The following is a 51,843-nucleotide window of genomic DNA, read 5'->3' on the forward strand; positions in this document are numbered from 1 at the left end:
TTGCTGTCGCCGGACTGACGCAGGGTGGCGGCCGGGTAGGAGGCGACGGCGTTCTGCGCGTCGGGGATGTCGACGGCGTCGACCTTGTCGGGGACCGTGGCCGCGTCGGTCCGGTAGACGATGCCCGCGTCCGCCTCGCCGAGCTCGACCTTGCTGAGGACGGCGCGGACGTTGGGCTCCTGGGAGACCGGCTTCACGGTGAGCTTCTGGGCGTCGAGGACCTGCTCGCTGTAGCGGCCGACCGGCACCTCGGGGGCGGCCAGGACGACCTTCAGGCCGGGGTCCGTCAGGTCCTTCAGGCCGCCGATCTTCTTCGGGTTCCCCTCTCCGGTGGCGATGACCAGGCGGTTCTTCGCGATGACGGTGGGTTTTCCGGTGTCGTCGCCCAGCCCGTCCATCGTCCTGGTGTCCGCCGTGACCAGCACGTCGGCGGGGGCGCCCTGCTTCACCTGGGCGGCCAGCTCCTGGGAGCCCGCGAAGGAGAAGGTCACCTTCGTGCCCGGGTGCTCCTTCTCGTACGCGGCGCCCGCCGCCTTGAACACGTCGGTGAGGGAGGCCGCCGCGAGCACCGTCAGCCGGGCGCCGGAGGACGGCGCGGACTTCCCGGCGGACTCCTTCTCGTCATTGCCGCCGCAGGCGGCGAGCGGGAGCAGCAGGGCGGCGGTCGTGATCGCGGCGGCGACGCGGCGCCTGCCGGGGGTGGTCGTCATGGTGACGGTGGCTCCTTGGAGAGGGGACGCGTCGTCGGCGGCGCGTGGTCAGACGCGGTCGATGTGCACGTTGGTGGACTTCACCCGGGCGGTGGCCTGCATGCCGACCTCCAGTCCGAGTTCCTCGACGGCCTCCCGGGTGAGCAGGGAGACCAGCCGGTGCGGGCCCGCCTGGATCTCGACCTGCGCCGCGACGTCGCCGAGCTTCACGGCGGTGACGATGCCCGGGAAGGCGTTGCGGGCCGAGGTGTACGAGGGGTCGTCCTCGCCCCCGCCGCCCTGGCCGACCTCGATGGAGAACGCGGCCAGGTCGCGGCCGTCGATGAGCCTGCGGCCGCTCTCGTCGCGGTGGGTGGCGACCCTTCCGGCGTCCGCCCAGCGACGGGCCGTGTCGGGGCTCACGCCCAGCAGACGCGCCGCCTGCCCGATGGTGTAGGACTGCATGTGCGACAAGATATTCGAATAAATCTCGCAGCTGCAATGTGCTGTGGCGTTCTGTGGAGCAAATGCCAGGAGCACTGGAGGAACCGACAGGGGTCGGCGGCGACCGGACTACGCCACGGTGCGTGAAGGATCAAGTGCGGTCGGCAGAGTGCAAGGTCACAAGCGGAACCCATGCTGCCCTATAGCGACCTGACCTAGCATCTGGGCATGACGGTCCTGCCTGCCGACGGGCTTTCGTTGGCCGCCGAATTCCCCGCCCCCGCCCATGAGCAGTGGCAACGCCTCGTCGAGGGCGTGCTGCGCAAGTCGGGCAAGGAGGTCGCGGGGACGGCCGCCGAGGAAGCGCTGTCCACCACGGTGGAGGACGGGCTCATCACCCGCCCTCTCTACACTTCGCGCGACGGCGCGCCCGATGCCGGATATCCGGGTTTCGCCCCCTTCACCCGCGGCAGCACGGCCGCGGGCAATGCGGCGGGCGGCTGGGACGTACGGCAGCGGCACACCCTCGCGGATCCCGCGCGGCTCAACGAGGCGGTGCTCGCCGACCTGGAGAACGGCGTCACCTCGTTGTGGCTGACCGTGGGCGGTGCCGGGGGCGTACCGGTGTCCGGTCTGGCGAGGGCGCTGGAGGGCGTCCTCCTCGACCTGGCCCCCGTGGTCCTCGATGCCGGGGACGAACTCGACGCCGCCGCCACGGAGTTGCTGCGCATCGCCGCGGAGCGCGGGGTCGACGCCCCGGCCCTCCGCGGGAATCTCGGCGCCGACCCGTTCGCCCTGGCGGCCCGCGGCGGCACCGGGCCCGACTCCGCGGACGCGGTCCGCTGGGCGCTGCGGTGCGCGCGGGAGTTCCCCGGGCTGCGGGCACTGACCGTGGACGCGCTGCCGTACCACGAGGCCGGCGGTTCGGCCGCCGAGGAGCTGGGCGCCTCGCTGGCGGCCGGCGTCGCCGTCCTGCGGGACCTGACGGAGGCCGGTCTCACGGTCGAGCAGGCCTGCGGGCAGCTGGAGTTCCGGTACGCGGCGACCGCCGACCAGTTCCTGACCATCGCCAAGCTGCGGGCCGCCCGACGGCTGTGGTCCCGGGTGGCCGAGGTCTGCGGGGCCGCCGGGGCCGGCGCGCAGCGCCAGCACGCGGTGACGTCCCCGGTGATGATGACGCGGCGCGATCCGTGGGTGAACATGCTGCGGACGACGCTGGCCTGTCTGGGCGCGGGGGTCGGCGGGGCCGGCTCCGTCACCGTGCTGCCGTTCGACCACGCCCTGGGACTGCCGGACGCGTTCGCCCGGCGCATCGCCCGCAACACGTCGACGATCCTGCTGGAGGAGTCGCACCTGGCCCAGGTGATCGACCCGGCCGGCGGTTCCTGGTACGTGGAGCGGCTCACCGCCGAACTCGCCGATGCCGCGTGGTCGTTCTTCCAGGAGATCGAGCGCTCCGGCGGTCAGGCCGCCGCCCTGCGCTCCGGGATGATCCGCGAGCGCCTCGCGGAGACCTGGGCGGCGCGCAGCAAGGACCTGGCGCGCCGCAAGGAGCCGATCACCGGGGTGAGCGAGTTCCCGCTGCTGGCGGAGCGTCCGGTGGAGCGCGAGGCCGCCCCCGCCGGTCCGGTGGCCCCGGGCGGTCTGCCGCGGGTCCGCCGCGACGAGGCGTTCGAGGCGCTGCGCGCCCGGTCGGACGCGCACCTCGCGGCGACCGGACAGCGGCCGAAGGTGTTCCTCGCCGCGCTCGGGCCCGCCGCGGCCCACACCGCGCGGGCGTCGTTCGCCGCGAACCTGTTCCGGGCGGGCGGCATCGAGCCGGTCCACGACCCGGTGTCCGTCGACGCGGCGACGGTCGCCGGGGCGTTCTCCGCCTCCGGGGCCACCGTGGCGTGCCTGTGTTCCAGCGACGCGCTCTACGCCGAGCAGGCCGCGGCGGTCGCCGGGGCGCTGCGGTCGGCGGGCGCGCAGCGGGTGTTCCTCGCGGGCCGGCCCGGCGAGCACGCCGGTGTCGACGAGTACGTCTTCGCCGGCTCCGACGTGGTGGCCGTGCTCTCCTCCCTCCTCGACCGTATGGATGTGGCGTAATGCGTATCCCCGACTTCTCCGGGATCGACCTCGGTCCGGGCGATGCCGCCGAAGTGTCCGAGGACCAGTGGCGTGCCTCGGTGAAGGAGTCCTCCGGCGGGTCCGACGACGACCTGCTGTGGCAGACCCCGGAAGGCATCGCGGTCAAGCCGCTGTACACCGGGCGCGACCTGGAAGGGCTCGACTTCCTCGAAACGTACCCGGGCATCGCCCCGTACCTGCGGGGCCCGTACCCGACGATGTACGTCAACCAGCCCTGGACGATCCGGCAGTACGCCGGTTTCTCCACCGCCGAGGAGTCCAACGCCTTCTACCGCCGCAATCTCGCGGCCGGTCAGAAGGGCCTGTCCGTCGCCTTCGACCTGCCGACCCACCGCGGCTACGACAGCGACCACCCGCGGGTGACCGGTGACGTCGGCATGGCGGGCGTGGCGATCGACTCCATCTACGACATGCGTCAGCTCTTCGACGGCATCCCGCTGGACCGGATGTCGGTGTCGATGACGATGAACGGCGCGGTGCTGCCCGTGCTCGCGCTGTACATCGTGGCCGCCGAGGAGCAGGGCGTCGGGCCGGAGAAGCTGGCCGGGACCATTCAGAACGACATTCTGAAGGAGTTCATGGTCCGCAACACCTACATCTATCCGCCCAAGCCCTCGATGCGGATCATCTCCGACATCTTCGCGTACACCTCGCAGAAGATGCCGCGCTACAACTCGATCTCCATCTCCGGCTACCACATCCAGGAAGCGGGTGCGACGGCCGACCTGGAGCTGGCGTACACCCTGGCGGACGGGGTGGAGTACCTGCGGGCCGGGCGGGAGGCGGGGCTGGACGTGGACGCGTTCGCGCCGCGGCTGTCGTTCTTCTGGGCGATCGGCATGAACTTCTTCATGGAGATCGCGAAGCTGCGGGCGGCCCGGCTGCTCTGGGCCAAGCTGGTCGGGCAGTTCGAGCCGAAGAACGCCAAGTCCCTTTCGCTGCGCACCCATTCGCAGACGTCCGGGTGGTCGCTGACCGCACAGGACGTGTTCAACAACGTGACCAGGACCTGCGTGGAGGCGATGGCCGCCACCCAGGGGCACACCCAGTCGCTGCACACCAACGCGCTCGACGAGGCGCTGGCCCTGCCGACGGACTTCTCGGCGCGGATCGCCCGCAACACCCAGCTGCTGCTCCAGCAGGAGTCGGGCACCGGCCGGGTGATCGACCCGTGGGGCGGCAGCGCGTACGTGGAGAAGCTGACGTACGACCTGGCGCGCCGGGCGTGGAAGCACATCCAGGAGGTCGAGGCGGCGGGCGGCATGGCGCAGGCCATCGACGCGGGCATCCCGAAGCTCCGGGTGGAGGAGGCCGCGGCACGCACCCAGGCGCGGATCGACTCCGGCCGCCAGCCGGTGATCGGGGTCAACAAGTACCGGGTGGAGAGCGACGAGCAGATCGAGGTGCTCAAGGTCGACAACTCCTCGGTGCGCGCCCAGCAGATCGAGAAGCTGCGCCGGCTGCGCGAGGAGCGCGACGAGGCCGCGTGCCAGGCGGCGCTGCGGGCGCTGACGGCCGCCGCCGGACGTGACCCCGGCCCCGGTCTCGACGGCAATCTGCTGGCGCTGGCCGTCGACGCGGCCCGCGCGATGGCGACCGTGGGCGAGATCTCGGACGCCCTGGAGAAGGTGTACGGACGGCACGCCGGCCAGATCCGTACGATTTCCGGTGTGTATCGCAACGAGGCAGGTGAGTCCCCCTCCGTGGACCGGACCCGGGCGCTGGTGGAGAGGTTCGAGGAGGCCGAGGGGCGCCGTCCGCGCATCCTGGTCGCCAAGATGGGGCAGGACGGTCACGACCGCGGCCAGAAGGTGATCTCGACGGCCTTCGCGGACCTGGGCTTCGACGTGGACGTCGGCCCGCTGTTCCAGACGCCGGCCGAGGTGGCGCGGCAGGCGGTGGAGGCGGACGTGCACGTCGTGGGCGTCTCCTCGCTGGCCGCCGGGCACCTCACGCTCGTCCCGGCGCTCCGCGAGGAGCTGGCGGCCGAGGGGCGCGAGGACATCATGATCGTGGTGGGCGGGGTGATTCCGCCGCAGGACGTCGACGCGCTGCACGAGGCGGGCGCCACGGCCGTGTTCCCGCCCGGCACGGTGATCCCGGACGCCGCGTACGACCTGGTGACGCGGCTCGGCACCGAGCTCGGCCACGAGCTGTGAGCCGCTGACCAGATGGCCGTGAAGATCGACATCGACAGTTACGCGAAGGGGGTGCTCGACGGGAGGCGCGCGCAGATCGCGCGGGCCATCACTCTCGTCGAGTCCACCCGCCCCGATCACCGAGTGCTGGCCCAGCAGTTGCTGCGCGAGTTGCTGCCGCACTCCGGTGCGGCCCGGCGGATCGGCATCAGCGGGGTGCCGGGCGTGGGCAAGTCCACCTTCATCGACGCGCTGGGCACGATGCTCACCGGGCTCGGGCACCGGGTCGCGGTGCTGGCCGTCGACCCCTCCTCCACCCGTACCGGGGGTTCCATCCTGGGTGACAAGACCAGGATGGAGCGGCTCGCGGTGGACCCGGCGGCGTATGTGCGCCCGTCCCCCACGGCCGGCACGCTCGGCGGGGTGGCGAAGGCGACCCGGGAGTCCATCGTGGTGATGGAGGCCGCGGGGTACGACGTGGTGCTGGTGGAGACGGTCGGCGTCGGCCAGTCGGAGACGGCGGTGGCCAACATGGTCGACACGTTTCTGCTGCTGACCCTGGCCCGTACCGGCGATCAGCTCCAGGGCATCAAGAAGGGCGTCCTGGAACTGGCGGACGCCATCGCGGTCAACAAGGCGGACGGCCCGCACGAGCGCGACGCGCGGGCGGCGGCCCGCGAACTGGCCGGTGCGCTGCGGCTGATGCACCCGGCGGACGCGGCGTGGACGCCGCCGGTGCTCACCTGCAGCGCGCGCGAGTCCACCGGTCTCGACACCCTGTGGGAGCGGCTGGAGCAGCACCGCGCGCTGCTCGAATCGACCGGCCGGCTCGCCGCGAAGCGGCGTGAGCAGCAGGTCGACTGGACGTGGACGATGGTGCGGGACGAGCTGCTGGAGAGCCTGCGCAGCCATCCGGCGGTGCGTTCGCTCACCCCTGAGCTCGAACAGCGGGTGCGGGACGGCGAGTTGACGGCCACGCTCGCGGCCGAGCAGATCCTGGGCGCGTTCCGGGGCACGGCCTGATCCGGAGCGGGGTCCGGTGGCCGGGGTCCCGCCCCGGCCGCCGGACGGACGGCCTCTACAGATCGAGCTGGTACTCGATCGACCCGTGTGTCGGCTCGTAGCCGAACTCGTCGTTGATGCGCCGCATGTGCGTGTTGCTGTCGGCGGTGTCCGCCAGCAGCCCGTCCAGGTCCGGGTGGCTCTCCCGGGCCCACAGCACGGACCGGGCCTTCATCCACCGGCCGAGGCCGTGCCCCCGGTGCTCGGGAAGGACTCCGGTGCCGTAGTGCTGGGCGTCGCCCCTCCCGTCGCCCGGGACGACGAGTTCCGTGAAGCCCACGATCGTGCCGTCGGAGTCGTCGACCGCCGCGACCGTGTGGAGCAGGTCGCCGCGTGCGGCCACGGCCGCCGCAGCGGACCTGACCCGTTCCACGTCCCAGACGACCGTGCCGAAGTCGGTGTCGTCCATGGGCATGTCGTCCATGGCCCGGCGGGACGCGGCGAACGTCGGCGCGAGTCCGTCCGGGACGGTGCCGTCCCAGGAGATGAGCCGGTAGCCCGGATGCGGCTGCCCGACGGTCCGGCGCAGGGCCCCGGTGTCGGTGCTCGCCAGCGGGAGCCGGACGTACGTGAGGGTCAGCACCCTGCGCATCCCCTTGGCCCGCAGGAAGAGGTCACCGGGGGAACCGGTCCCGGTCTGCGCGATGACGCTGCGCCTCCCCTCCTCCCGGGCGGCGGCGACCACCGCCTCGAACAGCCGCGAGCCGACTCCTCCGCGGCGCTCCGCCGGGTGGACGTGGAGTTCCAGTTCGGCGAGGTGGTCCTGGCCCTCGCGGGTGAAGACGCGCAGGAACGCCGAGCCGACCGGGCTGCCCTCCGAGTCGGAGGCGAGCCAGGCCAGGCGGTGGCTCCCGCCGGACCGGTCGGGGTCGGTCAGTGCGGTGATGCGTGGCGACAAGGTGAATCCTCCGCGCCCGGGGCGCCGGTCGGAACGGGTGTACGGGCGGGTGGCCCGGAGAACCACATCACTCCGCGAACGCCCCGGCAACCGGATATCAAAGCCCGATTCCCCTTGCCTCCCCTCACACCCGAACCTCGTGCTATCGTGCGATCAGCACACGTGTATGCCTCGTTTCGAGACTCCGGTGCCGATTCACCTCTCCGGAGCCGTCACGCCCGTCCTCTTCCGACCGGCGGTCCGGCTTTCCGCATCACCTCACCCAGTTCGGGCCCGGCTTTCCCCGTCCGAGCTTTCCCGCCCGTCGCGCGCGGCGTGATCCCTTCCGCCCGCGCCGTCCGGCACCTTCGTTCGCCATGTCCGCGAAAGGACCGCCCACCATGACCAGCACTCTCGAACACCCGCTCCTGCAAGGGGAGTCGACCGCCGAGGAAGCCGAAGGCGTCCTCGAAACCACCCACCAGGGCAACGGCACACTGCGCGTCCGGGGCGGCCTCGCCTCCCCCGGCGACGTGGTGGTCCCGGCCGCCCTGATCCGTCGCCACGGCCTGCGCCGGGGCGACGCCGTCGAGGGGCGCTGCGACCGGCCCCGCGTCCTGTCCACCGTGGAGCGGGTCAACGGCCTTCCCCCGCAGGCACTTCGCGGCCGGCCGCACTTCTGCGACCTCACCCCGCTCCACCCCCGGCAGCGGCTGCGGCTGGAGACACCGTCCGGCGGTGCCGCGATGCGTCTCGTCGACCTGGTCGCACCGATCGGCAAGGGGCAGCGCGGGCTCGTCGTCGCGCCGCCCAGGACCGGCAAGACGGTGCTGCTCCAGCAGATCGCCGCCGCCGTCGCCGCCAACCACCCCGAGTGCCACCTGATGGTGGTGCTGGTCGACGAACGCCCCGAGGAGGTCACCGACATGCGCCGCTCCGTGCGGGGCGAGGTGCTCGCCTCGACGTTCGACCGGCCGGCGAAGGAGCACATCGCACTCGCCGGACTCGCGGTCGAGCGCGCCAAGCGGCTGGTCGAGCAGGGCCGGGACGTCGTCGTCCTGCTCGACTCCCTCACCCGCCTGTGCCGCGCCCACAACAACGCCTCCGCCGCGGGCGGACGCACCCTCAGCGGCGGCGTCGACGCGGCCGCCCTGCTCGGCCCCAAACAGCTCTTCGGCGCCGCGCGACTCGCCGAGGAGGGCGGCTCCCTCACCATCCTGGCCACCGCGCTGGTGGAGACCGGCTCCCGCGCCGACGACTACTTCTTCGAGGAGCTGAAGAGCACCGGCAACATGGAGCTCCGGCTCGCCCGCGCCCTGGCGGACCGGCGTGTCCACCCGGCCGTGGACATCCCCGCTTCCGGCACCCGGCGCGAGGAACTCCTCGTACCGGCGGGCGAGTTGCAGGTGGTACGGGGGCTGCGGCGCGCGCTGCTCACCAGGGACCCGCAGACCGCGCTCGAAACACTGCTCGACCGGCTCCGCCGCACACCGGACAACGCCGCGTTCCTCCGCTCCGTCCACCGCACCGTCCCGGGCGCCCGGGTCCCCCCGGAAGGCACCGGCCCGGCGCAATAACATGGTCGGGCCATCGCGCGACGCGCCCCACGAACGCAGGGAGAGCAGTCACATGGAGTTCCGCCGGCTCGGCCGCAGCGGCCTGACCATCAGTGAGATCGCTTACGGGAACTGGCTCACCCACGGCTCCCAGGTGGAGGAGGACACGGCCGTCGCCTGCATCCGCGCCGCCCTGGACGCCGGAATCACCACCTTCGACACCGCGGACGTCTACGCCGAGACCCGGGCCGAGGCCGTCCTGGGCCGGGCGCTCAAGGGCGAACGCCGTGAGGGTCTCGAGGTGTTCACCAAGGTCTACTTCCCGACCGGCCCCGGACACAACGACCGGGGGCTCGGCCGCAAGCACGTCATGGAGTCCATCGACAACTCGCTGCGCCGCCTGCAGACGGACTACGTGGACCTGTACCAGGCCCACCGCTACGACCACTCGACGCCGCTGGAGGAGACCATGGAGGCGTTCGCCGACGTCGTCCGCTCCGGCAAGGCCCTCTACATCGGCGTTTCGGAGTGGACCGGCGACCAGCTGCGCGCCGCGCACGGGCTGGCCCGCGAGCTGCGGGTGCCGCTGATCTCCAACCAGCCGCAGTACTCCGCGTTGTGGCGGGTCATCGAGAGCGACGTGGTGCCCGCCTCCGAGGAGCTGGGCATCGGCCAGATCGTCTGGTCCCCGATCGCCCAGGGCGCGCTCACGGGCAAGTACCGGCCCGGCGCTCCGCTCCCGGCCGGTTCGCGGGCGACGGACGACAAGGGCGGCGCCGACATGGTGTCCGGCTGGCTGCGCGACGAGGTGCTGGAGCGCGTCCAGCGCCTGCGGCCGCTCGCCGACGGCGCCGGTCTCAGCCTGGCCCAGCTCGCGGTGGCGTGGGTGCTGCAGAACCCGAACGTCTCCGCCGCGATCATCGGCGCGTCCAGGCCGGAGCAGGTGACGGAGAACGTCGGGGCGGCCGGGGTGACGCTCGACGCGGAGCTGCTGAAGGGGATCGACGACATCCTGGACCCGGTGGTGGAGCGGAACCCCGCGCTGACGGCGGGACACGCGGGCGACAGCTGACCGGACCGGTATCCGTCCCGGCGCCGGTCGCCGCCTGCGCCGGGACGGATGCCGCGGGTTCAGGTGCCGGTGTGCAGCGCGGCGGTGTGCTCCCGGACCTGGGCCGGGGTCAGATAGGCGTCCGTGTGCTCGAAGTCGCGCAGCTTGGCCGGCTTCCGCGACAGGAAGCCGATGCGGACGAAGTCGTCGCCCGCGACGGCGTTGAGGATCCAGTTGGTCGCGACCCGTGCCTTGGCGACATTGGTCCGCAGCGCCGACCAGTGGTAGCCGCGGGCGACGACCTGTGCGGGAACCCCGTGCAACTCGATGCCGAGCGGCTTGGAGACGGCGTCCTTGCCGCCGAGGTCCACGACGAGACCGAGGTCCTTGTGGACGTACGGCTTCAGCGGCTGGTTGCGCAGTGTCGCGATGAGGTTGTCGGCGGCCCGGCGGCCCTGGCGCATGGCGTGCTGCGCGGTGGGCGGGCAGACCGCCCCGTCGCCCTTGCTGAGGTCCGGCACGGCCGCGCAGTCGCCGAGCGCGAAGATGCCGTCGAAGCCGGGCAGGCTCATCTCGGCGGTCACGGCGAGCCGGCCGCGCACCGTCTCCGCGTCGAAGGTGGAGACGAGCGGGCTCGCGGCGACCCCGGCCGTCCAGATCAGGGTGCGGCAGGGCAGCACCCGGCCGTCGGTGAAGGTGACCGTCTCGGCGGTGGCCTCGGCGACCGAGACACCGAGCGAGACCTCGATGCCCCGGGCGCGCAGCATCTCCAGGGCGCTGCTGCCGAGCTTGTCCCCCAGTTCGGGCATCAGCTTCGGGGCGATGTCGATGAGGTGCCACTTGATCAGCTTCGGGTCGAGCCGGGGGTAGCGCTTGATCGCGCTGCTGGTGATGCGTTGCAGGCAGGCGGCCGTCTCGGTGCCCGCGTATCCGCCGCCGACCACCACGAACTGCAGGCGCGAGGCCCGCTCCTGCTCGTCGTGGCTGGCGTCGGCGAGGTCGAGCTGGGCGATCACGTGGTCGCGCACGTAGACGGCCTCGGCCAGGGTCTTCATGCCCCGCGCGTGGTCCAGCAGGCCGGGGATGTCGAAGGTGCGGGTGATGCTGCCGGGGCTGAGCACGATGTAGTCGTAGGGCTCGTAGACGATCTCGTCGGTGATCTTGCGGATGACGCAGATCTTCGCCCTGGGGTCCACCCCGATGGCCCCGCCGGGGATGATCCGGGTGCGGTGCTTCTGGCTGCGGCGCAGCGAGAGGGCGACCGACTGCGGGGTGAGCACACCGGCCGCCACCTGGGGCAGCAGGGGCAGGTAGAGCTGGTACGAGAACGGGGCGACGAGCGCGATCTCCGCCTCGCCGGGGATGAGGCCGCGCTCCAGACGGCGTACGCATTCCACTCCGGCGAATCCGGCGCCGACAACGAGAATCCTGGGTCGTGCCACGGTCTTCGTCCCTTCTCGGGCCTGCACGGTCGTCCGTTCGCCTGCCACGTCGCACGCGCACGTCGTCACTCATCCTTACGAGTCGGCGCGGACTTCGCCTGCTGGGGACGGCGGACGGACGACACCGTGCGGTCAGCGGGACAGCAGGGCGAGCGCCGCGCAGGTGCCGCCGGCCGCGCCGACGAGCACGACGCCGGTGGCCACGCAGCGCGTCCTGAGCCTGCGGTAGCGCGCCTCGTACTCGCCGCGCAGCGCGGTGGACCTGGTGGCGATCCGGGTGAGCGCGGCCCGTGACGCGGCGAGCCGGTCGGCCGTGTAGGCCCGTTCCACTTCCTCGCGCTGGGCGGTGGTGAGCCAGGGCAGCCCGTCGGTGAAGCGGGCCGCCCGGCTGCGGGCCTCCTCGACCTCGGCGCTCCACAACAGGTAGCCCTGCAGCTGTGCCAGTCCGCGGGCGGTGTCCTCGTCCGGGTCCACTCGTTCCTCCCCGTTCCGGGACGCCGTGCTCACGTCCGGGTGTCCCCCGGGACGCCGGTCGTCCCGCCGCCGGGGCGGTTGAGGGCCTCGTCGAGCGCGCGGAGCGAGGGGTGGTGCAGGTCGAAGGCCGGGGATTCGGAACGGATCCGGGGCAGGGTGAGGAAGTTGTGCCGCGGCGGCGGACAGGAGGTCGCCCACTCCAGCGAGCGGCCGTAGCCCCACGGGTCGTCGGTACCGACGTCCGTGCCGTACTTGGCGGTCTTCCACACGTTGTAGAAGAACGGCAGCATCGACAGGCCGAGCAGGAACGAGGAGATCGTCGAGATCGTGTTCAGCGCGGTGAAGCCGTCCGCCGCGAGGTAGTCCGCGTAGCGGCGCGGCATGCCCTCGGCACCGAGCCAGTGCTGCACCAGGAACGTGCCGTGGAAGCCCGTGAACAGCGTCCAGAAGGTGATCTTGCCGAGTCGTTCGTCGAGCAGTTTCCCGGTGAACTTGGGCCACCAGAAGTGGAATCCGGCGAACATCGCGAAGACCACGGTGCCGAAGACGACGTAGTGGAAGTGCGCGACGACGAAGTACGAGTCCGAGACGTGGAAGTCCATCGGGGGCGACGCCAGGATCACCCCGGTCAGGCCGCCGAACAGGAAGGTGACCAGGAAGCCGATCGACCAGAGCATCGGGGTCTCGAAGGACAGCGACCCGTGCCACATCGTGCCGATCCAGTTGAAGAACTTCACCCCGGTCGGTACGGCGATCAGGAAGGTCATGAACGAGAAGAACGGCAGCAGCACGGCTCCCGTGACGAACATGTGGTGGGCCCACACCGTCACGGAGAGGCCCGCGATGGCGATCGTCGCGCTGATCAGGCCGACGTAGCCGAAGATCGGTTTCCGGCTGAAGACCGGGATGATCTCGCTGACGATGCCGAAGAACGGCAGGGCGATGATGTACACCTCCGGATGGCCGAAGAACCAGAAGAGGTGTTGCCAGAGCAGGGCCCCGCCGTTGGCCGCGTCGAAGACGTGGGCGCCGAACTTGCGGTCGGCCTCCAGCACCAGCAGGGCCGCGGCGAGGACCGGGAAGGCCATCAGGACCAGCACCGCGGTCAGCAGGACGTTCCAGACGAAGATCGGCATGCGGAACATCGTCATGCCGGGGGCGCGCATGCAGATGATCGTGGTGATGAAGTTGACCGAGCCGAGGATCGTGCCGAAGCCGGAGAAGGCCAGACCCATGATCCACATGTCGCCGCCGATGCCCGGCGAGCGGACCGCGTCGGTCAGCGGGGAGTAGGCGAACCAGCCGAAGTCCGCGGCCCCGTTCGGGGTGAGGAAGCCGGCCACGACGATGATCGAGCCGAAGAGGTACAGCCAGTAGGCGAACATGTTCAGCCGCGGGAACGCCACGTCGGGCGCGCCGATCTGCAGCGGCATGATCCAGTTGGTGAATCCGGCGAACAGCGGCGTCGCGAACATCAGCAGCATGATCGTGCCGTGGATGGTGAACGCCTGGTTGAACTGCTCGGGCGACACGATCTGGATCCCCGGGCGGGCCAGTTCGGCACGCATGACCAGGGCCAGCACCCCGCCGAGGACGAAGAAGGCGAACGACGTGACCAGGTAGAGCGTGCCGATCGTCTTGTGGTCGGTGGTGGTCAGCCACTTGACGACGACGTTCCCCGGTTCCTCGGCGTGGATCGGGAGCTCGTTCGCGTACGTCTCCTCCGCCCCGGTTTCCCCTGCTGTGCCCGTCGTCGTCACTGGGACGCTCCTTCGATCGTCGTGCGCGGGTGGGCCGGGCACCCGGCAGGGGCGCCCGGCCCACCCGGCCGGCCCGTGGACCGGCCCACGCGCGCCACCCCGGATTCCAGGTGCAGCAAATCAGCCGTGCGGCGGCTGTGCGCGGCCCTGCGCCCGTCGTCGCGCGACTTTCACCCGTCAGGGCGCCGCCGGACGCAGGGGGTGTCCGGGGTGTCCGCGACCGGTCCCGCGGTCGACGCTCAGGCCAGTCCGCCCGTCGCCCGCAGGTTCTGTCCCGTGACCCAGCGCCCGTCGTGGCCGACGAGGAAGGCGACCGCGTCGGCCACGTCGGCGGGCTCCCCCAGCCGGCGCAGGGGGGTCATGCCGACGACCGTCTCCAGTGCCTGCGGCGGGTTGGCGGCGCGCAGCATGTCGGTGTCGGTGGCGCCGGGCGAGACGGTGTTGACGGTGATCGAGCGGGGGCCGAGTTCGTGGGCCGCCACGGCGGTGAGCTGTTCGAGCGCGCCCTTGCCGGCGGCGTAGGCGGAGATGCCGGGGCCCGGTCGCACGGTGTTGGCCGTGGAGATGTTCACGATGCGTCCGCCGTCGCGCATCCGCAGGGCGGCGTGGCGGATCGTCAGGAAGACCGCCCGGGTGTTGACCGCCATCACCCGGTCGAAGAGTTCCGGGTCGGTGTCCGCGATCAGGGAGGGGGTGGGGCAGAGGGCGGCGTTGTTCACCAGGATGTCCAGCCCGTCGAGCTCCTCCTCGGCGACGGCCATCAGCCGCTCCGCGCCGTCCGGGTCCGCGAGGTCCTGCCGGACGGCCCGCGCCTCGCCGCCGTTCTCCCGTACCGTGCGGACGACCTCCTCGGCCGCCTCGTCGTCGGTGGCGTAGTTGAAGACCACGCGCGCGCCGTCGCGGCACAGCCGCTCGACGATCGCACGTCCGATGCCCCGCGATCCTCCGGTGACCACGGCGTTCTTGCCTGTCAGCCCTGCCAGCACGGTTCCTGCCCTTCCATGGCGGTCCGGTCGGTCCGGGCTGCGAACCTACCGGCCGGGGCGGCTGCCCGTACCCGGTTCGCGCGGATCGCCCGGCATCGGCCCGGGGCACGGAAACGCCCCGGCCGGGCGTGGTGCCGGCCGGGGCGGAGGGAAGGGGTGCCGCGTCGGCCGCACCCCTTCCGCCGTCGTTCCCGCGGTCGTTCCGTCAGCCGATGGAGGCGATGGCCCGGACGAACGTCTCCGAGGGGCGCATCACGGCGGCGGCCTTGGCCGGGTCGGGCTGGTAGTAGCCGCCGATGTCGGCCGGCGAGCCCTGCACCGCGATCAGCTCGTCGACGATGGTCCGCTCCTGCTCGGCCAGCGTCTTGGCGAGCTCGCCGAAGGCCTGCGCGAGCTGCGCGTCCTCGGTCTGCTGCGCCAGCTCCTGGGCCCAGTACAGGGCCAGGTAGAAGTGGCTGCCGCGGTTGTCGATGCCGCCCAGCTTGCGGCTCGGCGACTTGTCCTCGTTGAGGAAGGTGCCGGTCGCGCGGTCGAGCGTGTCGGCGAGGACCTTGGCGCGCGCGTTGCCCGTGGTCGTCGCCAGGTGCTCGAAGCTGGCCGCGAGCGCGAAGAACTCACCCAGGCTGTCCCAGCGCAGGTAGTTCTCCTTGACGAGCTGCTGGACGTGCTTGGGCGCGGAGCCGCCGGCACCGGTCTCGAACAGGCCGCCGCCGTTCATGAGCGGGACGACGGAGAGCATCTTCGCGCTCGTGCCCAGCTCCAGGATCGGGAACAGGTCGGTCAGGTAGTCGCGCAGCACGTTGCCGGTGACCGAGATGGTGTCCTCGCCGCGGCGGATGCGCTCCAGCGAGAAGGCGGTCGCCTTCTCCGGCGACATGATCTCGATCTGCAGGCCGTCGGTGTCGTGGTCGGCGAGGTAGGTCTTGACCTTGGCGATCAGCTGCGCGTCGTGGGCGCGGTCCTCGTCGAGCCAGAACACGGCCGGGGCGCCGGTGGCGCGGGCCCGGGTGACGGCGAGCTTGACCCAGTCCTGGATCGGCAGGTCCTTGGCCTGGCACATGCGGAAGATGTCGCCCGCGCCCACGGCCTGCTCCAGCACGACGTCGCCGTTGCCGTCGAGGACCCGCACCGTACCGGTGGTGGGGATCTCGAAGGTCTTGTCGTGGCTGCCGTACTCCTCGGCCTTCTGCGCCATCAGGCCGACGTTCGGGACCGAGCCCATGGTGGACGGGTCGAAGGCGCCGTTGGCGCGGCAGTCGTCGAGGACGACCTGGTAGACGCCCGCGTAGCTGCTGTCGGGCAGCACGGCGAGGGTGTCGGCCTCCTGGCCGTCGGGGCCCCACATGTGGCCGGAGGTGCGGATCATGGCCGGCATGGAGGCGTCGACGATGACGTCGCTGGGCACGTGCAGGTTGGTGATGCCCTTGTCCGAGTCGACCATGGCCAGCGCGGGGCCCTCGGCGAGCTCGGCCTCGAAGGCCGCCTTGATCTCGGCGCCGACGTGCGGCACGCCGTCCAGGCCCTTGAGGATGGCGCCGAGGCCGTCGTTCGGGGAGAGGCCGGCCGCGGCGAGCACGTCGCCGTACTTGGCGAAGGTGTTCGGGAAGAAGGCGCGGACCACGTGGCCGAAGATGATCGGGTCGGAGACCTTCATCATGGTGGCCTTGAGGTGGACGGAGAACAGCACGCCCTCGGCCTTGGCGCGGGCGACCTGCGCGGTGAGGAACTCGCGCAGGGCGGCGACGCGCATGACCGCGGCGTCGACGACCTCGCCCGCGAGCACCGGTACCGACTCGCGCAGCACGGTGGTGCTGCCGTCGTCACCGGCGAGCTCGATGCGCAGCGAACCGGCCTCGGAGATGACCGCGGACTTCTCGGTGGAACGGAAGTCGTCGACGCCCATGGTGGCGACGTTCGTCTTCGAGTCGGCGGACCACTTGCCCATGCGGTGCGGGTGCGCCTTGGCGTAGTTCTTGACCGAGGCGGGGGCGCGGCGGTCGGAGTTGCCCTCGCGCAGCACGGGGTTCACCGCGCTGCCCTTGACCTTGTCGTAGCGCGCGCGGACGTCCTTGTCCTCGTCGGTCTGCGGGTCGTCCGGGTAGTCCGGGAGCGCGTAGCCCTGCGCCTGCAGCTCGGCGATGGCGGCCTTCAGCTGCGGGATCGACGCCGAGATGTTGGGCAGCTTGATGATGTTGGCCTCGGGCCGCTTGGCCAGCTCACCGAGCTCGGCGAGCGCGTCCTCGATGCGCTGGCCCTCCTCCAGGCGCTCCGGGAAGCCCGCGATGATGCGCCCGGCCAGCGAGATGTCCCGGCTCTCGACATTGACACCGGCCGTCGAGGCGTAGGCCTGGACCACGGGCAAGAACGAATAGGTCGCCAGGGCCGGGGCCTCGTCGGTGTGCGTATAGATGATGGTCGAGTCAGTCACCCTGTGCTCCGCTCCACGTCTACAACATTGCTTGACATCAAGATATCTCGTGATCGCCCCCGACTCGACAGGACCCCGTCCCCCCGGGCCGGCGACCGGCGCCGCCTCTGCCGGGGGCTGGTCCGGACCACCCCGTTCCGGACCGGCGGACCCGTCACCGGCCGCCCCGCCCTGCCCGCGCGCCCCCTTCCGCGCACCGCCCCGCCGCACCCCGCGCGAACCGTCCGCGGCCTTCCCGCGCCACTCCGGACAGCATGTTGACCGCTCAACAGGCAAGTGCCATACGGTGGTTGCTCCACCGCCCGCCCGAAGGAGTGCACACATGCCGGTCCCGATCGGTCTCGGTCTTCCGCAGATGAAGCAGTACGACATCGGCCGCGATGTGGCCGCCGTGGCGCGCGCGGCGGAGGAGACCGGCTACGAGAGCCTGTGGGTCTTCGAGCGGATCGTCTTCCCCGAATCCCCCGCGCAGGGGCTGTACGGCGTACCGGGGCTGCCGTGGCCCGACCAGTACCGCGGTGTCGCCGACCCGCTGATCACGCTCGCGCTCGCCGCCGGGGCGACGGAGCGGGCCCGGCTGGGCACCAGCGTCCTGGTCGCGCCGCTGCACGTACCGTTCCAGCTGGCCCGTTCGCTCGCCTCGCTGGACGCCGCGAGCGGCGGCCGGGTGGTCGCGGGGATCGGCACGGGCTGGTCGCTCGACGAGTACGCGGCAGCCTCCGTGGCCCCCTTCGAGAAGCGGGGCGCGGTCCTGGACGAGCTGCTGGACGTGTGCGCGGCCGTCTGGGGCCCGGACCCGGTCTCCTACCGGGGCGAGCTGACCACGATCGTCCCGTCCGAGGTCGGCCCGAAGCCGGCCCGGCCCATCCCGGTCTACCTTCCGGCGAGCGGCCCGCGGGCCCTGCGCCGGCTGGTCGACCGGGCGGACGGCTGGATGCCCGTCGCGATGGGGGCCGACCGGCTGGCCGAGCAGTGGAAGCAGGTCCAGGACCTGGCGGCCGAGCGCGGCCGGGAGCGACCGCTCCACGTCTGTGCGCGGGTCAACGCCAGGTACAGCGCCGAGCCGGTCGCCGGGGCGGGCCGCGAGCCGTTCCACGGCGACGTCGCCCAGATCGTCGAGGACCTGGCGGCCCACGCCGCGACGGGCGTCCCGGAGTTCCTGATCGACCTCCAGGGCACGACGCGCGACGCCGCGGAGCTGATCGACGTGGCGGCCGAGGTGTACGCGGCGGCCCGCGCGGCGGGTGTCTGACGACAGCTCCGGGCCGTGCCGATCACGCTCCTTCTGGAGTACGGGGGTGCGAGGGGTGCTGTCTGTCATGCCCCCTCCGGAACGAGCCGCCCGGCAGTAACGCTTCACCCTCCGGACGCATGCGTACGGTGACCGCGCGGGCTCGCATCGTCATGGGGAGCCGCGGGCACCTCGCACCGGAAGAGCCGCCGCCGTCGGCCGGTCGGGCTTCCTCGGACCGGGCCCGACCGGCCCGCGTTCCTCTCCCGGCCGGCCGGCCGCACGGAAGCGGTCGCCCGGTGGCCGCCTCCATCCCCGCCGGTGGAGCTTCCGGGACCGGGATCCCATTCATCGCAATGATCCTTCCGCGGCGAGGACGTGGCTGTAACGTCAGCCGCGAGCCCTCGCAGGAAGGGCCGTCGAAGCAGGGGGAGGACCGTGCCAGACATTTCCCGGCGAGCAGTCTTGGGCGCCACCGGCGCAGTTGCCGCATCGACACTTCTCACGACAACCGGAACAGCGCAGGCCGCCGATACCGCGGGCGGCAAGGACGGGCACACACCGCACAGCACCTCGAAGGAGGCCGAAACACCCATGGCCAGTGGCAGTCAGACCCTCAAGTACGTGGCATACATCGGGAGTCCCGACATGGAGGTGCTGAGCGACGCGACGTTCGGCGTCGGTGCGGACCCCGCCGACATGTGGGCGTATCTCGACGATGCCACGGCACGTCTCCGGCAGAGACATCCCTCGTATTCCTTCACCCCCCACCTCGTCCGGTACGACCAGGTCACCACCGAGATATCGCGCCCGTAGCGCACACCGCGCCGGCCTCGTCCCCCAGCCGGGCCGGCGCGTCCGCGGAGTGCCGAACCGCGGATCGGGCAGTGCCACGACCCTGCGCAACAAGGTCGTCCCGTGTCTCTTCCCCGTCACGCCGCGCCCCGTACTCAAACTCGTGGTCGAGGCAGGAGTGCATCACGGACGCCTCGCTCATCGGGCGGAGGCAGAGGTACCGGATGACGCAGCCCTGCCGGCCCCGGAAGAACCGCACCAGGAAGGCCTTGCTCAAGGGCGTCGGCTTCACGGCCCCGGCGCTGCCGATCACACCCGGCACACCGTGGTGGGCGCTGCTCGGGACGCTGCCGGCCCGGGGAATCGCCGGCTCCCCCGTGATGGCCGTGGCGGTCCGGTGACCATGAATCCCGCCCACACCGGATACGGAGCGAACGGGATTCGTGACAGGCGGTATTGATGGGAGGTGGTCCTCGCTCTACTGTCGATGGGGACAGGGACAGCGGGGCGAGGAGACCGAGATGGCTGCTGGTGCACACTCCGTGGACTCGTCCGAGCACGGGATCGCGGTGCTGCCGGAGCCTCGGGGACCGGTCACGGAAGCCCTTTTCGCTGCGCTGGAAGGTGAGCCGGGCCCCTTCCCGTCGCCCCGTGTCGCCGTCGGCGATCCACTCACCGACGACGACCTCCAGCTGGCCCTGTACGTGTGCTACGAGCTGCACTACCGCGGGTTCTCGGGGGTGGACGACCGCTGGGAGTGGCAACCGGCGTCGCTCGATCTACGGGGCCGGCTGGAACGGGAATTCGAGGCCGCGCTGCGCGACCGGTTCGCCGTTCCGGATGGGCTGGGTGACCGGGAGGTCGTGGCCGCCCTGACGCACATGGCCAACCAGCCCGGGCCGCCCCTGACGCGCTACCTGCGCGAGGCCGCCACCCTGGAGGAGATGCGGGACTACCTCGTCCACCGGTCCGCGTACCAGCTCAAGGAGGCCGACCCTCACGCGTGGGCCATCCCGCGGATGACGGGCAGGGCCAAGGCCGCCCTGCTGGAGGTCGAGTTCGACGAGTACGGCAGCGGCCGGGCCGAGCGGATCCACGCGGTGCTGTACCGCAACACCATGGACGCACTGGGCCTGGACAGCCGCTACGGAACGTACCTGGACGCCATTCCCGGCCTGGTCCTGGCGACGGTCAACATCGTCTCGATGTTCGGGATGCACCGGCGGTTGCGGGCGGCGGTCGCGGGCCAGCTCGCGGTCTCCGAGATGACCTCGGCGCTCGCCAACAAGAACGTCGGGGACGGATTGCGCAGGCTCGGCCTCGGTGACTCGGCCACCGACTTCTTCGACGAGCACGTGATCGCCGACTCCGTGCACGACATGATCGCACTGCACGACCTGGTGGGGGGCCTGCTGAGGCAGGATCCCGCGGCCTCGGCGGAGGTGCTCTTCGGCGCCGCGGCATGGACCGGCATCGACGCGATGTCCGCCGACCACCTGCTCGGTTGCTGGCAGAAGGGCGAGCCCTCGTTGCGGCCGACCGGCCGCAACGAGGGGCACCCGCCCACGGATTGACGCCGCTTCACCCCACCGTGCTGATCCTGTCCGACCGGCTCCGGCTCCGGCTCGACGAACGGGCGGAAGGAGCCACGGCGACAACCCACGACGAAACCGCCGGCCCGGAACGCTAGTCCGAATCGCGCCGTCGGTGTCGTGCCGAGTCACGGAAGCGAATCAGTTTGTGGGTGCTGTCGCACCACGGTTTTTGACCGGACAGCCCGCAGCGGCACAACGCGACCACCGGCCGGGTGACTTCGACCTCATTGCCTTCGGCATCGACGACGCGATGCGCGCCGCGTACCAGATAGGGTCCGTCCGGGTAAGCGGTGACCACGCATTCGGTTGGGCAACGCACTTCTTCCTCCTTCTCGTTCGGGGTCATCGACGGGGTTCGGTGGCCGTGGTTTCGGTGATCAGCTGCTCGACCACGCCCTTGAGGCCGCCGTCGGCGAAGGCCCGTCGCTGCCGGTCGGCGGAGTTCCCCCGGCGGAGCGCGCCGTATGCCAGGCCCGTGATCTCCGTCCAGTCCCCGGCTTCCATGAGAGGCCCGCGGACATGATCGAGCAGCCGGTTCACGAGCACGGCGGCCGGGACGAGCTCGCAGGTCAGGGGATCGATCAGCTTCTCTTCGAGACCGAAACGGGCGGCGCGCCACTTGGCCGCGTGCAGTACTTCGGGCGACACCTCGGGAGCGGGATCACCGTGGGCGATCCCGTTCAGGCATTGGTGGACCAGAGCACGGGAGAGCCCGGCCTGGAGGACGGCTTCGTCGATGGTGGTGCAGGAATCGGCGATGCGGAACTCCACCGTGCGGTAGCGCGTACCCGGTCGGACGTCCCAGAACACCTGTCCGGCGTCGGCGCTGGTTCCCGTACCGACGAGCCGGCCCACCCGGTCGCAGTGATCGGCGTAGGAAGACAGGGTGGGCGGCATACCGGCCATGGGCCAGCGAGCCCAGATGGTACTCCGGTAGCTCGCGTACCCCGTGACGTCCCCCGTCCAGAACGGCGAACTCGCCGACAGCGCCAACAGGACGGGCAGCCAAGGGCGTACCCGGTTCACCACCTCCACGGAGGTGTCACGGTCCTCGACGCCGACATGCACGTGACAGGCGCAGATCAGATGCTCTTCGGCGATCCGCGCATACGCCTTGGCGATGTGGTCGAATCGGGGCTGCGGTGTGAACCCCACCTCGCGCCAGTCGGCGGGCGGGTACGTACCCGAGGCGACGATCGCGGTCCCCTTCCCGGCCGAGGCACCGATCAGGGTGTCCCGCCGGGCCCGGAGATCGGCTCGTAGGTCGGCAAGGCTCCAGCAGATCCCGGTGCGGCTCTCGATCATGCACCGGCGCAGCTCCGCGGTGTAGTGCTCGGAACCGTCCCGGCGCACCGTGTCCAGCAGGGGGCCGCTGTCGGCGGGCAGACGGGTCTGCGCGTCGACCACGAAGAACTCCTCCTCGACGCCCATGGACAGCGGCCCGCTCACGGGCGACCGTTCGGGGATCCCTCCGGGCGTCGGATCGGACGAGACGGCGTCGTTGCTCATGGGGCGGACTCACCATCCGAAGTGGGGTACGGATTCAAAGGGCACCGATCGTTTCCGTCGGCACCTGGAGGACCGACGGGGCTGGACGGAACGCGGCCCTGCACGTGGCCGACGTCCGTCCTGGCCGTTCCCGTGCGTGCCCCGGCCGGATCCGTGGCCGTGCACCGTGGCTCCCGGGCGGGAGGGAGAGCGCCGAGCCCGCCGGCAAGGGGTGAAGTCCCGGGCTCACGACGACCGTTGGCCGGCTCGGCAGGATGGGGTGTCGTGTCGTTCTTCAGCAGGGCGTCCAAGCAATCCCTCCCGCGACGGAGAAGAGGCCGGGATCAAACGCCCCATGATATCCCGCGCTCCGGCCGCGGCCCTCGAACGAGGCCCGGACGCAGCAATGTTGGCCGGATCGAGTGGACTGGACTTCACACGGTGCGGCCGGCGGATTCGCACACCGCGCTCGGCAGTGTCGGGGAAGGGGCGCCTTGCCCCGGCCGCACGGGACCGGGCCTGGCCGGTTCTCGCTCGTGACCGTCCGGCGACGTCCTGACATCCTCGATGTGGCTCACGGAACAACCGGTCGCTCTGCGCCGCGGTGTCGGGCAGCGACTGCGCCTGTGTCGACCGATACGGCTTCGCCGAGGGACGGATCTTGTTCAATGGACAAACTCTACGGTCGCCCGGAGACCAACCGGGACCGCGGGCTGTTCTCGCTCTCCGAACTGAAGCCCCACACCCTGTGGGCGCTCGTCGAAAGGTCGGTCGAACTCTTCCGCGACAAAGAAGCTCATGACCGCCCTCTGCGCGACCGGGTCGCCGGCGTGCTGTTCACCCGTACGTCCACACGGACACGCACCGCGTTCCAGACCGGCATCGTCCGGCTCGGCGGTACCCCGATCGCCTACGGACCGCACGACCTCCAGCTCAACACCGGGGAATCCGTGGGCGATACCGCACAAGTGCTCGGCTCCATGCTCGACCTGCTGGTCGCCCGCACCTCCGGTCCCCTCGACGAGCTGCGCGAACTGTCCCGCGAAGGCGGGCTTCCCGTGATCAACGCCATGGCTGCGGAGGAGCATCCGACCCAGGGCGTGTGCGACCTGGCGACCCTCTCCCTCGCACACGGCGACCTGAGCGGAATCCGGGTGATGTACATCGGTGAGGGCAACAACACGGCCGTCGCGCTGGCGTACGGCATTGCCACCGTGCCCGGGGCCCGGGCCACCTTCGTCACACCTCCCGGGTACGGGCTGCCTGCGGATGTGCTCAACACGGCACGACGGACGGCCGGCACGACCGGCGCCGCAGTGGTCGAGACGCACGACGTGGCGGACGCCCCGGAACAGGTGGACGCCGTGTACACCACCCGCTGGCAGACCACAGGAACGAGCAAGGCCGATCCGGCATGGCGGGAGACCTTCCGGCCGTTCCATGTCGACGCGGCACTCATGCGCCGGTGGCCGGAAGCCTCGTTCCTGCACGATCTTCCGGCCCACCGCGGTGACGAGGTCACGGGCGAAGTGCTCGACGGCCCGTGCTCCCTGGCCTGGACCCAGGCCGCGATGAAACTGTCCAGCGCGATGGCCGTGCTGGAGACCGCCGCGGGCCCCACCACCGGCTGAACCGCACGCACGGGCACCCGAAGGGATCCGGTACGTCTCCGTGCCGCCGGCCTCCTCGGCGCGGAAACACATCCGACGCCCGCCCCGGGGTGCCGGTCAGCCGAGTGGCAGCTCCAGGACGGCTTCCAGGCCGGTCGGGGAGGTGATGGTGGTGGCGGCGTCCTGCTTGCCGGTGAACGAGTAGAGGCGGTCCCGGCTGTTGACGACCAGGGCGAGGCGGTGGCCGTCGGCGAGGTCGTGGGCGGCGGGCTGGAGCGTCCAGCCGACGGTCCGGTCCGTGCCGGTGCCCAGGCCGGTGGTGGTGAGGGGCTCGTGGGTGATGATCCGGGCGTTGCCGTCCGGGTCCACGTCGAAGAGGTAGGCGACCAGGGTCGCGGCGTCGCCCTCCTCGACGCGGACGGTGAGCTTGAGCTCGGCGGCGCCGCGGATACGACGCCCGCCCGTCAGTGCCTCGGTGGACCAGACCAGGAGCCGGGCCTGGTCGAAACCGGCCGGGTCGTAGGTCTTGGGGTTGCCGAACCACTCCTTCTGCCCAGTCTCCATGATGTCGTCCATGGCGGTGGCGGTGGTCTCGTACCCGGCGGTGAACGTCCGGCTCCAGCCCGCGGACGGCTTGTCGGACAGGGCGGCATCGCCGTCCCCGTTGCTGCCGCTCAGGTACCAGGTCTCGGTGCCGGTGGTGGCCTCGGACCAGGAGCGGAGCGGTTCGCGCCGTGCCGCCTCGACGATCCGGTCGCCGCCGATGCCGGTCGGTTTGGTCCTGTAGGTGAACATGACCTGGCTGTTGACCACCGGCCAGCCGGGCACCTCGGTGTCCTTCCCGAGCAGGTGGTGGTCGAGCCAGGCGTAGGCCTCCGTCACCGGTGTCAGGTAGCTCCAGAACGGGGCGCCGCCCGGCACGCCGGTGATGCCGACGCCCTCCGGTGCGCCGTGGTCGCCGATCCACAGGTTCAGGTGCTTGGGAACGGTGAGCTTCTCGAAGGTCGCGATCGCCTCACCGGCGGGGAACAGGCTCTCGTGCCAGGTGTTGGAGCAGAAGGTCGGGACGGAACGGGCGTTGGTGATGTCCACGTAGGTCTCCGGGGAACGCACGGTGCCCCACTCCACCACCTGCTCCATGTTCTGTCCGTCCTGGAAGTCCTGGAGGACGCGCCACGTCGCCTCGTCGAACTTCTCCTTCTCCTTGCCCTCCTCGGCTCCGGTGAAGCCGATCAGCAGTTCCACGGCCTTCTGGTGCCGGGTGCCGTTGTCGTAGAGGCTGGTGGCCAGGTTGCCCCACGTGCTCAGGGCGACCACGGCGGCGACCCTGTTCTTCTTGTCGTGTGCGGCGACCAGCTGACTGATCCCGGAACCGTAGGACAGACCGAGGAACCCGACCTTGCTCGGCGTGAACAGCCCTTCCGCGTGGTCGATCACCGCCGAACCGTCCGACCAGTCGTCCGGTCCGGCGACGCCGATGAACCCGTCGGACGTGAACGGCCCGCCCGGTTCGCCGAACCCGCGGGGCGTGTACGCCAGAACGTGGTAGCCGCGCGCCGCCAGGGAGAGGTAGCCGACCATGAACGGCATCCAGCCGTACGGGTTCCACCCGGCCGGCACGATCACGACCGGGCGCGGCTCCGAGGTCTTCTGCTTGATCGTGAACGCGGACAGACCGATCTCGTCCGTCACTGCAATGCGCGGGAAACCGACTCCGGCCTCCCGCAGGACCCGCTCCACCAACTCCCGCAGCTCGTCGGGGAGCACCCCGGCCGGGGCCGTGCCCCGGAGGGCCGCGAGCAGGGCCCTGGCGACGGTGAGCACCGACGGGTTGATGTCGAGGCTCGCGCCGCGCCAGATGCCGTGGGCCGCGATGTCGGCGAGGGTCGCGTCGGTCACCGACGCGATGGGCTCTCCACCTTCTGTGGTCATATGAACCGCTCCGTTCTTCTGTGGCTGGACGACCAGGGCGCCCGCCGGGACGCCAGGCGGATCATGGACGAAAGCGCACACACCGAAACGGAAGGGCGACCGGCCGCACTCGATCGGACGGAGAACCCCCAGCCTGTGGCCCCGGGCAGCGGCGCGTTCCGTGGACGGGCCGGGCCCGATCGATGGCCTTCCGCGAACAGGCCCGAAGGGGAACGGCCACCGGCCGGGTCCGATCGCGGGCGGGAACGGGCGCCTCAGCGGAAGGCGGCGACATTCTCCAGAACCCACTGGCGGAACGGCCTGGCGGGGGATCCGGTGACCCCTGGGACCGTGTCGCGCACCGTCAGCAGTTCGTCGTTGACGTCCCCGCCGGTCACGTCCAGCACCGCGTCCGCGGCCTCGGCCCCCAAGAACGTGGACATGTGCCGGTGGGCCTCCGCCCGGCCGGTCTCCGCGAACGGCACCTCCCGCCCCAGGGCCGCCGCGATGGCCTCCACCTGCTGCCGGGCCGTCACCCGCTCCGGGCCGGTCAGCGCGTACGTCCGCCCCTGGTGACCGGGTTCGGTCAGGGCCACTCGCGCCACCGCCGCGATGTCCGCAGGGTGGATCGTGGGCAGCCCGATGTCCGCGTACGGCACGCGGACCGTTCGGCGCTCGCGGATTGACGCCGCCCACCACATGGCGTTCGAGGCGAACTGCGTCGGCCGCAGAACCGTCCAGGCCATGCCGCTGTCCTTGAGCAGCTGTTCGACAGTCATGTTCTCGCGGGCGGGGCCCAGGTGCGGATGCGTCTGGACGGTGATGGACGACACGAGCACCACATGCTCGACACCCGCTCGGCGGGCGGCGTCGAGGATGTCGGCGTCGGGGCCCATCCGCGACACGAGGAACAGCGAGCGCACTCCGTCCAGCGCGTGCTTCAGGGAGGCCGTGTCGGCGAAGTCGCCTTCCTTCACCTCCACCCCTTCGGGGAACGAGGCCCGCGCAGCGTCACGGGTGAGCCCCCGCAGCGGCCCGGCGCCGCACGCGTTCAGCTCCTTGAGCAGGGCGCTTCCTGTGTTCCCGGTAGCGCCTGTCACGAGAATCACGAGTCTTCTCCCGTCGTCGGATGGTCAACCGGAGAGAACGCTAGAAGCTCAACCATGCTTGGGGTCAAGAAGACCACCGCCGGGCGCCTGCCCGCGAGCGCCCCCGGTCGGGACCGGGATGCCCGCCCGTGCCTGTCACGGCGTCGATCAGGAAGGTCCGGATCTCCTCGGCCAGTTCCTCCAGCCGGTCCGCTGGAAGGGCACGCAGATCGTGCGGGGAGTGGATGTCGTGCACGATCTGCTTGCGGACGTGGACGGGGCTGCCGCGGAGCGGACTGCTGCGCACGTGGAAGCCCCGGAGCCGCAGCTCTCCTCGCAGAAGCAGAGAAGTCCCGGACCGGGAAAGCCCTGCGGGTTCTCCCCCTCGATTCCATCGGCCACCATCGCTTCACCGGATGCGAGGGGCAGGTCGATGCACCGCACAGCCAGACTTTCTGTCTGCATGCAGGAGTTCGCCGATGGACCTTCCCGTTCCGCCGAAGGACTATCGATCAGAAACGGTTCGGGTTCCGGGGCGCTGTAGAGGTGTGAGCGATCTGGTGGGGGACGCGCGGCATCTCCCGCCGTCGGTGCAGGAGGTCCTGCGGCTGGTGACACCGGCGCGGATCGCGCCGGTTGGCCGGGAGGTCGTCCTGAACTTCGTCTCGGATACGACGCTGGGCCTGCCGAAGTCGTCCCGGCCGCCGTCCGCGCCGGCAGCCGGGAGAATCCGTGCTGTTCAGGTATCGCGCCACCATCGGGGGCTGTCCAGGTGGTAGTCGACTCGCTCGCGGTCATCGACGGCGGTATCGGGCAGTGCGGCGACATTGTCGATCCACTGCCGGGCCTTGGCCTCGAAGTCTACGTGGCCGATCTCGTGGTGGGCGGCGACGTACCGGAGGGCCGGGGGCTTGCCCCACCAGTCCTTCTCCGCCAAGGCGGCCCTTCGGAGGTAGATCTCGGCGCCGACCGCGTTGGAGTGGAGGTACAGTTCCATGTTCCTTGGGTGGTCCGCGTCGGTCGCGGCGAGATGGAACCCCTGTCGGCTGTAGAGGATCTCCCGCTCAGTACGCGGAATGTACTCGGGGTCGACCCACGCGCTGCGGCAGGTGTATCCGGCGGCGGCGAAGGCGTCGAGGAGGGTCTCGTGCAGGGGCGTCGTCTCGATGCGGACCGCGTCGACGTCCGTGCGGTCCGCGATGCCGTCGGCATCGACCTCCGTGTACAGACCGATCCGCATCCCGGCCAGCGGCAACCCGCGCACCTCGGAGACCGGGGTCTCCCACTTCAGCCGGTACCGGAGCGGCACCCGGCGTTCCTCGCCCTTCGGGATGGTGAAGAGGCTCGTCACCTGGAAGTGGGCGAGGGTGACACCGGTGTCCGTGTTGACGTCCGTCGTCGTGCTCTTGGTGACGGCGGCGGGGGCCGCGTTGGCGACCAGGCGCGCGTTGACCGTCCGGATCCGCACGTCCCGGTCGAGCGCGCGCAGTACCACCTCACCGCGCAGGATCTCCCCGGGGCGCACCGGTTCGTCCGGGAGGAGTGTGTCGGCTTCCAGCGGTATGCCGTCTGCCGTCTTGCCGCCGCTTCCACTGCCGAGCAGTCGTTTGAACACCATGATCCGCACAGTAACCGCACCCGGGCCGTCAGGAGCTCGCCAGCGGACGGTTCCGGGCATCCCATATGCCGCATTACCGCCGCAAGCATCTCTTCTCGCCCGCCCTCCTCGGCCCCCTGCCCCGCTCACCCATGCCGGACGGGCCGAGGCGGCGGACACCTCCTCACCGTCGCCTTCCACAGGTCCGAGGCCGGAGTGGGGGCTATTGACCAGAAACTGATGGGGTTCTTGTCCAAGGCGTAACGGACGTGTGGGCCACCGAAGTAGCCGCGGACGATGTGCGGCTGGCGCTGCCGTCGGTGGAAGAAGCGGCGGGTTTCGGCGGCGAGTTCGGCCTGGTCTCGGGCCCGGTGCTGCCGGGGCAGGCCGTGCTTGAGGTCGGCGTTGACCAGCTCGTCGGGGTTCAGCTCGGGTGAGTAGGACGGCAGGAAGCACAGCTCGACGTCGTCGGGGTGGGCGGCGAGCCAGTCGCGGACCTTCTTCGAGCGGTGGGCGGAGTGTCCGTCGACCACGAGGTGGACCTTGTGGTCGAAGTGGCCGGCGAGCCGGTCCAGAAAGCGGCACATCACCTCGGCGGTGAAGGACTCGGCGAAGACCACGAAGTGCATCCGGCCCTTGGTACCGATCGCCGACATTGCGTTCACCGAGAACCGGTTCCCGCTCCACCGCACCACGGGCGTCTTCCCCTTCTCGCCCCAGGTGCGGCCGGTGACCTGGTCGGACCGGATGCCGACCGGTCGGCAAAGAGGATCTCACCGCCGTCGGCCTTCGCCTTCGCTCGAAATTCCTCCGGGAAAGCTGATCAGTGCGCCCGAAATGACAGGTTCATCCGCCTTTCCTTCGGTCGCAGAATTGGATCGACCATGGAAAAGAAAAAGCGCGATATCCCGAAGGACTTCGGGATATCGCGCTGCCATGGAGGGGAGTTACGCGTGTCGCGCTCCGGAACCGGGCGCCCGTCGGGCCGGGCTGCCCGGAGCAACGGCTCACGGCTTCGGAATCGCCACCGCCGTGCAGGGCGTGGCCGGTGTGGGCATGGTCGTCGTGCGCGCGTTCGCAAGGCAGAGCAGATCTCCGTCCGCCGCGATGCGGGTCGGGATGTCGAAGCGAGGGGCCGTGGTGCGCTGGACGACGTCGCCGCGCAGTCCGGCGTCGTCGATTTTCAGCGACGCGACCTCGTTCTCGCGGTTCTCGGCCACATGAGAGCGTGGTCGACCAGGAGCATTCCGTCGGGATTGGTCAGGGTCTCGGGCCCGGTGTCCACGGCGTGAGTCGCTCCGCAGGCGGTGTTTTCACCGCGAAGAGCTTCCCGGTGTTGGTCTGAGCGATCAGCAGGCTCTTCCCTCGGGCGTGGGCGCGATGCCAATCGCGTCGAACCCGTCCAGGTGCTGGAGGTCGCCAGTGAGCGGCGGTGACCAGCTCACTCCGCGCGGGCAGCGACCCGCCCGCGACATACAGCTTGTGTCCCTCGCCGAGCTTCATGCCGGTGGCCATCCCCGGCCGGTGAACAGGTCGACCCGGTGGATGGCACCGTCGTTCAGCGAACCGAAGTACGTACGGTGCCCCTTCCCCCAGATGGCGATGCCCTCCGAGTGGAAGCCGTCCGGCAGTCGAAGTGTGGTGGGCCTGCCGGCACGGGCGTCCGAGCGGCCGCGTTCGACGTCCCGGTACCCCCGGGCGTGGCCGTCGCCATCGCCACGAAAGACATGACCAGCCCGCGGAACGTGATTTCCCCGTTTCTTCTTTCTCTTTCGTTCAACGACCGTCAGCGGCCGTTCATATGCATGACAGTTTCTGGGTAGCGGGTTCCCGCCACCGCTTCCGGAGGAAGCGCCTCGTCCAGTCGCTGGTGGTCCTCTGCGTCGAGCGCCACGTCCACGGCCGCGAGGTTCTCCTCCAGCGTGACCCTGCGCTTGGTCCCGGGGATAGGCACGATGTCTTCGCCCCGGTGGAGCAGCCACGCGAGGGCGATCTGGGCCGGTGTCGCCTCGTGCTTCGTGGCCATTTCGCGCACCACCGATGCCGCCGCCGAGTTGGCGGTGAAGTTGTCCCCCTGGAACCGCGGATCGTAGCGGCGGTAGTCCGACTCCGGATACTCCTCCGCCGGCAGCGCCGTGCCGGTCAGGAACCCACGCCCCAGAGGCGAGTAGGCCACGAGACCGATTCCCCGCTCCCGGACCGCCGGCAGAATCTCCTGCTCGATGTGGCGCTCCCAGAGCGAGTACTCCGTCTGGAGCAGGGCCACGGGACAGACCTCGTGGGCGCGGGCGATCGTTCCCGCACCGGCCTCCGACAGACCAAAGTGGAGCACCTTTCCCTCTTGGATGAGCTCGCCGACCGTGCCGGCCACCTCCTCGATCGGGACTTCCAGGTCCACGCGGTGCTGATAGAGGACGTCGATCCGGTCGGTTTCCAGCCGCCCCAGGCATTCGTCGACCACTTTACGAATGTGCTCGGGCTTGCTGTTCAGCTCTCCGCGTCGTGTTCCTTCGTACTCCCACCCGAACTTGGTCGCGATGACCGCCTCGTCCCGGCGGCCACGGAGCGCGCGGCCCAGAAGTCCTTCATTGACGAAGGGGCCGTACGACTCCGCGGTGTCGAAGAAGAAACAGCCTCGTTCGAGTGCCCGATGGATCGTCGCGATCGACTCCTTGTCGTCCGGAACTCCATAAGTCTGGCTCATTCCCATGCAGCCGAGTCCCAGCGCGGAGACTTCAAGGCCGGCGCTTCCCGGCTGACGCCGCGGAATCAGTGACGAGTTCAAATCCAGGGCCCTTCCCTCAGGTTCCCGTGGTCGTTTCCTCGACCCTCGGATCCGTTTCCCTTCCGTGCATCCTAGAATCCGGGCATTCGATCCGGGCCGAACTTACGGAACCAACTCCCCGCTCCGAGGAAAAGAAGCCGAACCATCACCCCGTTTTGGGCCTGCGCCGCGTTCGGACGCCCGGCGCAACCGCGCCCGGGTGCTGGAGGCCGCCCAGGAGGCGTTCGCCTCGGAGGGTCTCGGCGTTCCCCTGGACGAGATCGCCCGGCGCGCGGGAGTGGGTTCCGGCACCGTCTACCGGCACTTCACGGGCAAGGAAGCGGCGAGCACCGCGCCCGGCCCTCACGGTCCGACGCGTCCGCACTGAGCCCTTTCCAACCCGACGGTGCCGGCCGGCCTCGCGCCCACCCCGGCCGAGGCGGTGCGCATCGCACGGACCAAGGCGTTCGTGATCCTGGACGGCGCTCTGCTGCCGATCGACCGGATCGCCGCCGACACCGCGTACTGCTCGGGCAGAACAAGCATCACGGTATGAACGTCCGAGTTCTCACCGATCCCTTCGGGCGACTGCTGTGGGCCTCGCCCGCGCCGCCCGGCTCCACCCACGGTCCGACCGCCGCCCGCGCCCACGGCATCGCCGAAGCACTCACCGGGGCCGACCTCAAGTGCTGGGCCGACAAGGCATAGCAAAGCGCCGGTGGTTCCATCCGGGCATCCTTCCGCTGCCGCTGCTTCAAGCAGCGGCAGCGCAGACACGGCACGGAAACGTGCTGGCCGTCTGCCGGCCCGAGGGGAGCACATGACGCCCCTGACCTGCGGCAACGCCAAATGGTCAGATCTTGGACTTGAACACAGCCCCACCACTCCCCCTCAGGTGAGCGCCATCCGCTCGGGCTGTCCCAACTCTCGCTCCGCCGCGCCATCGAGATCCGACACCCCGGTCACTTCCACACCTGTGCATGTGCGCGGTCACGCATCGATAATTGCATCGTGATGCGCATCCGCAAAGATCGCCCTCTCGACCCACACCTGACGCCACATCGGGAAAGTCGGCATCGGCACCGCGCGGAACCGCCCCGCAGCACCATGAACCGCCAAGATCAAAAAATCGTCACACCTGCCCTGAACTGCTAAAACACAGCACAGCAGCTCGCCTGCTAGTTTCTCCAGGAGGTATCCGTGAGGATGCTGATCAACGTTCCCGAGACCGTTGTCGCGGACGCGCTGCGCGGTATGGCCGCGGCTCACCCCGAGCTGACGGTGGACGTCGAGAGCCGTGTCGTCGTGCGGCGCGACGCGCCCGTGGCCGGGAAGGTGGCGCTCGTCTCCGGCGGCGGTTCAGGGCACGAGCCGCTGCACGCGGGGTTCGTCGGCCCCGGCATGCTGTCCGCGGCCTGCCCTGGGGAGGTGTTCACCTCTCCCGTGCCCGACCAGATGGTGCGGGCGGCGGCCGCCGTGGACAGCGGGGCGGGGGTGCTGTTCGTGGTCAAGAACTACACCGGTGACGTCCTGAACTTCGAGATGGCCGCCGAGCTCGCCGAGGACGAGGGCATCCAGGTGGCCCGGGTGCTCGTCAACGACGACGTGGCGGTGACCGACAGCCTGTACACGGCCGGCCGACGGGGCACGGGGGCAACCCTGTTCGTCGAGAAGATCGCCGGGGCGGCGGCCGACGAGGGCGCCCCGCTGGACCGGGTGGCGGCCGTCGCCCGGCGGGTGAACGAGTCGTCGCGGAGCTTCGGGGTGGCCCTCGGCGCCGTCACCACACCGGCCAAGGGCTCCCCCACCTTCGATCTGCCGCCGGGCGAGCTGGAGCTCGGCATCGGGATCCACGGCGAGCCGGGGCGGGAGCGGCGTCCGATGATGACGTCGCGGGAGATCGCGGACTTCGCGGTGGACGCGGTGCTGGAGGACCTGCGGCCGACCGGCCCGGTGATCGCGCTGGTCAACGGCATGGGGGCGACGCCCCTGCTGGAGCTGTACGGGTTCAATGCGGAGGTCCAGCGGGTGCTGTCCGAGCGGGGTGTGGTGGCAGCTCGTACGCTCGTGGGGAACTATGTGACCTCGCTCGACATGGCGGGCTGCTCGGTGACGCTCTGCCAGGTGGACGAGGAGCTGCTGCGGCTCTGGGACGCGCCGGTGCAGACATCTGCGCTGCGCTGGGGCCGCTGATCCGTCCGTACCGCATTCCGTCATGCCGCAGCGACAAGGAGATCATGTGCTCGACGCCGACTTCTTCCACCGTTGGATGACCGGGGCCGCCGCCCTGGTCGGCCGTGAGGCGGCCCGTCTCACCGAGCTCGACTCGGCGATCGGGGACGCCGACCACGGCAGCAACATGCAGCGCGGGTTCACCGCGGTGACCGCCGTCCTGGACGAGGAACGGCCGCAGACGCCGGGCGCCGTGCTGATGCTCGCCGGCCGGAACCTGATCTCGACGGTCGGCGGGGCCTCGGGCCCGTTGTACGGGACGCTGCTGCGCCGTACCGGAAAGGCCCTGGGCGATGCCCCCGAGGTGACGCCGCAGCAGCTGGCGGACGCCTTCGGGGTGGGTGTGGCGGCCGTGGCGCAGCTGGGCGGGGCGCAGGCCGGGGACAAGACGATGCTCGACGCGCTGCTGCCGGCCGCCGAGGCGCTGGGCACCTCGTTCGGGGCTGCCCGGGAGGCGGCGGAGAAGGGGGCCTCGGCGACGGTGCCGATGCAGGCCCGCAAGGGCAGGGCGAGTTACCTGGGCGAACGGAGCATCGGCCATCAGGACCCGGGGGCGACGTCCTCGGCCCTGCTGATCGCCGCACTGGCCGACACCGGGGAGAAGACGGACGGGGAACGCGCATGAGCGAGGGGAAACAGGTCGGGATCGTGCTGGTCTCGCACAGCGGGCCGGTGGCCGAGTCCGTCGCCGAGCTGGCCAGGGGGCTCGCCGCGGGCGGTGCGACGGCCCCGGTGGCGGCGGCCGGCGGCACTCCCGCGGGCGGTCTCGGGACGAGCGCGGAGCTGATCTCCGAGGCCGCCAGGTCGGTGGATTCCGGTGCGGGTGTCGCGCTGCTGGTGGACCTGGGCAGCGCGGTGCTCACGGTCAAGTCGTTGCTGGCCGAGGGCGACGAGCTGCCGGAGGGCTCCCGGCTGGTGGATGCTCCGTTCGTGGAGGGCGCGGTGGCCGCGGTGGTCACCGCCTCGGCGGGCGGCGACATCGCGGCGGTGGAGGCCGCGGCGACGGAGGCGTACGGCTACCGCAAGGTGTGAGGCGGACGGAAACCCGCGACGGGCGGGCCGCACCGGATGTCCTGGGTGCGGCCCGCCCGCGTCCGTCGTGCCGGGGCGGGTTCGGCCCGGTATCTCCGTAACGCCGTGCCAAAGCGGGTTTCGGCCCGGACCCCGGACTTCCCGTAACGCTGTCGCGGGGACGGCCCGCCCCGGTTGTGCCGTCGCGCGGGGAGGGCCGTCGTACGGGCGGCCCGGCGCCGCCCGCGCCGGTCGTGGGCGCGGGACGGTGTCGGGCCGCCGGTGGGGCTCCGGGCGTCAGGCCGCCGGTGCGGCCCCGGTCGCCGTCGTGACCCTGACCTGGGTCCGCTGTGTCGTGCCGTTGACCGTCACGGCGAGGGTGATCGTGCCCGGCCGGAGCGCGGTGAGCGTTCCGGTGGACGGGTCGAGGACAGCGGTGTGCCGGGGGCGGGCGCCGTTCCGGTCACCGATGTGGACGTTCGGGGAGCCGGTCCAGTCCGCGGCCATCGGGAAGCCGACCGGGACGGCCCGGGTGCCCTGGGTGGCCGTCGCCGTCACCTTCGTACGGCTTCCCGTGCCGAGCACCGGGGGCGCGTCGATGTCCAGCGCGTCGACGTGCGCCCTGGTCTGCACGGAGACCCAGTCGGGTCCGCCCCGCCACGGCCGCAGACGTGCGGCGGCCTGCTCGCCCGCGGTGACGCGGTCGGCGCCGACCAGCGACCAGCCGGTGAAGCCGCCCTCGTCCGCGGCCCCGGCCGGGGCCTTGCCGGAGTTGCCGTTGATCAGGTACGGCACCCCGTCGACGTGCGAGGCGTGGAAGACCCCCACGTGGCTGCCGATGAGGGCCGCGCCCTTGCCCGTCGTGCGGCGGAAGTCGGCGAGCCACTGCTCGACCAGGGCCGCCTCCTTGCGGTCCCCCAGCTGGCTGCCCTTCTGCACGGTCGGGTCGCGCGGCGGCACGTGCTCGATCAGCATGACCGAGTCGACGGCGCGGTCCTTCGCCGCCGCGTCCAGCTGGGCGCGCAGCTGCCGGATCTGGGCGAAGCCGCCGCCGCGCAGGCTGAGGCCGGAGGTGTCGAGCGTGACGAAGCGGGTGCCCTTGTGGTCGAACGTGCGCTGGGCGGGCCCGAATTCGCGGACGAAGTTGTCGATCTTCCCGCCCATCACCTCGTGGTTGCCCGGTACGTAGTACCAGGGCAGCGCGTCGCCGAGTTCCTCGGTGAGGACGCGGCGGGCGAAGGCCAGGTCCTCGGGAGCGCCCTCGTCGACGAGGTCGCCGTTGACGACCAGGAAGTCGGGGGCCGCCGCCCTGATCTCGCGCAGCGTGCGGCGCGCCTGGGCGACGATCGCGCTGTCCGGGTCGCGGGCGACGAACTGGGCGTCGGACATCACCGCGAACCGCCAGTCCCGGCGCCCGGTCACGGCCGCGGTGTCGATCAGGTCGTCGGCGGGCACGGCCTGTTCGGGCAGGTCGACGGTGGGCGGCACCTGGGCGGTGAGGTCGTCGATGACGATGTCGCCCGTGTACTGCTTGGCGGCCGCGGTCTCGGCGAGGTAGAAGCGGTGCGCGGAGAGCGGCATGGCGACCCCCTGCGGCACGGCGAAGGTGACCTCCCGCCAGCCGGTCCAGGTGATGTACGGGCCGCGCAGCAACTGGTCGGAACCTGCGGCGTCCTTGAGGTGCAGGGTCGGCCAGGCGCCCTTGCCGTCGCCCTTGATCCACAGCTTGAACGACTGGGGCTGGCCGTCCACGGTGACCGGCCGGGGCGGGGTGGCGTAGGCGGCGCGGGTGGCGGTGGAGCCGGTGAAGTCGTAGCGGAGCCGCAGTCCGGTGCCGGTGCGGCCGTCGGGGGTGGCCTCCAGCGATCCGCTCGCACGGGCCTGGCTGAACTTCCAGGACCCGGCGTCGTCGAAGGAGGAGACCGGCTGTTCGGTGAGTCCGACACTGGCGGCGAGGACGGTGGTGGTGCCCGCCACGGTTGCTTTGATCAGTCCTGCGCCGGAGCCGGTGCGCGAGGCGACGGTGAAGGAGCCTTGTCCGTCGTCGCGGATGTCGAAGAGCGCGCGGTCGTAGTCGAGTGCGACGTCGCGCGGTTCGACGGGGGCGCTGGTGCCGTGGGCGTCGAGTCCGACGATGCCGAACGTGCCGGTGGCCCCGGCGTCGGCGAGTCCCACCCGCTGCGTGGTGGGCTGGATGCGGGCCAGTTCGTCCAGGACCGTCAGGGTGGTGCTGCCGCGCGCGGGACCGTTCGTGGCGCTCACGGTGGTGGTGCCGCCGCGGCGTGCGGTGAAGAGCCCGCCGCCGTCGACCGTGCCGGCCGAGGTCGGTGCGGTGCGCCAGCGCGGGGTGCCCCGTGCCGGGCCGTACGTCTCGTCGTACCCGGTCGCGGTGAGGCGCCGGGTGAGTCCGGGGAAGACCCGGTCGGGGTGGCCGCCCCTGACGGGGTCGACGCCGGGCGCGGTGGCCGCGGGCGTACGGGGCTGCACCCAGAAGCCCTTGAGCCGGCCGCTGCCGTCGGGGGCGGTGAGGGCCAGGCCGTTGGGTACGGTGCGTTCGCTGCCGTCGGACGGGCTGTTCTCCACCCGGAGCGCGTCGCTGCCGGGTTCGCGTGCGACGAGGGTCGACGATCCGCCGCCGTCCAGGTTGAGGGCGCTGTACGAACCGGCGCGCCGCATCATCAGGCCGAGTTCGGTGAGGGTGACACCGCCGCTGTCGGCCTGTCGCCCGTCGACGGTGAGGACCTGCATGGTCCGGCCGTCCTCGGAGAAGCCGACGGCGGTGCGGGGCGCGGCGGTGTTGTTGCCCTCGCCGTCGTGGTTCTGCGCGACCCCGTCGACGACGAGGAGTTCCCGGCCGCCGACGGCGGTGCGCGGCACGGCCCCGGCGTCGGTGCGTGCCCGGTAGGTCAGGGAGACCGGGTCACCGGGCTTCAGGGCGTCGAGTGCGGCGGCTCCGGCCTCGCGGCCGACCAGGACGGTGGTGCCGTCGGGGACGGCGCCCGATCCGGGGGTGTGCGAGACGGAGACGACCTTGCCGTCGCGTACCGTCGCTTCGGCGACCGGGCTCGCGTTGTCCACGGTCAGGGCGCGGTCGGCGGTTCCCCAGGCGGAGGTGTACGCGCCGACTCCGCCGGAGGGCACATTGGCGGCGTTGTACGCGGTGAGCGGCCGTTCCCCGGCCGGCAGGGCGAGCGTTCCCTCGAAGTACAGGTTCAGGATGCGGCCCGCGCTGTCGGGGCCGATGCCGACGGCCCGGTTGACGCCGGGGGCGGGCGACTGGACGGTGGCCCCGTCCTTGATGCCGATCCCCTCGGGTGCGCCGGTCTGGTTGATGTCGAAGAAGTCGGCGTTGATCGCGGCGACGGTGCGGCGGCCGCGGCCCGCGTCGTGTCCGGCGGCGAGTTCGGAGACGGTGCGCCGGTCGGAGACCTTGCCGGAGGAGAGGTAGTCGGCGCGCACCTTGCTGCCGTCCAGATCGACGGAGAGGTGGTCGACCCGCAGCCACTTGTCGGATTCGAGCCGGTCGTACGAGTCGAGGCGGATGCCGGGGGCGATCGGGCGGGAGGTGCGGGCCGTCTCGATGCCGTCGCCGTCCGCGACCGACCGGGGCTCCCCCGCCGGGTTGCTCGCGGGCGGCGGGGCGACCGGTCTGAGTATCTCGGCGGCGGTGCGGGGGCGGGGATCGGGGTTCGGGTCGGCGAGGGCGGGGGCGATCGTGCCGACGGTCATCGCGGACACGGTCGCGAGCAGCACGAGCGATCGCGTCGCCGTCCCGCGCCCGCGCGCGGCCCCTCCTCGTGGCCCGGTCACCCGGCCGGTTGTGCCAAGAACCACAAATCCTCCTGGAATCACGCGGATTGCGCGGCCCTTCACGCGGGCGGCGCACGCTGTCGGCGGACAGCATGGCCGTACGCACCGCCGCGCACCAGAGGGCGTCGGGGACCGGACGGCGAACAGGTCACGTCGGTCCGATGACGACGACGATCTTCGTGCCGGCCGGTTCCCCGTGCACGGCGGTCCGACCGGAGATCCTCCCCGGCTGAGGGGCGGCACCGGTGGTGGCCGCGGTCCATGTCGAGAGCGGGTTCGCGCCCCTTCGCACGGTCGTCCTCGCACGGAGTGGATTCGCCGCCCCGGCCGACACGGGGAACAGCCCCGGGGCCCGGTTCCTCCCGGCCCCGGGCGCGATCGATTTCACCGGTGATCCACGGGACGCGGACCCGGCACGGCGATCACGGCGGGAAGCCGAACGCGGCGCCCTGGAAGGGGACATCGATTCCCACGGTGCCGGGATCCTCCGGCCCCGGCCGCCGGCCTCCGCCGAGGAGGCCCTCACCGGGAACACCGGATCCGCGTGCCTCTCCGTCCCCGCACCGACCGGCGGGCGGTTCGTCACTCGTCGTCGGCGTCCTGCACGTCGACGGGCCGGGTTCCATCGAAGGTGACGAGGATTCCGTACGGGTCGCCCATGCGGAGCCCGCTCTCGGCGAAGCGGATCATCCAGCTCCGGTCGGTCCACACCGTTGCCTCGGGCAGTCCCCACGGCGGCTCCGGAAGGTCCAGCCGGTCCAGTTCCCCGGCCGTGAGCCCGTACTGCTCCTCCCGGAGCCGGACGCGGCAGTACTCCCCGGCCCGGGCGACGAGGACGTCGAACCGGCTCACGACGTCGTGGGCGCGCCGGAGGGTGGCCGGCTGCGGCGGGGCGGGCGGTTCGATCACCAGGTTGACCCCGGCCGGGTCGGCGCCCGCCGGTACCGGGAAACTGCCGCTCCAGCAGGCCAGTGCGGGCGGACTCTCCACCAGGCTCAGCGCGAGCCCGGCGATGTGCAGGGTCGCGGGCAGCTCCGTGCCGGCGCCCGGCTCCCTGCCGCCCCGGTCGTTCGGCGGCACTCCGTCGGCGGACATGCGCTCAGCATAGGCCGGGGCCGCGCCCGCAGCGGACGTCCGGTCTCCCCTGCTTGCCCCGGACGGCCCGGATCGGGTTTTTTCTCCGCCTCCGCACCAGGCCCGACCAACATCGTTTACTTTGGCCTCACTTGGCCGCAGCTTGTGCAAGTTTCCTTACGTCAGGAGATTCAGACATGTCAGTTCCCGCAGGTGCCTACTCCGTTGAGTACAGTTTCACGGCCTACTCGGACGACGTCGAGATCGGCACCACTCTCAAGCTCCCGCTCAGCTCTTCCCCGTCCCAGCTGCCGCACGAGGATGCTGCGGCACAGGCCGCCGCCGAGGCCTACAGAGCCGTCATAGCCGCCGCCTATCCGACCGTGCCGGTGCACGTGAGCCGCACCTACCTGTGCCGTCTGCAGGACGACACCTGGCCGGCCTCCGCCTGATCACGTCCACGGGGACGCCCCCGCGCACCGTCGCGGGGGCGTCCGCGGGGACCGGACGGCCCGGTTCCCGCGGCGTGCCGGGCTCAGTGGACGGACAGTCCGCCGTCGACGAAGATCGCCTGTCCGGTGACGTAGCCGGAGGCGCGGCCGGCCAGGAACACCGCCGCTCCGGCGAAGTCCTCGGCCAGACCGTTGCGGCCGACCATCGTGCGCGCGGCCAGCGCGGCCACCTTCTCCGGGTCGGAGGACAGCCGCGCGTTGAGCGGGGTCATGACGAAGCCGGGGACCAGCGTGTTGCAGGTGACGCCGTGCGGCGACCACGCCTCGGCCTGGGAACGGGCCAGCGACTCCAGCGCCCCCTTGGAGACCCCGTAGGCGCCGCTCTGGACGAACGCCCGGTGCGCCTGCTGGGAAGTGACGTGGATGATCCGCCCGAAGCCCCGTTCGGCCATGCCGGGCCCGAACCGCTGCCCCAGCAGGTAGGGCGCCTCCAGGTTCACCGCCATCGTGGCGTCCCACACCTCCTCGCCCAGCTCGTCCATGGGCGGCCGCAGGTTGATTCCGGCGCTGTTGACGAGGATGTCGGGCTCGCCGAACACCTCTGCCGCCCGCTCCGCGGCCGCACGGACTCCGTCGCGGGTGCTCAGATCGGCGCTCACCCAGGCCGCCCGGCAGCCCTCCGCGAGCAACTCGTCGACCGCGGCGGCCAGTTCCGGTTCCTTGCGCGCCACGATCACGACGCGCGCCCCGGCCCGTGCAAGGGCCCCGGCGATGGCACGGCCGATCCCGGAACTGCCGCCCGTCACCACGGCGACCCGGTCGTCCAGCGAGAACAGTTCGGAGAGATAGTGCTGCGAGGTCATGTCCGCACCCTAGACGGCACGTCCACGGCGGCGGGGCCCGGGCGGGTGTTCCGGGCGAGGCGCACCGGGAGGGTGGCGAAGCCGTAGGAGATGAAGGTCTCCAGCGGCTCGGCCGGTGCCGCCCCGTCGTCCAGGGACAGGCCGGGGAAGCGGTCGAACAGGGCGGGAAGGGCGATCGACGCCTCCAGCCGGGCCAGTGGGGCGCCGACGCAGAAGTGGACGCCGTGGCCGAAGGAGAGGTGTTCCTTGTCGGTCCGGGAGACATCGAAGCGGTCCCCGTCCGGGCCGTGCCGTCGGGGGTCCCGGCCGGCCGCGGCGTAGGTGGCCAGGATCACGTCGCCGCGCGCGAGGGTGACCCCGCCGGGGAGCTCGATGTCCTCGACCGCGTAGCGCAGCGGCAGGTTGGCGACCGGCGGCGACCAGCGCAGGGTCTCCTCGATGACGTCGTTCCAGGAGAACTCGCCGTCCAGTACCCGGGCGAGCTGTCCGGGGTGGGTGAGCAGGGCGTGGACGGCGTTGCCGATCAGGTTGACGGTGGTCTCGTGGCCGGCGGAGACGACCAGGAGGAGGGTGTCGACGAGTTCGCCCTCGGTGAGGCGGGAACCCTCCTCGTCACGGGTGGCGATCAGGGCGCTGGTGAGGTCGTCGGCGGGCCGTTCGCGCTTGGCGGCGACCAGGCCCGTGAAGAACGCGTGCACCTCGTGCAGGGTGGCGAGGGCCTCCTGCGGCGTCGCGGCGGTGTTGAAGATCTCGCTGACGAGGCGTGCGCTGTCGGCCCTCCGGTCCTCGGGGACGCCGAAGAGTTCGCAGATGACGGCCACCGGCAGCGGGTGGGCGAAGGCCGCCCGCAGGTCGGCCCGGCCGTCGGGGACGGCGGCCATCCGGTCGAGCAGCGTCGCGGTGATCTCCTCGACGCGGGGCCGCAGCGCGTCCGTCCGCCGCTTGGTGAAGGCGGGCGCGACGAGCCCGCGCAGCCGTCGGTGGTCGGCGCCGTGGGCGGTGAACATGTTGGTCACGCCCACCCAGGTGTTGACCCAGCCGTCCCGGTGCTTCCCCTCCTGCCAGGCCGGCCAGTGCCGGTTCGGGTCCTTGGACACGCGGTCGTCGGTGAGGAGTTGCCTGAGCACCTCGAATCCGGTGGGGGCCCACGCCCTGATCCCGCCGGGGAGTTCGACCGGGGCGACGGATTCGTGGCGCCGGAGTTCCGCCGCCTCGCCGTGGATGTCGCGCCCCGCGGGGTCGATGACGATCGGCTGCTGTCCCATGGAGATCTCCCGTCTGCGTTGCGGCACGGCCGGAACGGGTGTCTGCGGTACAGGAGTTCATCGTCGGGGTAGCGCGACGGAGCGTGAAAGGGCGTGCGACGGCGCGCAGTGGCCGAGTCGGCGGCCCGCGCCCCGGGTGGCGACGCGATGACCGGCGGGCCCGGCCGTACGGCGTATGACCGGGGGCCGGGCGGGTCGTCGCGTCGTGCGACGGCCCGCCCGGCCGCAGGGGGCGGATCCGGTCCGCTCAGCCGTTGGGGAGGATGACCGCGCGGCCGTTGATCCTGCCGTGGTGCAGTCGCTCGTACGCCAGCGGCGCCTCGTCCAGGCCGTACGTCTCGACGTGCACCTCGACCGCTCCGGTGCGGGCGAGTTCGAGCACCTCGGCGAGTTCGGAGCGCGAGCCCCAGTACGGGGAGGTCACCGTCGTGTTGTACGGCAGGGAGCCGAAGCCGACCGGCAGCGCCCCGCCGCCGAGGCCGACGACGGTGACGTCGGAGTCGATGGCGGCCGAGGCCCCGGCCGTGGCGACGGTGGGCGGTGCCCCGACGAAGTCGAGGACGACCTGCGCCCCGGTCCCGCCGGTCAGTTCGCAGACCTTCGCCGCGGCGTTCTCGTCGGACATGACGGTCTCGTGGGCGCCGACGGCGCGGGCGAGGGCGAGCTTGTCCTCGGAGACGTCGAGGGCGATGACCCTGACGGCGGTCATGGCGCGCAGCAGCTGGATCGCGACGTGGCCGAGGCCGCCGGTGCCGATGACGACGGCGGTGGCCCCCGGCACCAGCTTGGGCAGCGAGCGCTTGATCGCGTGGTACGGGGTCAGCCCGGCGTCGGTGAGCGGTACGGCCTGGACCGGGTCGAGGTCGCCGAGCGGCACCAGATGGCGCGGGTCGTCGACGATCATGTACTCGGCCATGGCGCCGGGTGCGCCGAGTCCGGGCGGCATGATGCCGAGCTCCTTGGCGCGCAGGCAGTAGTTCTCCTTGCCCTCGGCGCACTTGACGCAGGTGCCGCAGCCCCACGGGCCGTAGACCGCGACGGACGTGCCGACCCGGAGGCCGTCGACTCCGTCGCCGAGGGCGGCCACGGTGCCGACGCCCTCATGTCCGAGGGTGAGCGGCAGCGGGAAGGGGATCTGCTCCGCGGGCCGGCTCATCACGGCGATGTCGGAGTGGCAGACGCCCGCGGCGGTGACCTCGATCAGCACCTGGCCGGGGCCCGGTTCCGGGTCGGGCACGGTGACGACCTCGGGTGCTGCGCCGACGGTGCGGTACTGGACGGCCTTCATGGGGTTCTCCTCGCTTCTCTTCGTTCCATTGCTCGCCCCCGTCGGTCGTTCCGCCACTCAGGGGGCGGAGTAGCCGCCGTCCACCAGGTGGTAGCTGCCGTGGATGAAGGAGGCGCGGTCGGAGAGCAGGAAGGCGGTCAGTTCGGCGACCTCCTCGGCCGTGCCGAGGCGTCCGGCGGGGTGCAGCGAGACGAGGTGGTCGCGGGCCGGGCCGTCGGTGTTGCGCAGCAGCGGCGTGTCGATGAAGCCGGGGCCGACGGCGTTGACGCGGACGTTCCGCGCCGCGTATTCGAGGGCGGCCGTCTTGGTGAGTCCCACGACGCCGTGCTTGGCGGCCACGTAGGCGGGCGAGCCGGCGAAGCCGTTGGTACCGAGGATCGACGCCATGTTGACGACGGCGCCGCCGCCCGCGGCGACGATGGCGGGGATCTCGTGGCGCATCGAGTAGAAGACGCCGCTGAGGTTGGTGGCGACGACCCGGTCCCAGTCCTCGACCGCGTACTCACCGGTGGGGTTGCTGGGGCCGCCGATGCCCGCGTTGTTGACGGCGAGGTGCAGGGCGCCGAAGGTGTCGACGGTGAACCGGACGCCCGATTCGACGGAGGCGGGGTCGGTCACGTCCATGGCGACCGCGGCGGCCCGGGCGCCCGCGTTCTCCAGGTCGGCGACCGCCTCACGGGCGGCGGCCTCGTCGTGGTCGGCGACGACGACGGACGCGCCGCCGGCGGCGAGGCGGTGGGCGACGGCCAGTCCGATGCCGGAGGCTCCCCCGGTGACGAGGGCGGTCCGACCGGTGAACTCCTGGTCGGCGGGGGTGAGGGGGGTGCTCATGATGGTGCGTTTCCTTCCGTGGTGCTGTGCGGCGCCGGTCCCGCGGGAAGCCGTGTGAGCAGCTCCCCGGAGAGGGCGTCGAATGCCTGCCCGACCAGTCGGGGCAGGTCTTCCCGCCGTCCGGCCCGCGCCCAGGCGGCCTGGGCCGCCAGGAGCGCCCCGGCGCCCGCGGCGACCGTGACGGCGGGGCGGAGGTCGCGGCCCGGATCGACTCCGAGCCGCTCGGCGACGATCGCGACCGAGTCCTCCTGGGCGTCCACCCGGATGTGGTGGAACGCCGCGTAGAGGGTCGGCTCCCGCTCGGCGAGGACCAGCAGGTCGAAGATCCCCGCGCGCCGGTGCCACGCCTGCGCGCCGGGGTCGTCGAGCCAGTCCTGCACGGCGCGGCGGTAGGCGGTGAGCGGGGGCTCGCCGGCGGGGCGGGCCCGCAGGGCTTCGTTGATCCGGTCGCCGTCGCCCCGGACCGAGTCCAGGACCGCGGCCTCCTTGCTCGTGAAGTACCGGCTGAAGGTGCGCCGGTCGACGTCCGCGCGTTCCGCGATCTCCTCGACCGTCACGTCCCGCAGTCCGTGTTCGAGCACGAGCTCGGACGCGGCCTGCGCCAGTGCGTCCCGGGTCCTGCGGGCCTTGCGGCTCCGTCGTTCCGGGCTCTTCCGTTCCGGATTCATGATTGCACCGTACACCTGAAAATGTCCCGACGCGACACAAGTCTCGTCGGGACATTCGTCCGGTCCGGAGTGCCGTGGGGAACGGCCGCGGGGCGCCCTTCCGCGTCTCTTCCGTACGCGCCGGCCGCGTACGGGACCGGCGCGTACGGGACCGGTCGTTCCCGGGGCGCCGTGAACGGCCGGTCCCCGGGCCCCGCGGTCACCGGGCGCTGAAAACCTCGGCGGCCCGGCGGGCGCCGTGCCCCGACACCCTGGTCCGGCGCGATTCGGCCGCCGTCGTCCGGCGCAGGGCGAGCGCGGCGATGTCATCCCGCCGTACGCCGCCGGAGAACGCCTCCAGGTCCGCGTGGAGCGCGTCCAGGACCTCGTAGGGCTCCAGTCCCGTCCAGCGGGGCAGCCGGGTGTCCAGCGGGTAGAAGGCGCCGGACGCGTCGCGGGCCTCGGTGACCCCGTCGGTGAAGAGCAGGAGCGTGGCGCCGGGCGGAAAGTCCAGCGGTTCCGAGACCCGGCCCTCGGGGCTGAGTTCCGCCATGCCCAGCGGGACGGAGGTGCGGCGCAGCGGCAGCGCGCGGGCCGTGTCCTCGTGCAGCAGCCGGGGCGGCAGGTGGCCGCAGTTGACGGCCCGGACCCGGTCGCTCCCGTCGAAGCCGAGCACCAGGGCGGTGACGAAGCGTTCGGTCTCGCCGGTCTGGGCGGAGAACGCGTTGTGCCGGGCGACCGCGTCCTCCAGGGCGTCGACCACCCCGGTCAGGTCGGGTTCGCGGATGGCCGCCTCCCGGAACGCCCCGAGCACGGCGAAGCCCGCCCCGATCGCGGCGAGCCCCTTGCCCTGGACGTCCCCGATGATCACCCGGGTCCCGTAGGGCGACTCGACGACCTCGTAGATGTCGCCGCCGACCAGGCCGTCCTCCTCGATCGGCGTGTAGATGCCGTGGGCGAGGATCTGCTCGGTCGGGATCGGCAGCGGGCGCAGGATCTGGCGCTGGAGCGCGCCGGCGGCGGAGCGCAGCCTGGCTATCTCGGTGGCGTGGCGGATCCGCAGCGCGCACGAGCCGACGCCGAGGAAGCAGGCCAGCGCGGTGAAGGCGACGCTGATGGTGACGTCCCAGAACGTCCCGCCGGTGACCAGGCGCGAGCAGACGACGACGATCATGGTCCAGGTGGCCACGCCCACGGTCTGCCGGATCGTCCCGAAGACGGAGACCAGAGCGGGGACGACCACCAGCAGGGGTACGAGGTGCAGGTCCTTCCCGGTCTCGACGTCCAGGAGGGCGACCAGGGCGGTCAGCAGGGCGAGCCCCGCGAACAGTGCCGGGTTGCCGACCCGTGGCGCGCGTGCGGCGGCCTCCCCCGCGTCCGTGATGCCGGGAAGTGCCGTTCCACGTGTCGCACGCCGACGCCGGCGACGCCCGATCGTCACAGCCGACTCCTCCCGCGCTCTGCCGGCCCCGTGCCGGCGTCCGCTCCCAGTCCACCCGGTCCGACGGGGCGGATCACGAGGCTTACGGCCCGTCGGACCCTGCCGAAGGTCCCCGTGCGAAGCGGGTACGGACCTTCGGCCCGTACGTTCCGGGCCGAAGGTCCCTCGCCGGACGCCTCCGGAGGCCGGGGGCCGGGCGGCGGGTGCCGGGCCTCCGGGGCGTCGTGCCACCGCCCGGAGGTCCGCAGGGCGCCGGATTCAGTGCGCGGCGGCCCCGGCGCGTTCCGGTACGAACGCCCCGAGGAAGGACGTCCGGCGGCGGAGCACGAATCCCATCGACTCGTAGAGCCGGACGGCGCCGGTGTTGGAGGCCGCGGCGTGCAGGAACGGCGTCTCGCCGCGCTGCCCGATCTCGTGGGCGACGGCGTGCACGAGGCCGGTGCCGAGCCCCTGGCCGCGCACCGACTCGTCGGTGCAGACGGCGCTGATCTCGCTCCAGCCGGGCAGGCGCATCCGTTCGCCGGCCATCGCGACGAGCACTCCGTCGCGCCGGACGCCGAGGTAGGTGCCCAGCTCGACGGTGCGGGGCAGGAAGGGCCCGGGTTGGGTGCGCTCGACCAGGGCGAGCATGTCGGGCACGTCGGCGGGTCCGAGCCGTACGGCCTGCGGGAACGGGGCGGCCGCGACCCCGGCGTCGACGAGCTGGACGCCCTCGGCGTCGAAGAAGACCTCCCAGTCCTCCGGCGGCGGCTCCCGGAAGGCGGTGATGGCGATGGCGCCCCCGGGTCCGGCGAGCGCCGCGGCGTCGGCCCAGTCCTCGGCCTGCGGCTCCTCCGGGAGCGCGACCCAGGGGGCCACGTCCACCGGGTAGCGCAGGATGCGGCCGCGGCGCTCGGCGAAGTGGGCGTGCGGGCCGGTCAGCGCGGCGCGGACCGGGTTGTCCAGCGGGTGCGGGCCGGTGGCGGGGGGCCGGGGGCTCATCGGGTCACCTCGATCACGATCTTGCCGAGCGCGTGCCCGTCCTCCACGGCGCGCAGCGCCCGTTCCGCCTCGGCCAGCGGGAAGGTGCGGGCCACCCGCGCCCGCAGCACTCCGGCGACGGCGAGGTTTGCCACCGCTTCGAGGACGGCGGAGGTGCGGGCCCTCGCGACGGCCGCCCCGCCGAGCTCCACGGCCAGCGGCTTGCCGCCCGCGCTGATCAGTGCGGCCGGGTCCGTGAGCAGCGGGGCCGCGGCCCTGAGAGTGTCGCCGCCGACCAGGTCGAAGACCGCGTCGATGCCGTCGGGGGCCGCCGCCCGGACCCGTTCGTCGAAGCCGGGGCCGGATGCGACGTGGACCGCGCCGAGCGACTCGACGAAGTCCTTCTTGGCCGCGCTCGCGACGCCGATGACCCGGACGCCCCCGTGCCGTGCGAGCTGCACCGCCGCCGTTCCCACCCCGCCCCCGGCCCCGGTGACCAGGAGGGTGGCGCCGGGGGCGAGGCCGAGCTGCCGGATGCCGTCGTACGCGGTGGCCGCCGCGACGGGCAGCACCGCCGCGTCGACGAACGACAGTCCGGCCGGCTTGTGCGCCGTCACCGCCACGGGCAGCAGGGTGTACTCGGCGTACCCGCCGGTCACCGGGTTGCCGAAGACCTCGTCCCCGACCGCGAAGCCCTCGACCCCCGGCCCGACGGCCTCGACGATCCCGGCGGCCTCGCTGCCGAAGACGGCGGGCAACGGCTGCGGTTCGCCGCCCGGCCTGACGTACCCGGTGCGCAGCTTCCAGTCGACCGGGTTGACCCCGGCCGCCCGGACCGCGACGAGCAGTTCGCCGGGCCCCGGCACCGGCACGTCCCGCTCGACGAGTGCCTCCACCTCCGGTCCGCCGTTGCGGGTGAACACGTACGCCTGGGGCATGGGCTCCCTCTCCTGTTCCCGGTACCGGCGGCCGGACCGGTCGCCGGCCGCCACAGCAACAGCAAAGCCCGTGTTCCTGCGGGTATTCCCCCGGGACGAGGTGTTCATCGATCCGCAACGACCGGGCCCGCCGTCCGGGCCGGGCCGGTTTCGCGGGTCCGGCCCGCGCCGCGGCCGGGCGGTCCCGGGTTTCAGCCGACCGGACCCGCCGGTCGCGGGTCGATCGGGGTGAGCACTCCGAGCCGGTCCTCGACCGCCCGGGCCGCGTCCAGGCACAGGTCCTCCCGGAAGGCGCGTCCGACGATCTGGACCCCGCAGGGGAGCCCGTCGGCCAGGCCCGTCGGCACGGCCACGGCGGGCACGCCCACGAAGCTGGTCACGGTGCACAGGCGCATGCCCGAACCGACCCGGTCCCGGCCCGCCTCGTCGCGCGACTCCAGTCCCGGCTCGACCGGCGGTTCGGTGAACGAGGGGCCGAGCAGCAGCGGGTACGCGTCGAGGAACTCGGCCCACGAGCGGCGGATGCTCATCCAGGTGCCCATCAGCTTCATGAACCCGTCCGTGCTCGCGGGCGGCGTCCGCTCCATCGCCATCGCGATGTAGCGGTCCCCGCCGTCGCCGAGCAGCGTGCGCACCACAGGCCAGGTGGGGGCGAACTCGGTCACGGTGATCCGGCCGTACGCGTCGAGCGCCTCGTCGATCCGGGGCACGTCCTCCACCTCGCACACCTCGTACCCGGCGTCGCGAAGGGCGTCGGCGGCGGCCCGGACGGCCCCGCGCACGGCGGGGTGGACGCCGTGCCCGCCGGGGTCCGCCACGACCGCGATCCGCACCGGTCCGGGCAGCGGTTCGCCGCGGAGGGGCACCGGAACGGCCCTCGGGTCGCGCGGGTCGGTCCCGGCCAGCACCTCGTACGCCAGCCGGAGGTCGGCCACGCTCCGGGCCAGCGGGCCGTCGGTGACCAGCATCTGGGAGGCCGGCCCCGGGTCGTCCGGGCCGAGGACGCGGTGGTCCGCGGGGAACCGGCCCGTGGACGGCTTCAGCCCGGCCACGCCGCAGAACTGGGCCGGGACGCGCACCGATCCCCCGGAGTCGTTGCCGAGTCCCAGCGGTGCCATGCCTGTGGCGACGGCCACCGCGTCGCCCCCGCTGGAGCCGCCCGGGGTCAGGCCGGGGTGCCACGGGTTGACCGTGTCGCCGAACAGTTCGCTCCGCGTGTGCATCCCCGCCAGGATCAGGGTCGGCATGTTGCTGTGCCCGATGGGGACGGCCCCGGCCGCGCGCAGCCGCGCCACCGGGGGCGCGTCGGCCCGGGCGACCAGATCTCGGAACCGCTCCGCGCCGAACGTGGTCGGCACTCCCTCGACCGGGGTGGTCTCCTTCACCGTGAACGGCACGCCCGCGAGCGGCCCCAGCTCCTCGCCCGCGGCCCGCCGCCGGTCCGTCCGCGCCGCGTCCGCCCGTGCGCGCTCCGCCATGAGCTGGGTGACCGCGTTCACCCGCGGGTTCACCTCGGCGATGCGCTCCAGGTGGCTGTCGACCAGTTCGACGGCCGAGACCTCGGCCGTGCGCACCGCCTCCGCCTGCTCGGTGGCGGACATCTTCCACAAGGGGTCCCGCATGGCGGTTCCTTCCTCCCCGGCGCGCGCCCGGACGGCGCGCGGTCTCCTCCGGCGCACGTTCCGATGCGCTCGTATCGGAACGGTACCCCGGAACCGATACGGCCGCATCGAATAAACTGCGCCCCGGACGGGGAGCACCGGGGAACACGGACGGAAGGCGGTCGGACATGCCCAGGCAGGTGGATCACGCGGGCCGGCGTCACCTCATCGCCGAGGCGGTCTGCCGCCTCGCCGACGAGCGCGGGCTGGAGGGCGTGACCCTTCGCGACGTCGCCGCCCGCGCACAGGTGTCGATGGGCGCCGTCCAACGGTGCTTCCGCACCAAGGAGGAGATGCTCGTGTTCACGCTCGGGCACATCGGCGGACAGGTGGGCGAGCGGGTGCGCGCCCGCCTCGCCAGGAGCCCGGCCCAGTCGGCCCGCACCGCCCTGGGGCACGCGGCCACCGAGGTCTCGCTGCTCGGGGAGGAGCACCACGCCGAGGCCAGGGTCTGGCTCGCCTTCCTCGCGCAGGCCGCCGTGGACGAGTCGCTCGCCCGGACGCTCCGGGCGAACTACGCGGCCCTGCAAGGGGTGTTCGTACGTCTCGCCGCGGAAGCCGCGGGAACCGCCGAAGACACGGAGGACGCCGGGGCCGTCGAGGACACCGGGGGCGCCGCGCCGTTCGATCCGCTCGTCGAGACCCGTACGCTCCTCGCCCTCACGGACGGCCTCACCGCACACGTCCTCATCGGCCATCTCGCACCGCAGGAGGCGCAGGAGGTCGTCCACACCCACCTGGAGAACCTCTGGGAACGCCTCTCCCGGCCCGCCCGCACCGCGCCCTGACCGCTCATCGGGCATCGCGGGCACGGCCGGTACGGCGACCGGAACCCGGGATCCAGAGGCTGCCGCACCGTCGATTTCGACTCAACTACCGCTGGATATGCGCCGATCGGTCCCCATTGCGCCGATGGCTGTGGCAGTCTGAGGGAGACCGCCCCACCGGGCTCCCCCGTACCGGTGGGGCGGTCTCGCCGTCCCGGCCGCGCCGCTCGCCCGCCCCGCCTTCCCGCCGCCCGGATGTGACGGGGCATCACGACGATTCCCGGCCATCGTCGCCGTACGATCCGACCTGCTTCCGGTTTCCCCGCATGGGATCTTCCTCCGGGGGCAGGTGCTCACACCTCATGGCCTTCGACCAGGGGAGCGTGACGAGATGACGGCGCACACCTCGCGGACCGCCGGTGCCGAGCGGGCCGGGAGCACGGACCGCGCACGACCGGTACCGGACGACGCACCGGTCGGCACCGGCACGGATCCGGTGGCCGGCCCGGAGCCCGACGGCGGCGCGCCGGCCGCGGGGACGGCCGGGGACAGCGGCGGACTGCCGTGGATCGAGGACGCGGGGAAGGTCGCCCCGGCGGACGCGCGCGAGCTGTCCCGGCTGTTCTTCGACCGGCTCCGGGCCCTGGAGGAGGGGACCCCCGCCCACCAGTACGCGCGCAACACCCTCATCGAGATGAACCTCTCCCTCGTCCGGTTCGCAGCGGGGCGGTTCCGTGGCCGGGGCGACGACATGGAGGACATCGTCCAGGTCGGCACCATCGGACTGATCAAGGCCATCGACCGGTTCGACCTCTCCCGCGAGGTGGAGTTCACCTCCTTCGCGGTCCCGTACATCACCGGGGAGATCAAACGGTTCTTCCGCGACACCACCTGGGCGGTGCACGTCCCGCGCCGCTTGCAGGAGCTGCGGGTGGACATCGCCCGGACCAAGGAGTCGCTGGTCACCGAGCTCGACCGCGACCCCACCGTCCCGGAACTCGCCGAGCAGCTCGGACTGAGCGAGAGCGAGGTCACCGAGGGCATCGTGGCGGCCAACGGGTACGCGGCGGGCTCGCTGGACACACCGGCCGACCCGTCCGGTCCGGGGCGGCCCGGCAGGCAGGGACGCACCTTCGCCGATGTCCTCGGCGGCCCGGACCCCGCCCTGGAGACGGTCGAGAACCTGCACGCGCTCGCGCCGCTCCTCGGCTGCCTCGACAGCCGTGAACGACGCATCATCGACATGCGTTTCGGCCAGGAGATGACGCAGGCCCGGATCGGCGAGGAGCTGGGCGTCTCGCAGATGCACGTGTCCCGGCTGATCGGCCGGATCCTCCACAAGCTCCGCAGCGGGATGCTCGTCGAGGAATGACCTTCGCCGCGACGGGCCGGGGCCGCCCGGGGGGGCCGGGGCCGGGGGCCCCCGGGGGGGGGGGGGCGCCGGCGGGGGGGGGGCGGGGGGGGGGCCCGGGGGGGAGGGGGGGAGC

The 51,843-nt window shown here is 71.9% G+C and carries 42 protein-coding genes and 4 pseudogenes (1 of these 46 cut by a window edge); 18 read left to right on the plus strand and 28 right to left on the minus strand.

Going from position 1 to position 51,843, the window contains the following annotated elements:
- Window positions 1-710 carry the 5' portion of a molybdate ABC transporter substrate-binding protein gene (modA, locus tag ABZZ04_RS25965; protein ID WP_356934615.1) on the minus strand. It extends 82 nt beyond the left edge of the window, so the window shows 710 of its 792 coding nt (coding positions 1-710); its start codon is at window positions 708-710; its stop codon lies beyond the left edge, outside the window.
- Window positions 711-758: 48 nt separating this feature from the next.
- The gene (locus ABZZ04_RS25970) at window positions 759-1,154 is read right to left on the minus strand and encodes a helix-turn-helix transcriptional regulator (protein WP_356934616.1); all 396 of its coding nucleotides are present in this window, start codon (window positions 1,152-1,154) and stop codon (window positions 759-761) included.
- A 207-nt stretch (window positions 1,155-1,361) separates the two neighbouring features.
- Between ABZZ04_RS25970 and mutA the strand changes: the two genes are divergently transcribed.
- The 3 genes from mutA to meaB are packed head-to-tail and all read left to right on the plus strand — an operon-like array spanning window position 1,362 to window position 6,424.
- Window positions 1,362-3,221, plus strand: a complete 1,860-nt coding sequence (gene mutA, locus ABZZ04_RS25975) for a methylmalonyl-CoA mutase small subunit (protein ID WP_356934617.1) — start codon at window positions 1,362-1,364, stop codon at window positions 3,219-3,221.
- Entirely contained in the window at window positions 3,221-5,422 is a 2,202-nt protein-coding gene (gene scpA / locus ABZZ04_RS25980) for a methylmalonyl-CoA mutase (RefSeq protein ID WP_356934618.1), read from the plus strand. Before mutA ends, scpA begins: the two co-directional genes overlap by 1 nt.
- A gap of 12 nt (window positions 5,423-5,434) precedes the next feature.
- Entirely contained in the window at window positions 5,435-6,424 is a 990-nt protein-coding gene (meaB, locus tag ABZZ04_RS25985) for a methylmalonyl Co-A mutase-associated GTPase MeaB (protein ID WP_356934619.1), read from the plus strand.
- 55 nt (window positions 6,425-6,479) lie between these two features.
- On the opposite strand, the gene ABZZ04_RS25990 is transcribed toward meaB, so the two are convergent.
- The gene (locus tag ABZZ04_RS25990; protein ID WP_356934620.1) at window positions 6,480-7,361 is read right to left on the minus strand and encodes a GNAT family N-acetyltransferase; all 882 of its coding nucleotides are present in this window, start codon (window positions 7,359-7,361) and stop codon (window positions 6,480-6,482) included.
- Between the two features lie 380 nt (window positions 7,362-7,741).
- Here ABZZ04_RS25990 and rho point away from each other — a divergent pair, with 380 nt between their 5' ends.
- Together rho and ABZZ04_RS26000 are read left to right on the plus strand one after the other, a co-directional pair.
- A complete protein-coding gene (gene rho / locus ABZZ04_RS25995) occupies window positions 7,742-8,917 on the plus strand; it encodes a transcription termination factor Rho (RefSeq protein WP_356934621.1) in 1,176 nt (391 codons plus the stop codon).
- A gap of 52 nt (window positions 8,918-8,969) precedes the next feature.
- On the plus strand, window positions 8,970-9,968 hold the full coding sequence (locus ABZZ04_RS26000) for an aldo/keto reductase family protein (protein WP_356934623.1): 999 nt from the start codon (window positions 8,970-8,972) through the stop codon (window positions 9,966-9,968).
- A gap of 59 nt (window positions 9,969-10,027) precedes the next feature.
- Here the strand turns inward: ABZZ04_RS26000 and ABZZ04_RS26005 are convergent, their stop codons facing one another.
- From ABZZ04_RS26005 to ABZZ04_RS26025, 5 genes are all read right to left on the minus strand, one after another.
- On the minus strand, window positions 10,028-11,389 hold the full coding sequence (locus ABZZ04_RS26005; protein WP_356934624.1) for an NAD(P)/FAD-dependent oxidoreductase: 1,362 nt from the start codon (window positions 11,387-11,389) through the stop codon (window positions 10,028-10,030).
- A gap of 132 nt (window positions 11,390-11,521) precedes the next feature.
- Window positions 11,522-11,863 carry a hypothetical protein gene (locus ABZZ04_RS26010; RefSeq protein WP_356934671.1) on the minus strand — a complete coding sequence of 114 codons (342 nt, stop codon included), beginning with the start codon at window positions 11,861-11,863 and terminating at the stop codon, window positions 11,522-11,524.
- 29 nt (window positions 11,864-11,892) lie between these two features.
- Complete coding sequence (gene ctaD / locus ABZZ04_RS26015) at window positions 11,893-13,623, minus strand: cytochrome c oxidase subunit I (protein ID WP_356934626.1); 1,731 nt, start codon at window positions 13,621-13,623, stop codon at window positions 11,893-11,895.
- Between the two features lie 239 nt (window positions 13,624-13,862).
- A complete protein-coding gene (locus ABZZ04_RS26020) occupies window positions 13,863-14,606 on the minus strand; it encodes a glucose 1-dehydrogenase (protein ID WP_356934672.1) in 744 nt (247 codons plus the stop codon).
- 208 nt (window positions 14,607-14,814) lie between these two features.
- Window positions 14,815-17,037, minus strand: a complete 2,223-nt coding sequence (locus ABZZ04_RS26025; protein WP_356934627.1) for an NADP-dependent isocitrate dehydrogenase — start codon at window positions 17,035-17,037, stop codon at window positions 14,815-14,817.
- 322 nt (window positions 17,038-17,359) lie between these two features.
- Between ABZZ04_RS26025 and ABZZ04_RS26030 the strand changes: the two genes are divergently transcribed.
- The 4 genes from ABZZ04_RS26030 (at window position 17,360) to ABZZ04_RS26045 (ending at window position 20,637) form a co-directional block, all read left to right on the plus strand.
- Window positions 17,360-18,289: an LLM class F420-dependent oxidoreductase gene (locus tag ABZZ04_RS26030; protein ID WP_356934628.1), complete on the plus strand. Its 930-nt coding sequence runs from the start codon at window positions 17,360-17,362 to the stop codon at window positions 18,287-18,289.
- Between the two features lie 573 nt (window positions 18,290-18,862).
- Window positions 18,863-19,084, plus strand: a complete 222-nt coding sequence (locus ABZZ04_RS26035; protein ID WP_356934629.1) for a hypothetical protein — start codon at window positions 18,863-18,865, stop codon at window positions 19,082-19,084.
- A 203-nt stretch (window positions 19,085-19,287) separates the two neighbouring features.
- A complete protein-coding gene (locus ABZZ04_RS26040) occupies window positions 19,288-19,464 on the plus strand; it encodes a hypothetical protein (protein ID WP_356934630.1) in 177 nt (58 codons plus the stop codon).
- Window positions 19,465-19,584: 120 nt separating this feature from the next.
- Window positions 19,585-20,637, plus strand: coding sequence for an iron-containing redox enzyme family protein (locus tag ABZZ04_RS26045; RefSeq protein ID WP_356934631.1), 1,053 nt, complete (start codon window positions 19,585-19,587; stop codon window positions 20,635-20,637).
- A gap of 112 nt (window positions 20,638-20,749) precedes the next feature.
- On the opposite strand, the gene ABZZ04_RS26050 is transcribed toward ABZZ04_RS26045, so the two are convergent.
- Window positions 20,750-21,004 carry a CDGSH iron-sulfur domain-containing protein gene (locus ABZZ04_RS26050; RefSeq protein ID WP_356934632.1) on the minus strand — a complete coding sequence of 85 codons (255 nt, stop codon included), beginning with the start codon at window positions 21,002-21,004 and terminating at the stop codon, window positions 20,750-20,752.
- Window positions 21,001-22,167, minus strand: a complete 1,167-nt coding sequence (locus tag ABZZ04_RS26055; RefSeq protein WP_356934633.1) for a glutamate--cysteine ligase — start codon at window positions 22,165-22,167, stop codon at window positions 21,001-21,003. The genes ABZZ04_RS26050 and ABZZ04_RS26055 overlap by 4 nt, the downstream gene beginning before the upstream one ends.
- A gap of 647 nt (window positions 22,168-22,814) precedes the next feature.
- Between ABZZ04_RS26055 and ABZZ04_RS26060 the strand changes: the two genes are divergently transcribed.
- The gene (locus tag ABZZ04_RS26060) at window positions 22,815-23,777 is read left to right on the plus strand and encodes an ornithine carbamoyltransferase (protein ID WP_356934634.1); all 963 of its coding nucleotides are present in this window, start codon (window positions 22,815-22,817) and stop codon (window positions 23,775-23,777) included.
- A gap of 96 nt (window positions 23,778-23,873) precedes the next feature.
- On the opposite strand, the gene ABZZ04_RS26065 is transcribed toward ABZZ04_RS26060, so the two are convergent.
- The 7 genes and pseudogenes from ABZZ04_RS26065 to ABZZ04_RS26095 form a co-directional block, all read right to left on the minus strand.
- Window positions 23,874-25,688: a CocE/NonD family hydrolase gene (locus tag ABZZ04_RS26065; protein ID WP_356934635.1), complete on the minus strand. Its 1,815-nt coding sequence runs from the start codon at window positions 25,686-25,688 to the stop codon at window positions 23,874-23,876.
- Between the two features lie 254 nt (window positions 25,689-25,942).
- Window positions 25,943-26,776 (minus strand): NAD(P)H-binding protein, encoded by an 834-nt coding sequence (locus ABZZ04_RS26070; RefSeq protein ID WP_356934636.1) that lies wholly within the window; start codon window positions 26,774-26,776, stop codon window positions 25,943-25,945.
- Between the two features lie 100 nt (window positions 26,777-26,876).
- A pseudogene (locus tag ABZZ04_RS26075) lies at window positions 26,877-27,014 on the minus strand (1-deoxy-D-xylulose-5-phosphate synthase N-terminal domain-containing protein); the annotation flags it as partial.
- A 480-nt stretch (window positions 27,015-27,494) separates the two neighbouring features.
- The gene (locus ABZZ04_RS26080) at window positions 27,495-28,373 is read right to left on the minus strand and encodes a sporulation protein (protein ID WP_356934637.1); all 879 of its coding nucleotides are present in this window, start codon (window positions 28,371-28,373) and stop codon (window positions 27,495-27,497) included.
- A gap of 125 nt (window positions 28,374-28,498) precedes the next feature.
- A pseudogene (locus tag ABZZ04_RS26085) lies at window positions 28,499-29,154 on the minus strand (IS630 family transposase); the annotation flags it as partial.
- A 205-nt stretch (window positions 29,155-29,359) separates the two neighbouring features.
- Complete coding sequence (locus ABZZ04_RS26090; protein ID WP_356934638.1) at window positions 29,360-29,572, minus strand: hypothetical protein; 213 nt, start codon at window positions 29,570-29,572, stop codon at window positions 29,360-29,362.
- Window positions 29,573-30,138: 566 nt separating this feature from the next.
- Window positions 30,139-31,137, minus strand: coding sequence for an aldo/keto reductase (locus tag ABZZ04_RS26095; RefSeq protein WP_356934639.1), 999 nt, complete (start codon window positions 31,135-31,137; stop codon window positions 30,139-30,141).
- Window positions 31,138-31,336: 199 nt separating this feature from the next.
- On the opposite strand from ABZZ04_RS26095, the pseudogene ABZZ04_RS26100 reads away from it, so the two are divergent.
- From ABZZ04_RS26100 to ABZZ04_RS26120, 5 genes and pseudogenes are all read left to right on the plus strand, one after another.
- A pseudogene (locus tag ABZZ04_RS26100) lies at window positions 31,337-31,459 on the plus strand (helix-turn-helix domain-containing protein); the annotation flags it as partial.
- Between the two features lie 63 nt (window positions 31,460-31,522).
- Window positions 31,523-31,821: pseudogene (locus tag ABZZ04_RS26105) on the plus strand (transposase family protein); the annotation flags it as partial.
- Window positions 31,822-32,316: 495 nt separating this feature from the next.
- Entirely contained in the window at window positions 32,317-33,309 is a 993-nt protein-coding gene (dhaK, locus tag ABZZ04_RS26110; RefSeq protein WP_356934640.1) for a dihydroxyacetone kinase subunit DhaK, read from the plus strand.
- Between the two features lie 46 nt (window positions 33,310-33,355).
- Complete coding sequence (gene dhaL, locus ABZZ04_RS26115; protein ID WP_356934641.1) at window positions 33,356-33,973, plus strand: dihydroxyacetone kinase subunit DhaL; 618 nt, start codon at window positions 33,356-33,358, stop codon at window positions 33,971-33,973.
- The gene (locus ABZZ04_RS26120) at window positions 33,970-34,380 is read left to right on the plus strand and encodes a PTS fructose transporter subunit IIA (RefSeq protein ID WP_356934642.1); all 411 of its coding nucleotides are present in this window, start codon (window positions 33,970-33,972) and stop codon (window positions 34,378-34,380) included. Before dhaL ends, ABZZ04_RS26120 begins: the two co-directional genes overlap by 4 nt.
- A gap of 276 nt (window positions 34,381-34,656) precedes the next feature.
- Here the strand turns inward: ABZZ04_RS26120 and ABZZ04_RS26125 are convergent, their stop codons facing one another.
- Window positions 34,657-38,088 carry a phosphodiester glycosidase family protein gene (locus ABZZ04_RS26125; protein WP_356934643.1) on the minus strand — a complete coding sequence of 1,144 codons (3,432 nt, stop codon included), beginning with the start codon at window positions 38,086-38,088 and terminating at the stop codon, window positions 34,657-34,659.
- A gap of 663 nt (window positions 38,089-38,751) precedes the next feature.
- Window positions 38,752-39,264, minus strand: coding sequence for a hypothetical protein (locus ABZZ04_RS26130; protein ID WP_356934644.1), 513 nt, complete (start codon window positions 39,262-39,264; stop codon window positions 38,752-38,754).
- 176 nt (window positions 39,265-39,440) lie between these two features.
- Between ABZZ04_RS26130 and ABZZ04_RS26135 the strand changes: the two genes are divergently transcribed.
- On the plus strand, window positions 39,441-39,695 hold the full coding sequence (locus tag ABZZ04_RS26135; RefSeq protein WP_356934645.1) for a hypothetical protein: 255 nt from the start codon (window positions 39,441-39,443) through the stop codon (window positions 39,693-39,695).
- An 83-nt stretch (window positions 39,696-39,778) separates the two neighbouring features.
- On the opposite strand, the gene ABZZ04_RS26140 is transcribed toward ABZZ04_RS26135, so the two are convergent.
- The 9 genes from ABZZ04_RS26140 to ABZZ04_RS26180 form a co-directional block, all read right to left on the minus strand.
- Window positions 39,779-40,558, minus strand: a complete 780-nt coding sequence (locus ABZZ04_RS26140; RefSeq protein WP_356934647.1) for an SDR family oxidoreductase — start codon at window positions 40,556-40,558, stop codon at window positions 39,779-39,781.
- Window positions 40,555-41,823, minus strand: coding sequence for a cytochrome P450 (locus ABZZ04_RS26145; protein WP_356934648.1), 1,269 nt, complete (start codon window positions 41,821-41,823; stop codon window positions 40,555-40,557). Before ABZZ04_RS26145 ends, ABZZ04_RS26140 begins: the two co-directional genes overlap by 4 nt.
- 247 nt (window positions 41,824-42,070) lie before the next feature.
- A complete protein-coding gene (locus tag ABZZ04_RS26150) occupies window positions 42,071-43,111 on the minus strand; it encodes an NAD(P)-dependent alcohol dehydrogenase (protein ID WP_356934650.1) in 1,041 nt (346 codons plus the stop codon).
- A gap of 57 nt (window positions 43,112-43,168) precedes the next feature.
- A complete protein-coding gene (locus ABZZ04_RS26155) occupies window positions 43,169-43,942 on the minus strand; it encodes an SDR family NAD(P)-dependent oxidoreductase (protein WP_356934651.1) in 774 nt (257 codons plus the stop codon).
- Window positions 43,939-44,610, minus strand: coding sequence for a TetR family transcriptional regulator (locus ABZZ04_RS26160; RefSeq protein WP_356934652.1), 672 nt, complete (start codon window positions 44,608-44,610; stop codon window positions 43,939-43,941). The genes ABZZ04_RS26155 and ABZZ04_RS26160 overlap by 4 nt, the downstream gene beginning before the upstream one ends.
- Window positions 44,611-44,809: 199 nt before the next feature.
- A complete protein-coding gene (locus ABZZ04_RS26165; protein ID WP_356934653.1) occupies window positions 44,810-46,030 on the minus strand; it encodes a PP2C family protein-serine/threonine phosphatase in 1,221 nt (406 codons plus the stop codon).
- A 258-nt stretch (window positions 46,031-46,288) separates the two neighbouring features.
- Window positions 46,289-47,011 (minus strand): GNAT family N-acetyltransferase, encoded by a 723-nt coding sequence (locus ABZZ04_RS26170; protein WP_356934654.1) that lies wholly within the window; start codon window positions 47,009-47,011, stop codon window positions 46,289-46,291.
- Window positions 47,008-47,928, minus strand: a complete 921-nt coding sequence (locus tag ABZZ04_RS26175; protein WP_356934655.1) for an NADP-dependent oxidoreductase — start codon at window positions 47,926-47,928, stop codon at window positions 47,008-47,010. Before ABZZ04_RS26175 ends, ABZZ04_RS26170 begins: the two co-directional genes overlap by 4 nt.
- A 191-nt stretch (window positions 47,929-48,119) precedes the next feature.
- A complete protein-coding gene (locus ABZZ04_RS26180; RefSeq protein ID WP_356934656.1) occupies window positions 48,120-49,550 on the minus strand; it encodes an amidase in 1,431 nt (476 codons plus the stop codon).
- Between the two features lie 167 nt (window positions 49,551-49,717).
- Between ABZZ04_RS26180 and ABZZ04_RS26185 the strand changes: the two genes are divergently transcribed.
- Both ABZZ04_RS26185 and ABZZ04_RS26190 read left to right on the plus strand, forming a co-directional pair.
- Window positions 49,718-50,377: a TetR/AcrR family transcriptional regulator gene (locus tag ABZZ04_RS26185; protein ID WP_356934657.1), complete on the plus strand. Its 660-nt coding sequence runs from the start codon at window positions 49,718-49,720 to the stop codon at window positions 50,375-50,377.
- A gap of 370 nt (window positions 50,378-50,747) precedes the next feature.
- Window positions 50,748-51,728, plus strand: coding sequence for an RNA polymerase sigma factor SigF (locus ABZZ04_RS26190; RefSeq protein WP_356934658.1), 981 nt, complete (start codon window positions 50,748-50,750; stop codon window positions 51,726-51,728).
- The last annotated feature ends 115 nt before the right edge of the window (window positions 51,729-51,843 follow it).

This window comes from Streptomyces sp. NPDC006435 (genome assembly GCF_040612315.1).
Classification (GTDB): Bacteria; Actinomycetota; Actinomycetes; order Streptomycetales; family Streptomycetaceae; genus Streptomyces.

Coding starts and splice junctions, on each gene's coding strand:
- ABZZ04_RS26120 (WP_356934642.1), top strand. CDS start 33,970: ATGAGCGAGGGGAAACAGGTCGGGATCGTGCTGGTCTCGCACAGCGGG.
- ABZZ04_RS26175 (WP_356934655.1), bottom strand. CDS start 47,928: ATGCCCCAGGCGTACGTGTTCACCCGCAACGGCGGACCGGAGGTGGAG.
- ABZZ04_RS26190 (WP_356934658.1), top strand. CDS start 50,748: ATGACGGCGCACACCTCGCGGACCGCCGGTGCCGAGCGGGCCGGGAGC.
- rho (WP_356934621.1), top strand. CDS start 7,742: ATGACCAGCACTCTCGAACACCCGCTCCTGCAAGGGGAGTCGACCGCC.
- ABZZ04_RS26080 (WP_356934637.1), bottom strand. CDS start 28,373: ATGGTGTTCAAACGACTGCTCGGCAGTGGAAGCGGCGGCAAGACGGCA.
- ABZZ04_RS26035 (WP_356934629.1), top strand. CDS start 18,863: ATGGCCAGTGGCAGTCAGACCCTCAAGTACGTGGCATACATCGGGAGT.
- meaB (WP_356934619.1), top strand. CDS start 5,435: ATGGCCGTGAAGATCGACATCGACAGTTACGCGAAGGGGGTGCTCGAC.
- ABZZ04_RS26125 (WP_356934643.1), bottom strand. CDS start 38,088: ATGACCGTCGGCACGATCGCCCCCGCCCTCGCCGACCCGAACCCCGAT.
- ABZZ04_RS26170 (WP_356934654.1), bottom strand. CDS start 47,011: ATGAGCCCCCGGCCCCCCGCCACCGGCCCGCACCCGCTGGACAACCCG.
- mutA (WP_356934617.1), top strand. CDS start 1,362: ATGACGGTCCTGCCTGCCGACGGGCTTTCGTTGGCCGCCGAATTCCCC.
- ABZZ04_RS26135 (WP_356934645.1), top strand. CDS start 39,441: ATGTCAGTTCCCGCAGGTGCCTACTCCGTTGAGTACAGTTTCACGGCC.
- ABZZ04_RS26050 (WP_356934632.1), bottom strand. CDS start 21,004: ATGACCCCGAACGAGAAGGAGGAAGAAGTGCGTTGCCCAACCGAATGC.
- ABZZ04_RS26040 (WP_356934630.1), top strand. CDS start 19,288: ATGACGCAGCCCTGCCGGCCCCGGAAGAACCGCACCAGGAAGGCCTTG.
- scpA (WP_356934618.1), top strand. CDS start 3,221: ATGCGTATCCCCGACTTCTCCGGGATCGACCTCGGTCCGGGCGATGCC.
- ABZZ04_RS26155 (WP_356934651.1), bottom strand. CDS start 43,942: ATGAGCACCCCCCTCACCCCCGCCGACCAGGAGTTCACCGGTCGGACC.
- ABZZ04_RS26130 (WP_356934644.1), bottom strand. CDS start 39,264: ATGTCCGCCGACGGAGTGCCGCCGAACGACCGGGGCGGCAGGGAGCCG.
- ABZZ04_RS26180 (WP_356934656.1), bottom strand. CDS start 49,550: ATGCGGGACCCCTTGTGGAAGATGTCCGCCACCGAGCAGGCGGAGGCG.
- ABZZ04_RS26000 (WP_356934623.1), top strand. CDS start 8,970: ATGGAGTTCCGCCGGCTCGGCCGCAGCGGCCTGACCATCAGTGAGATC.
- ABZZ04_RS26060 (WP_356934634.1), top strand. CDS start 22,815: ATGGACAAACTCTACGGTCGCCCGGAGACCAACCGGGACCGCGGGCTG.
- ABZZ04_RS26030 (WP_356934628.1), top strand. CDS start 17,360: ATGCCGGTCCCGATCGGTCTCGGTCTTCCGCAGATGAAGCAGTACGAC.
- ABZZ04_RS26160 (WP_356934652.1), bottom strand. CDS start 44,610: ATGAATCCGGAACGGAAGAGCCCGGAACGACGGAGCCGCAAGGCCCGC.
- ABZZ04_RS26185 (WP_356934657.1), top strand. CDS start 49,718: ATGCCCAGGCAGGTGGATCACGCGGGCCGGCGTCACCTCATCGCCGAG.
- ABZZ04_RS25970 (WP_356934616.1), bottom strand. CDS start 1,154: ATGCAGTCCTACACCATCGGGCAGGCGGCGCGTCTGCTGGGCGTGAGC.
- ABZZ04_RS26055 (WP_356934633.1), bottom strand. CDS start 22,167: ATGAGCAACGACGCCGTCTCGTCCGATCCGACGCCCGGAGGGATCCCC.
- ABZZ04_RS26150 (WP_356934650.1), bottom strand. CDS start 43,111: ATGAAGGCCGTCCAGTACCGCACCGTCGGCGCAGCACCCGAGGTCGTC.
- ABZZ04_RS26140 (WP_356934647.1), bottom strand. CDS start 40,558: ATGACCTCGCAGCACTATCTCTCCGAACTGTTCTCGCTGGACGACCGG.
- ABZZ04_RS26065 (WP_356934635.1), bottom strand. CDS start 25,688: ATGACCACAGAAGGTGGAGAGCCCATCGCGTCGGTGACCGACGCGACC.
- ABZZ04_RS26145 (WP_356934648.1), bottom strand. CDS start 41,823: ATGGGACAGCAGCCGATCGTCATCGACCCCGCGGGGCGCGACATCCAC.
- ABZZ04_RS26045 (WP_356934631.1), top strand. CDS start 19,585: ATGGCTGCTGGTGCACACTCCGTGGACTCGTCCGAGCACGGGATCGCG.